46 protein-coding genes, 1 tRNA gene and 1 pseudogene (1 of these 48 only partly in view) are annotated in these 48551 nt (G+C 63.8%); 27 read left to right on the forward strand and 21 right to left on the reverse strand.

Going from position 1 to position 48551, the window contains the following annotated elements:
• Window positions 1–536, forward strand: partial view of a methyl-accepting chemotaxis protein gene (locus SO156_RS22740; RefSeq protein WP_498536290.1) — the 3' portion only. 1201 nt of this gene lie to the left of the window's left edge; 536 of the gene's 1737 nt are visible here — the last part of the coding sequence; the start codon falls outside the window, past its left edge; it ends in the stop codon at window positions 534–536.
• Window positions 537–618: 82 nt separating this feature from the next.
• On the opposite strand, the gene SO156_RS22745 is transcribed toward SO156_RS22740, so the two are convergent.
• On the reverse strand, window positions 619–1278 hold the full coding sequence (locus tag SO156_RS22745) for a peroxiredoxin (RefSeq protein ID WP_458148666.1): 660 nt from the start codon (window positions 1276–1278) through the stop codon (window positions 619–621).
• Window positions 1279–1660: 382 nt separating this feature from the next.
• Here SO156_RS22745 and SO156_RS22750 point away from each other — a divergent pair, with 382 nt between their 5' ends.
• Window positions 1661–2245, forward strand: a complete 585-nt coding sequence (locus SO156_RS22750; RefSeq protein ID WP_458148665.1) for a hypothetical protein — start codon at window positions 1661–1663, stop codon at window positions 2243–2245.
• A gap of 54 nt (window positions 2246–2299) precedes the next feature.
• On the opposite strand, the gene SO156_RS22755 is transcribed toward SO156_RS22750, so the two are convergent.
• Window positions 2300–4153 carry an alkaline phosphatase family protein gene (locus SO156_RS22755; RefSeq protein ID WP_498536291.1) on the reverse strand — a complete coding sequence of 618 codons (1854 nt, stop codon included), beginning with the start codon at window positions 4151–4153 and terminating at the stop codon, window positions 2300–2302.
• 792 nt (window positions 4154–4945) lie between these two features.
• On the opposite strand from SO156_RS22755, the gene SO156_RS22760 reads away from it, so the two are divergent.
• The 3 genes from SO156_RS22760 to SO156_RS22770 all read left to right on the forward strand — a co-directional run bounded on the left by SO156_RS22760 (window position 4946) and on the right by SO156_RS22770 (window position 6025).
• Entirely contained in the window at window positions 4946–5380 is a 435-nt protein-coding gene (locus SO156_RS22760) for a phasin family protein (protein WP_498536292.1), read from the forward strand.
• A gap of 199 nt (window positions 5381–5579) precedes the next feature.
• Complete coding sequence (locus SO156_RS22765) at window positions 5580–5786, forward strand: hypothetical protein (protein WP_458148662.1); 207 nt, start codon at window positions 5580–5582, stop codon at window positions 5784–5786.
• A 47-nt stretch (window positions 5787–5833) separates the two neighbouring features.
• A complete protein-coding gene (locus SO156_RS22770; RefSeq protein ID WP_458148661.1) occupies window positions 5834–6025 on the forward strand; it encodes a hypothetical protein in 192 nt (63 codons plus the stop codon).
• Between the two features lie 29 nt (window positions 6026–6054).
• On the opposite strand, the gene SO156_RS22775 is transcribed toward SO156_RS22770, so the two are convergent.
• The gene (locus SO156_RS22775) at window positions 6055–6783 is read right to left on the reverse strand and encodes a Crp/Fnr family transcriptional regulator (protein ID WP_458148660.1); all 729 of its coding nucleotides are present in this window, start codon (window positions 6781–6783) and stop codon (window positions 6055–6057) included.
• 639 nt (window positions 6784–7422) lie between these two features.
• On the opposite strand from SO156_RS22775, the gene SO156_RS22780 reads away from it, so the two are divergent.
• A complete protein-coding gene (locus tag SO156_RS22780; protein WP_458148659.1) occupies window positions 7423–7860 on the forward strand; it encodes a hypothetical protein in 438 nt (145 codons plus the stop codon).
• A 44-nt stretch (window positions 7861–7904) separates the two neighbouring features.
• On the opposite strand, the gene SO156_RS22785 is transcribed toward SO156_RS22780, so the two are convergent.
• On the reverse strand, window positions 7905–8744 hold the full coding sequence (locus SO156_RS22785; RefSeq protein ID WP_498536293.1) for a GNAT family N-acetyltransferase: 840 nt from the start codon (window positions 8742–8744) through the stop codon (window positions 7905–7907).
• A gap of 97 nt (window positions 8745–8841) precedes the next feature.
• Between SO156_RS22785 and SO156_RS22790 the strand changes: the two genes are divergently transcribed.
• Window positions 8842–9546, forward strand: coding sequence for an SDR family oxidoreductase (locus SO156_RS22790; RefSeq protein WP_498536294.1), 705 nt, complete (start codon window positions 8842–8844; stop codon window positions 9544–9546).
• A gap of 107 nt (window positions 9547–9653) precedes the next feature.
• On the opposite strand, the gene SO156_RS22795 is transcribed toward SO156_RS22790, so the two are convergent.
• Window positions 9654–10709 (reverse strand): serine hydrolase, encoded by a 1056-nt coding sequence (locus tag SO156_RS22795; RefSeq protein WP_498536295.1) that lies wholly within the window; start codon window positions 10707–10709, stop codon window positions 9654–9656.
• A 283-nt stretch (window positions 10710–10992) separates the two neighbouring features.
• On the opposite strand from SO156_RS22795, the gene SO156_RS22800 reads away from it, so the two are divergent.
• The 3 genes from SO156_RS22800 to SO156_RS22810 all read left to right on the forward strand — a co-directional run bounded on the left by SO156_RS22800 (window position 10993) and on the right by SO156_RS22810 (window position 12873).
• Entirely contained in the window at window positions 10993–11382 is a 390-nt protein-coding gene (locus SO156_RS22800; protein ID WP_498536296.1) for an ArsR/SmtB family transcription factor, read from the forward strand.
• Window positions 11382–11870, forward strand: a complete 489-nt coding sequence (locus SO156_RS22805; protein WP_498536297.1) for an SRPBCC family protein — start codon at window positions 11382–11384, stop codon at window positions 11868–11870. Before SO156_RS22800 ends, SO156_RS22805 begins: the two co-directional genes overlap by 1 nt.
• Window positions 11871–12027: 157 nt before the next feature.
• Window positions 12028–12873 carry a hypothetical protein gene (locus tag SO156_RS22810; protein WP_458148652.1) on the forward strand — a complete coding sequence of 282 codons (846 nt, stop codon included), beginning with the start codon at window positions 12028–12030 and terminating at the stop codon, window positions 12871–12873.
• A gap of 11 nt (window positions 12874–12884) precedes the next feature.
• Here the strand turns inward: SO156_RS22810 and SO156_RS22815 are convergent, their stop codons facing one another.
• Window positions 12885–13547 carry a response regulator gene (locus tag SO156_RS22815; RefSeq protein ID WP_498536298.1) on the reverse strand — a complete coding sequence of 221 codons (663 nt, stop codon included), beginning with the start codon at window positions 13545–13547 and terminating at the stop codon, window positions 12885–12887.
• Complete coding sequence (locus tag SO156_RS22820) at window positions 13544–14935, reverse strand: sensor histidine kinase (RefSeq protein WP_498536299.1); 1392 nt, start codon at window positions 14933–14935, stop codon at window positions 13544–13546. The genes SO156_RS22815 and SO156_RS22820 overlap by 4 nt, the downstream gene beginning before the upstream one ends.
• Window positions 14936–15128: 193 nt before the next feature.
• Between SO156_RS22820 and SO156_RS22825 the strand changes: the two genes are divergently transcribed.
• Window positions 15129–16019: a DUF3280 domain-containing protein gene (locus tag SO156_RS22825; RefSeq protein WP_458148649.1), complete on the forward strand. Its 891-nt coding sequence runs from the start codon at window positions 15129–15131 to the stop codon at window positions 16017–16019.
• Between the two features lie 229 nt (window positions 16020–16248).
• Here the strand turns inward: SO156_RS22825 and SO156_RS22830 are convergent, their stop codons facing one another.
• Genes SO156_RS22830 through SO156_RS22840 form a run of 3 tightly spaced genes read right to left on the reverse strand, consistent with a single transcriptional unit; the run spans window position 16249 to window position 19297 of the window.
• On the reverse strand, window positions 16249–17280 hold the full coding sequence (locus SO156_RS22830) for an L-idonate 5-dehydrogenase (RefSeq protein ID WP_458148648.1): 1032 nt from the start codon (window positions 17278–17280) through the stop codon (window positions 16249–16251).
• 39 nt (window positions 17281–17319) lie between these two features.
• Window positions 17320–18087 (reverse strand): SDR family oxidoreductase, encoded by a 768-nt coding sequence (locus SO156_RS22835; RefSeq protein WP_458148647.1) that lies wholly within the window; start codon window positions 18085–18087, stop codon window positions 17320–17322.
• Between the two features lie 10 nt (window positions 18088–18097).
• Entirely contained in the window at window positions 18098–19297 is a 1200-nt protein-coding gene (locus SO156_RS22840) for a mandelate racemase/muconate lactonizing enzyme family protein (protein WP_498536300.1), read from the reverse strand.
• 197 nt (window positions 19298–19494) lie between these two features.
• On the opposite strand from SO156_RS22840, the gene SO156_RS22845 reads away from it, so the two are divergent.
• On the forward strand, window positions 19495–20256 hold the full coding sequence (locus SO156_RS22845) for a GntR family transcriptional regulator (protein WP_458148645.1): 762 nt from the start codon (window positions 19495–19497) through the stop codon (window positions 20254–20256).
• 22 nt (window positions 20257–20278) lie between these two features.
• Window positions 20279–21643, forward strand: coding sequence for an MFS transporter (locus SO156_RS22850; RefSeq protein ID WP_458148644.1), 1365 nt, complete (start codon window positions 20279–20281; stop codon window positions 21641–21643).
• A 59-nt stretch (window positions 21644–21702) separates the two neighbouring features.
• On the opposite strand, the gene SO156_RS22855 is transcribed toward SO156_RS22850, so the two are convergent.
• From SO156_RS22855 to SO156_RS22880, 6 genes and pseudogenes are all read right to left on the reverse strand, one after another.
• Window positions 21703–23406 carry a methyl-accepting chemotaxis protein gene (locus tag SO156_RS22855; protein ID WP_498536301.1) on the reverse strand — a complete coding sequence of 568 codons (1704 nt, stop codon included), beginning with the start codon at window positions 23404–23406 and terminating at the stop codon, window positions 21703–21705.
• A gap of 158 nt (window positions 23407–23564) precedes the next feature.
• Window positions 23565–23806 (reverse strand): annotated as a pseudogene (locus tag SO156_RS22860) (ArsB/NhaD family transporter); the annotation flags it as partial.
• Window positions 23807–24018: 212 nt separating this feature from the next.
• On the reverse strand, window positions 24019–25272 hold the full coding sequence (locus SO156_RS22865) for an arsenic transporter (protein WP_498536319.1): 1254 nt from the start codon (window positions 25270–25272) through the stop codon (window positions 24019–24021).
• A gap of 25 nt (window positions 25273–25297) precedes the next feature.
• Window positions 25298–26572: an MFS transporter gene (locus SO156_RS22870; RefSeq protein WP_498536302.1), complete on the reverse strand. Its 1275-nt coding sequence runs from the start codon at window positions 26570–26572 to the stop codon at window positions 25298–25300.
• An 88-nt stretch (window positions 26573–26660) separates the two neighbouring features.
• Window positions 26661–27101 (reverse strand): EamA family transporter, encoded by a 441-nt coding sequence (locus SO156_RS22875; protein WP_458148641.1) that lies wholly within the window; start codon window positions 27099–27101, stop codon window positions 26661–26663.
• 49 nt (window positions 27102–27150) lie between these two features.
• Complete coding sequence (locus SO156_RS22880) at window positions 27151–29598, reverse strand: PAS domain S-box protein (protein ID WP_458148640.1); 2448 nt, start codon at window positions 29596–29598, stop codon at window positions 27151–27153.
• Between the two features lie 247 nt (window positions 29599–29845).
• Between SO156_RS22880 and SO156_RS22885 the strand changes: the two genes are divergently transcribed.
• The 4 genes from SO156_RS22885 to SO156_RS22900 all read left to right on the forward strand — a co-directional run bounded on the left by SO156_RS22885 (window position 29846) and on the right by SO156_RS22900 (window position 34430).
• Window positions 29846–30925 (forward strand): zinc-binding metallopeptidase family protein, encoded by a 1080-nt coding sequence (locus tag SO156_RS22885; RefSeq protein WP_498536303.1) that lies wholly within the window; start codon window positions 29846–29848, stop codon window positions 30923–30925.
• Between the two features lie 177 nt (window positions 30926–31102).
• On the forward strand, window positions 31103–33118 hold the full coding sequence (locus SO156_RS22890; protein WP_498536304.1) for an acetyl-CoA carboxylase biotin carboxylase subunit: 2016 nt from the start codon (window positions 31103–31105) through the stop codon (window positions 33116–33118).
• Window positions 33119–33267: 149 nt separating this feature from the next.
• Window positions 33268–34134, forward strand: coding sequence for an isocitrate lyase/PEP mutase family protein (locus tag SO156_RS22895; RefSeq protein WP_498536305.1), 867 nt, complete (start codon window positions 33268–33270; stop codon window positions 34132–34134).
• A complete protein-coding gene (locus tag SO156_RS22900) occupies window positions 34131–34430 on the forward strand; it encodes an acylphosphatase (RefSeq protein ID WP_458148428.1) in 300 nt (99 codons plus the stop codon). Before SO156_RS22895 ends, SO156_RS22900 begins: the two co-directional genes overlap by 4 nt.
• 2 nt (window positions 34431–34432) lie before the next feature.
• On the opposite strand, the gene SO156_RS22905 is transcribed toward SO156_RS22900, so the two are convergent.
• Entirely contained in the window at window positions 34433–35950 is a 1518-nt protein-coding gene (locus tag SO156_RS22905) for a PAS domain-containing hybrid sensor histidine kinase/response regulator family protein (protein ID WP_498536306.1), read from the reverse strand.
• A gap of 153 nt (window positions 35951–36103) precedes the next feature.
• On the opposite strand from SO156_RS22905, the gene SO156_RS22910 reads away from it, so the two are divergent.
• Genes SO156_RS22910 through SO156_RS22920 form a run of 3 tightly spaced genes read left to right on the forward strand, consistent with a single transcriptional unit; the run spans window position 36104 to window position 38777 of the window.
• Window positions 36104–36661 carry a GbsR/MarR family transcriptional regulator gene (locus SO156_RS22910; protein WP_458148426.1) on the forward strand — a complete coding sequence of 186 codons (558 nt, stop codon included), beginning with the start codon at window positions 36104–36106 and terminating at the stop codon, window positions 36659–36661.
• 17 nt (window positions 36662–36678) lie between these two features.
• The gene (locus SO156_RS22915) at window positions 36679–37344 is read left to right on the forward strand and encodes a DUF4166 domain-containing protein (RefSeq protein WP_498536307.1); all 666 of its coding nucleotides are present in this window, start codon (window positions 36679–36681) and stop codon (window positions 37342–37344) included.
• Window positions 37341–38777 (forward strand): TIGR01777 family oxidoreductase, encoded by a 1437-nt coding sequence (locus tag SO156_RS22920; protein WP_498536308.1) that lies wholly within the window; start codon window positions 37341–37343, stop codon window positions 38775–38777. The genes SO156_RS22915 and SO156_RS22920 overlap by 4 nt, the downstream gene beginning before the upstream one ends.
• Window positions 38778–38780: 3 nt before the next feature.
• On the opposite strand, the gene SO156_RS22925 is transcribed toward SO156_RS22920, so the two are convergent.
• Window positions 38781–39632 carry a LysR family transcriptional regulator gene (locus tag SO156_RS22925; protein WP_498536309.1) on the reverse strand — a complete coding sequence of 284 codons (852 nt, stop codon included), beginning with the start codon at window positions 39630–39632 and terminating at the stop codon, window positions 38781–38783.
• 111 nt (window positions 39633–39743) lie between these two features.
• Here SO156_RS22925 and SO156_RS22930 point away from each other — a divergent pair, with 111 nt between their 5' ends.
• Window positions 39744–40172: a tautomerase family protein gene (locus SO156_RS22930; RefSeq protein ID WP_458148422.1), complete on the forward strand. Its 429-nt coding sequence runs from the start codon at window positions 39744–39746 to the stop codon at window positions 40170–40172.
• On the opposite strand, the gene lipB is transcribed toward SO156_RS22930, so the two are convergent.
• Window positions 40169–40906, reverse strand: a complete 738-nt coding sequence (lipB, locus tag SO156_RS22935; RefSeq protein WP_498536310.1) for a lipoyl(octanoyl) transferase LipB — start codon at window positions 40904–40906, stop codon at window positions 40169–40171. The two genes, SO156_RS22930 and lipB, sit on opposite strands and share 4 nt — an antisense overlap.
• 67 nt (window positions 40907–40973) lie before the next feature.
• On the opposite strand from lipB, the gene SO156_RS22940 reads away from it, so the two are divergent.
• From SO156_RS22940 to SO156_RS22950, 3 genes are all read left to right on the forward strand, one after another.
• Window positions 40974–41216, forward strand: a complete 243-nt coding sequence (locus SO156_RS22940; protein ID WP_018647371.1) for a FliM/FliN family flagellar motor switch protein — start codon at window positions 40974–40976, stop codon at window positions 41214–41216.
• A gap of 133 nt (window positions 41217–41349) precedes the next feature.
• Window positions 41350–41434, forward strand: a tRNA-Leu gene (locus SO156_RS22945).
• Window positions 41435–42009: 575 nt separating this feature from the next.
• Window positions 42010–43806, forward strand: a complete 1797-nt coding sequence (locus SO156_RS22950) for a flavin-containing monooxygenase (protein ID WP_498536311.1) — start codon at window positions 42010–42012, stop codon at window positions 43804–43806.
• 89 nt (window positions 43807–43895) lie between these two features.
• Here the strand turns inward: SO156_RS22950 and SO156_RS22955 are convergent, their stop codons facing one another.
• A complete protein-coding gene (locus tag SO156_RS22955; RefSeq protein WP_498536312.1) occupies window positions 43896–45215 on the reverse strand; it encodes a caspase family protein in 1320 nt (439 codons plus the stop codon).
• A gap of 7 nt (window positions 45216–45222) precedes the next feature.
• Window positions 45223–46149 carry a DUF4399 domain-containing protein gene (locus tag SO156_RS22960; protein WP_498536313.1) on the reverse strand — a complete coding sequence of 309 codons (927 nt, stop codon included), beginning with the start codon at window positions 46147–46149 and terminating at the stop codon, window positions 45223–45225.
• A 255-nt stretch (window positions 46150–46404) separates the two neighbouring features.
• Between SO156_RS22960 and SO156_RS22965 the strand changes: the two genes are divergently transcribed.
• The 3 genes from SO156_RS22965 (at window position 46405) to SO156_RS22975 (ending at window position 48306) form a co-directional block, all read left to right on the forward strand.
• Window positions 46405–47280, forward strand: a complete 876-nt coding sequence (locus SO156_RS22965) for a formylglycine-generating enzyme family protein (protein WP_458151625.1) — start codon at window positions 46405–46407, stop codon at window positions 47278–47280.
• Window positions 47281–47282: 2 nt separating this feature from the next.
• Window positions 47283–47720, forward strand: coding sequence for a hypothetical protein (locus SO156_RS22970; RefSeq protein ID WP_498536314.1), 438 nt, complete (start codon window positions 47283–47285; stop codon window positions 47718–47720).
• A 322-nt stretch (window positions 47721–48042) separates the two neighbouring features.
• The gene (locus SO156_RS22975) at window positions 48043–48306 is read left to right on the forward strand and encodes a hypothetical protein (RefSeq protein WP_458151627.1); all 264 of its coding nucleotides are present in this window, start codon (window positions 48043–48045) and stop codon (window positions 48304–48306) included.
• Window positions 48307–48551 lie beyond the last annotated feature (245 nt).

Genomic DNA, 48551 nt, shown 5'->3' on the forward strand with positions numbered 1-48551 from the left:
CGCAGCTTTCGGAAGCGGGCGCCCGCATCGGCGACGTCGTCAAGCTGATCACCTCGATCGCCGAGCAGACCAATCTGCTGGCGCTCAACGCCACCATCGAGGCCGCGCGCGCAGGCGATGCGGGACGCGGCTTTGCGGTCGTGGCGCAGGAGGTCAAGACGCTCGCGGGCCAGACCGCCAAGGCGACCGACGAGATCTCCAGTCAGATCGCCAGCATGCAGCTCGCGACCGAAGAGTCGGTCGCCGCCATCAAGGCAATCGGCCAGACCATCGAGCGTATCAGCGGCATCGCTACGTCGATCTCTGCGGCGGTTGAGCAGCAGAGAAGCGCCACCCACAACATCGCCGGCAGCGTTCGGGCTGCGGCAAGCGGCACGGCGGATGTCGCCGCCAATGTCCGGCATGCGGCCAAGGGAGCGAACGAGACCGGCGAGACCTCGAGCCGGATGTTCGGCTCGGCCCAGGCGTTGTCAGGCGAGAGCCTCAATCTGAAGGCAGAGGTCGAGAAATTCCTCGACCGCGTGCGCGCAGCCTGATCGGAGCGGCGGGCTGAAACACTCAGGCCCGCCCTCGTGACCGCGGTCTGCTGGTGGCGAACCGTACGACCGGGTAGGGCCGTTATTTCGGCTGCGGCACGATCCGGATGTAGGGCTTCGGCTCCTTCCAGCCCTGCGGATAGATCGTCTTGGCCTCGTCGTTGGAGACCGAGCCGGCAATGATGACGTCTTCACCGTGCTTCCAGTCAGCCGGCGTCGCGACGCGATGCTTGGCCGTGAGCTGGAGCGAGTCGATCGCGCGAAGGATTTCCTGGAAGTTGCGTCCCGTGGTCATCGGATAGACCAGCACCAGCTTGATCTTTTTGTCCGGGCCGATGACAAAGACGTTGCGGACGGTCTGGTTGTCGGCCGGCGTCCGGGTGAGGGGATCGCCCGAGGTCGAGGCCGGCAGCATCTCGTAGAGTTTCGAGACGTTGAAGTCGGTGTCGCCGATCAGCGGATAGTTCGGGGCGGCACCTTGCGTTTCCTTGATGTCCTCGGCCCATTTGGAATGCCGGTCGACCGGATCGACCGACAGGCCCACCAGCTTGACGCCGCGCTTGTCGAACTCGGGCTTCAGCTTGGCGAGGGCGCCGAGCTCGGTGGTGCAGACCGGGGTAAAATCCTTGGGATGCGAGAACAGAAGGGCCCAGCTGTCGCCGATCCAGTCGTGGAATTTAATTTTCCCTTCGGTGGTTTCGGCTTCGAAGTCGGGGGCGGTGGCGCCGATCGGAAGTGGCATGGTTCTACCTCATCTCATTGAAGTTGCTGATGAATTCGTTCTAGAGGCTTTCAGTGGAATATAAGACGGGGAAGGTCCGAAGTGAACCCGTTCAAGTAAAATGTGAAATCATTCTCTCAACACGCCGATCTTCTAGCACCTTCTTGCCGCACGCGCTGCTGCGGCGAAATATCCCCACCGGCGGGAAAGGGCTGGATTGCCGCGATATTGCCTTTTATGACCCGCACCACGCCGCCCGACATTGGATAGAACCGAAACGGTCCCGACAGCGACCAATCGGCAACCATGTAGAAAAGTCGCGATCACCCTATCGAATCGTTAACCACTCGTTCAGGCCCTGCATGGAAATGCTGGTCGATCAGAAGAAGTCTGGAAGTGAACTATGTCTGCCGCTGCCAAGTCCCTTGAGTCCAAGTCCCTTGATTCGCCGTCCCTCGAACCGTCCTGCCGCGATACCGCGGCCCATGCACTCAGCATCGTGCGCGACGGCGTGATCACAGGCGAAGGGCCCACCACCAAGGGCCGGGTGCATTTCTCCCGCTCGCTCGATGCCGATGACGCCGCCTGGTGCGCGCGCATCCTGACGGCCGTCGCCGTCAACGACCAGCCCGTCAGCCGCGCCGAAGCCGAGGCGCTGTTCGAGATCAACGAGGCCGCGACCGAGCGCACCGATGCCGGCCGGTTCGACGACCTCCTGGCGAAGGCCGTCGCGCATCATGCCGCGAGCGCCTCCGGACTGCCGGTGCCGCCGCGCAGCGTCGCGCTGTCACCCGAGACCGACATCGAGAGCTGGGCGCCGGCCTATGCCTCGAAGGTCAAGACCGAGATGTTGGAGTGGATCGCGGGCCAGATGCGCGGCAAGCGCCAGGGCAACCGTCGCCTGATGGCGATGGTGGCAACCTTCCTGGGAGCCACCGCGCTGCCGCTGGCGGGCCAATTGCCGAACGTGTTCGACATTGGCATGTGACCTGGGCGTCAAATTTCGCGCACGTCTTCACGATGCGCCAACGAACGACGGGGGTTATTTCCCCGCCGTTTTTTGTTTGCCGCTCTCAGGCTCGAGTCCAAGCGTGCGACCCGGGAAGCCGGCCGCGTCGAAATAGCGCTGACTCTCGACGCGCTGGAAGTTGAGCACCGTGCGCAGGCCGTTCTCCGCCGGCTTCGACTTGACGTCGCCGACATAGCCCTTCGGCACGATGCCGTTCGGCAAGGCTTCCGACATCACGCGGCCGACCAGGCCGCCGTTCTGTGAGGTGCGCAGCCCCAGGATCTTGGCCGCCGTCACTCCGACGTCAGCATTGCTGACCGGCAACTGGTCGACATAGCCCGCCTTGAAGTCAGGACCGATCGCCGCCATGAAGTTCATCGTGTCGCCGCGGCTGAAGCTGCCATGCATGCCCTGGCCCTGGCGCAGCACGGTATCGGCGACCTGGACCGAGCAGTTGGTCGGCGCCTCGCCGCAGTCGCTGGCATAGGAACGGAAGTTGACGACGATCGCCGGCGTCGGGGTCGCCGCCTTGCCGCGGAGGTTGATGAACGACAGCGGCAGCGTGCCGGGGAAACGGCCGAGGGAGTCGTCGACGAACAGGCCGGAAACGTAGTCCTGCGCGAGCAGCGCCTTGATGGTCTTGGCCGCCAGCTTCTTGTCCTTGTTGGGGAGGTAGACCAGGTCCGATCCGCCGTTGGTCGCGACGACGAGATCGGGCTTGGCCGGATCCTTGCCGAGCACGCCGTTGCCGGCCTTCGGATGCGCGTTGCCGGTGACGGCGGCGTTCTTGTCATTCGGATCGAACAGCGGCAGGTCCAGCGCCTTGGCGAGGTCGAGCGCCAGGAAGCCCATCGGCAGGAAATCCTTCGGGGTGTCGTCATAGCTGACCTTGGCCGAGGGGCTGGTCTTGCTTTCCTTGGAGATGGTGGAGAAGCCGTGATCGGCCTGGATCATGATGTTGGTCGAGGCCGCCAGCCCAAGCTCGTCAAGCGCCTTGCGGAGCTGGGCGAGGTTGTTGTCGGCGTTCTTGATGCTCGCCATCGTGCTCGGACCATTGATGCCGGGCATGATCTGATTGAGGCTGTCGCCCTGGTTATGCTGGGTGCCGTCCGGGTCGCGCGACCAGAACACCAGCACGAACGGCTTGTTGCGCGCCTTGAACATCGGCAGCACGACCTTGCTGGCGACGTCGGCGAAATAGGCCTGCTGCGCGACGTTGGCGACAGTCGTGCCCGGAGTCTTGGCGTCGCCCGCCTTGGCATTGTCGCCGCGTGAGGGGGCGGCGAGCGGGAGGCCCGCCTTGGTCAGGGCGTCCTTCATCTCGTCCGACAGCGCCACGCCGGCCTTTCCGCCAGTGGAATCGTCGATCACGATCGAATGCTGGCCCGGCTTCTCCGGATGATCGGTGTGGTCCCACTGATAGGTCGGACCGACCTTGCCGATGGCCGCGGTGCTCAGGCCCTTCTCGCGGGCCATCTTCAAAATGGTCTCTTCGTTGAGATAGTTGCCCTTGAAATGCTCGTCGATGTCGCCGAGCACGGCGTCGTTCTCGATGAAGGGGACCACGGTGTCGCCGGCAGGGACGGAGGTGTAGCCGGTCCAGATCGTGTTGGAGAACACGCCAGTGTCGCCGAGATAGTGCCCGGTCGACATCGCCGAGCCGTTCGCCATGGTGAAGGTCGGGAACAGCGAATGCGAATTCTTGAAATTGACGCCCTTGTCGCGGACCGCGGCCATCGCCGGCGCGGTCTCGGGGGTGACCTTCAGCGCGCGCAGGCCGTCCGGGATGAACAGGATCAGGTTACGGGGCGTGTTGTTCTGCGCAGACGCAAGTCCGGTGGACAGCACGGTCAGTCCGGCGGACAGCAACACGATTGAGCGGCGCATCGAAATCTCTCCCAGCGGTGAGGCAGCTTGCGACCGATCGCGGCCGCCGCCTTCGTTTAGTTTTGCTGTGTGACGGTTTTGTTACAAGAGTCGTGTTTGTGCAAAGGATGATGGGGAAGGGACGTTCGGTGTCGTCCGCTGCTTTCGCCAAGCCGGTGTTGGGAAGAGTCACTCGTGCTGTCTCAATGTCGTCATTGCGAGGAGCTCTTGCGACGAAGCAATCCAGAATCCCAACGGGGTGACAGTCTGGATTGCTTCGCGGCGCTTGCAACGACGGAGGCGAGGCGAAGATACGATAATTCCGAATTTCGTCAATCGATATGCGCGGCGCGAATTGACTCGCCTCTGCCGTGATTTTGCCCGTCGGGCAGCGCTAGCGATCCTGAATGGGCCAACTGGTCGGCGCAGCACCCAACTACTGCGATAGCATGCTGCCGCGGTTCCTTCCGGATAGCCCGGTTTCGTTTTCGTTGGATAGTCCCGCGAGTTCCGCCAGCCGTCGCGCAGATATCCCCAGTTTGCACCGTGTCACCTCTCCGACATACTAGAGTTTGTATTGACATTCGCGAAAAAAATCCAAGCGAGAGTCGCAAATCGAACGGACGGCCTTGCCTACGTCAGGCATAGTTGTCGTGCGGGGCTGAATGAGAAGCTCATCAAATAGCTGATCGGTATGGAAACGGGAGAAAGTCTCGTTTCCGTGGACTCTCGCGGTGCAATTCATGCGCGCGAGAAATGATTTCGCTTGAGTAGAGGGTAGGCGCTGTGAGTGAAAGTGAAACGAAAGCCGAAGTGAAAGCAGCAAATGGTTCAAATGGTTTCGGACTGTCCGCGTTCGGACTTCCGAACCTGTTCGAGCAGCTTGTCGAGCAGCGAGCCGCTCGCACGCAGGAGGGTTGCGAGAAAATCAAGACAGTCTCGCAGGAGGTGACCGAAGCGCTTCGCGAGACCTATTCGAGCAGCGCCAGGACTGCGACCGACTACGGGCTCAAGGTCATCGAAATTTCGAATGCGAACGCCAGCTCCGCAATCGATTTCTTTGCGCGTATCGCGAGCAGCAAGTCGATGAGCGACGTCTTCACAACGTCGGCGGCGGAAGCGCGCAGGGCCTTTGAGGCTGCCGCGGCCCAGAACACGCAGTTGTGGGAGCTTGCGCAGAGGCTTGCAACGCAATCGGGCGAGCCAATCAGGCAGCACGTCGCCAAAGCTTTCCAAAAGGCCGGTTGAACGTCGGCGGTTCGGAGAGGAGGGCAATCCGGCCGGTTGGAAGAAGCCCCGCCACTTGCATGGCCCCACTCCATGCTCGATCAGACGATGGCAAGGTGCGCGATGCCCCCCAACTCAACGCACCGACACAAGAGGCGCAATCCAACCGGCTGGTTCCTGCTCCAACAATAATCAGATCGATTCCGAGGAGGAGGAAGAGATGGGTATGCTCATGGTCAAATGCCCGCAAACCGGACGCGCGATTCCGACCGGAATCGCGACGGATCGCGAGCGCTTTCGATGCAGCGCGGTGTTTTTCGGACGCACGCGCTGTCCGATCTGCTCCGTCGATCACGCCTGGTTCGCACAGGAAGCTTGGGTTGACGAGCCGACCCTCCGTGTGCGGCGTCGCGGCACGGGTCTTTAGGCCTGATCATCCCACGCTGTCATCGATGATGTAATAGGGGGCCTACCATGGCGAACAGGAACGTTTCCGGTGAAGTGTCCACATTGCTGCTGCAAGCAAAGGATTTCCTTGTCGAGGCGCGACGGCTGAAGCCGGGCCCCGCGCGCAATGAATTGCGAGAGGTGGCCAAGGTCCTGCACGAGCTCGGCAAGCTGGAGACGCAATCCAGATTTGCGCCTCATGAGGCAGACACAAGATAGCCGACGCCGGGAAATAGCGCGGACAACGCTCAAACGGCCTTGTCCCGGTCATCCCTTGCGTTGGCCGGCATGGCCCAGGCGCGAGGCCGGGCCGCGTTCGTCGAGAAGATCTGTTCAATCTGGCGACGCATGCTGACGTGGCATTCGCATGCGGCTGTGGCGAGCCTCGGCCGATCAACCTCGATCTTGCCCCGTCGATCAGATCGGATCGCTCCGGACTCGCGCAGATTGCGCATCAGGAGCGTGACCGTGGTTCGGCGCACTCCGAGCATCTGCGACAACGACTCCTGAGTGAGCGGAAGGACGTCGCTATCGGTGCAGTCGCGCAGTTGAAGCAGCCAGCGGGCCATCCGGGCTCCGACTGGATGCAGCGCATTGCAGGCCACGCCAAGTTGGAACTGCGTCAGTAACGAGGTGATGTGAACCTGGACCGCCTGCCTTATCGCGGGGCTCCGGTTGAACGCAGCATGAAATCGCGCGGCCGGAATCCGCGAGGCGGTTCCAGCCACACGAACGCTGGCGGTTATCACCGAAGGTGTCGGTCCGAACACGGAGAGTATGCCGATTGCGCCTTCGCGCCCGACTGACGCGGTTGCAACCGCCTGTCCGTTTGCCATTTCGATCATGAGCGAGATCGCGCCGCTATGAGGGAAAAAGACATGGTCGACCCGCTCGCCTGCTCGCGAGAGGACTACATCTTGATTGAGCGCGACGTTGTCGAGCTCGGGCGCGAGCAGAGCGAAGTCGGCTTGCGGCAATATTCCTAGAAGGCGGTTGCCCATTCCGCTGGGGATGGTCACGGCAAGTGACTCCCCGTGAGCCGTCCACCACGCGTCCGAACGGTGTCGAACGGCGGCGGCTCTAGCACATGTTCGTATCGGCTCTCTCGACGGACGTTGGCTTCCAATTCACATATAATCGCCTTCATCCAAATGCCTTCATCGCAACAAAACCAAAGGCTCAAATGTGCTTCGAGTCTGATTTTCTGCTCGGAGCACTTTCGCAAATAGCGCGTAAATACGTTGAAGCAGATAAGTCGCCAGAAACAAATTGCAAAACGCGAATGGGTATCACCGTAGGGTGTGCGCGGAGTTCCCGCATGTTGCCGAAATGACGGGCATCATCTGAAATTCGGGCAATACGAAGCGTTGTTCCCGTGAGGGTGCCTCGGGCAGGTGCAAGGGAACCCTGAGGCCTTTCAAAACTTGCGCGACCAATGATTGGCCCGCGCGTGCGAGCGGTCATGGTCAGAAACGCTGACAGGCCGGGAAGGAAAGCCGCAGCTGTTAATCCTGTGCCTTAACCAACAATTAATTATACGTTTGCGGAGGGCTGACGGCTAGGCCTAGCGTGCTGGCGGGGAGCAGCATCGCTGGCCAAACGAGTTGGTGCGTACCATGACGTATAGATCATATGGGGCGTTGCTCGCCTCGCTGAGCGCAGTCGCGCTGCTTTTCGCCTCCAGCAACGGTTTTGCAAGATCGGGCGGCGTCGCGCCGCGTGGCATAGTCGGGACGCCGTCGGCCGTCCATCGGCCGATCGTGCCGTCGGCGCGGTTCCATCGCCGGAATTCATTTGTTGTCTGGCCGGGCGGCGGCGGCTTCTACTACGAGCCTCCCACAAGCGACTCCTATGCCGCCGAGATGGCCCAGCCGCCGCTCGCCAACGACGTCCGCTACACCTACACCTACGACGTGCCCTGGGACTGGACCCATCGCTATCCGCCGAACGTCGTGCCGTCGGATCGGCCCTACGTGCCGAGCTGTCCCACGGAGACCGTGACGGTGCCCGGGCGCAGCGGCGAGCAGACCGTCAACATCATGCGCTGCTACTGAGCGTGCCGTCTTCATCGCCGCTTGGCGCGCGGGGTAGTCGCTAGCTAGCCGAGCTCAAAGCTGGTGACGCCGAAGACCCGGTCAAGTTGCAGCGGTCGGATCGGGCCGGTGTACATGCGCGCCGTCTCGAAGGTCGGTGCAAGGCCAAAACTTTCCGCCAGCGCGATCGCCTCGCGATTGACGCCGGGGACGTCGAGAAACACCTCGCCGCCGCCTGCGCCGACGAGCAGCGCCTGCATGATGACCTCCGCGCCGGCGCGGTCATTGGCGACCAGCGGGCCGATCTTGTGGCCGTGACGGCAGGGGCGGATCATGCCCCATCCGGTGAGACTTCCATCGCGCATCAGCGCCCGGCCGATATGACCGGGTGCACCGACCCAGGCCCGCAGGAAGGCGCTGCGCGAGGCCGGGAAGACGGTGGCGTCATCTGCCTCGACCAGCGCCAGCGGAATCGTCTCGAGCGCGACGACGTCGGTCGTCTGCGCCGGCGCCGCGACGGTCCCACCATAGCGGATATTGCCATAGGCGAGTTGGAAACCCGACTTTCTGTAATTGTCCTGCTGCGCAACGACGCCGTCGAGCCCGATCACGCGCGCGCCCGCATGTGCAATCGCCGCGTTCCAGATGCGCAAGCCGTAGCCGCGGCCGCGCAGTTCGTTGTGCACGATGTAGAAGCCGAGGAAGGCGAAGCGAGCATCGTAATTGACGCAGGAGACGGTGGCGACCGGCTCGCCGTCGATTTCGCCGATGAGAAAGCCACCCGGATCGACGCACGCAAAGCAGTCAGCATCGACGAGCCCCGGATTCCAGCCTTCGGCCGCCGCCCAGTCCACGGCGAGCGCGATGTCGTCGGGGCGCATGGCGCGGATTTGCAGGTCACCCATGGTCAATCATCGTGTGCAGGGCCTCATGATCGGACTATACGTCCGGACGGGCGGCGCATAAACCGGCCACCGAGTCAGGACAAAGCCGGAGATCAACATGGCAGCAGAGAAAGTCGCACTCGTCACCGCAGGCGGCAGCGGCATGGGGGCGGGCGCCGCACGGCGGCTTGCCGCCGACGGGTTTCGCGTCGCGATTCTTTCCTCCTCCGGCAAGGGCGAGGCGCTTGCGAACGAACTCGGCGGGCTCGGTATCACCGGCTCGAACAAGTCCCATGACGACCTCAAGCGCCTGGTCGATGGCGCCATGGCGAAGTGGGGTCGCATCGACGTGCTCGTCAACAGCGCCGGCCACGGGCCGCGCGCGCCGATCGTCGAGATCACGGACGAGCAGTGGCACACCGGCATGGATACCTACCTCTTGAACGTGATCCGCCCGACGCGGCTGGTTACGCCGATCATGCAGGCGCAGAAGCACGGTGCGATCATCAATATCTCCACCGCCTGGGCGTTCGAGCCGAGCGCGATGTTTCCGACTTCGGCGGTGTTTCGCGCGGGCCTTGCCGCGTTCACGAAGATCTTCACCGATACCTACGCTGCCGACAATATCCGCATGAACAATGTGCTGCCAGGCTGGATCGACAGCCTGCCGGCGACGGACGCTCGCCGCGAGAGCGTGCCGATGAAGCGCTATGGCAAGGTCGAGGAGATCGCCGCGACGATCTCGTTCCTGGCCTCCGATGGCGCCGCCTACATCACCGGGCAGAACATTCGGGTCGATGGCGGGCTGACGCGGTCGGCGTGAGGCTGGGCGCCTCTCGCCAATCCGAACCTGCGCCGGATTGTCGCTGCAGACGCGTGATCGCAAAAGCCCCGGCCGAGCCGGGGCTTTTCATTTTGATCGGCGTCTCGTCAGCGCCCCGAGACCAGCCGCGCCAGTGTTGGCAGGATCCTGTAGCGCGCGATCTCGTGCGGATACTCGCCGCGATTGGCGAGCAGGACGATGCCGAGCCTGCGCGCGGGCACGAGGCCGATATAGCCCGAGGCGTTGTTGAGGCCGCCCGGCTTGTCGAGGACCGTCACACCATCGAGATGCACGGTCTCCCAGGCCATGGCCTGGCCGAATTTCTCGTCGACGCGAAAGCTCTCCTGCTGCGTCGTCCGGATGGCCTCGCGCAGCTCGGGCTCGATCGACCTGCCGTCCGCGCAAGCCGCAACGAAGATCGAGAGATCGCGCGCCGACGAGAACATCTGGCCAGTGCCCGGAAAGTCGAAATAGCTCTGCTGATTGCCGGGCGGCCCGATCGGAGTGCCCTGATCCGAATAGCCCTGCACGGCACGCGCCATCTGCGCGTCACTCAGCATCGCGCGATTGTCGGACGCGCGCTCTGGCACCAATGTCGCGCTCATGCCGAGCGGCTTCAGGATGCGGTTTGCGATCAGCTCGCGGACCGGGAAGCGATAGCGGCGCTCGAGCACGAGCTGGAGCAGCACATAGCCGGCATGAGTGTAGATGCGCTGCTTGCCGGGCGCGATGCCCTGCGGCGGCGCGAAGGCATTGAGCATATCGAGGAACTCGCCGAGGCTGAACGACTCGTTCGGCCAGGGCGGATGATCCGTCGGCAGCAGCAGGCCGGATGTATGCGTGACGAGCTCGCCGACCGTGACGCGGCGGATATAGTCGCCGTCGAGCTCGGGCAGGTACGCCGCCACGCGCTCGTCGAGCCGCAATTCGCCGCGGCGCACCCCGAGCGCGACCAGCGTCGCCTCAAAGGTCTTTCGCAAGGATGCGAGGTTGAACAGGGTGTCCGATGTGACCGGATGCCTGGTGGCCTCGTCGGCCAGGCCGTAGTTGAAGAACTCGACGTGACGGCCCGCATAGAGCGCGGCGGCAAGGCCGCCGGGATGATCCGACGTCGCCGTCGGCGCAAGCTCCGTCGCCACGATGTCCCGCAACATCGGTATCATGTCGGAGTCCGCGTGCGCAGGGCGGGCGAAACCGAACGCGAGCGGCAGCAGTGCGGCCTTGGCAAGGGACCGCCGGCTGATGGCAGGGCGCGGTGAGCGAACAAGAGGGTGCACTGTTGTGATGATCAGTTCGAATCGCCCCCGCTTCACTCTTATCGGCAAATATCGCGCCTCCCAATTCACGATTGCGCGGGGAACGGTTCCGTCCACAGCGGCAAAAGAAACTAAGCCGAACGGCTAACAATTATTGACGACGCTCGGCGCTTCATCTATAGTTAGCTGTATGGCTAACCAATTGTCCCGACTCGACCAGGTCTTCGGCGCGCTCTCGGACCCCACGCGCAGGGCGATCGTGATGCGGCTGTGCGCCGGCGAGGCGTCGGTCGGCGAGCTCGCCGATCCCTTCGCAATGGCGCTGCCGAGCTTCATGAAGCACATCCGCGTGCTCGAGGAGAGTGGCCTCGTCGAGTCCGAAAAGTCCGGGCGCGTGCGCACCTGCCGGCTGCGGCCGGAGGCGATGGCGGGTGCGGAGGATTGGCTGCAGCAGCAGCGGGCGATCTGGGAAGCGCGTCTCGACCGGTTCGAGGCTTACGTGATGAAGCTCAAGAAAGAGAAGGAGAGGGCGGCTGCCAAGCGGCCGTCCCGAACAACCAAACGGAAAGGTGCCGAGTGATGACGAGTTCAGCCAACCCCGCCCTGTCGCAATGGTCGCTCGATCGCGAGATCGTGCTGTCGCGCGTGATCGACGCGCCGCGCGAGCTGGTGTTCGAGGCGTGGTCCGACCCAAAGCATCTGCCGCAATGGTTCGGGCCGGCGGGCTTCCGGATCGAGAGCAAGGAGATCGACGTTCGCGTCGGCGGCGTCTGGCGCTTCGACATGATCGGGCCCGACGGCATGGTCTATCCAAACCGCATGCGCTTTCTGCGCATCGACAAGCCGCGGCTGATCGAGGTCAATCATGGCGTGGACAAGGACGAGGACTCCGGCATGTTCCGCATGACGGTCACTTTCGACGCCCATGGCGACAAGACGGTGCTGACGCTGCGGCAACTGCACCCGACGGCCGCGCAGCGCGAGACCGTGATCGGCTTCGGCGCCGTCGAGCTCGGTTACCAGACGCTGGACAAGCTTGCCGCCCATGTGACGGCCCTAAAGGGCTGATCGCGCTCGCGATCTTCCGCTCGCGCGGGCCGGGCCCAGTCTGACCGAGGTCCGGCCCGGCCCGAATCAGACACGCAGATTTTTGTCGCAACCGGCTGCCCTATTGTGACAGTATTGCTACCGCTTGATGTCAGTTCGATAAAAAGCGGAGCGGTCGATGCGGTTGATGTTGCAGGCGAGGTCAAATCCCCTGGCCTGGTGGTGGGGTTCGCTGACGTTGGTCAGCAACGTCAACATCCTCGTTTGGTACATGCTGTATCGCGAATTCTACCAGGTCCCGACGGCTGGCTTCGGCGGCGTCTCGGGCATCGGGCTCATGCTGCTGCTCTGCGCCGGCTATGTGTTCGGCTGCGCGTTCCGCTCGTTCCTGCCGCGCGCCGACGTGCAGCGCATCTGCCTGTTCGACACATGGTTGTCGAGCGTGTTCGTCGGCCGCTCGGTCGCAACCGTCGCCGAGCTCTGCTTCGCGGCGCAATGGGCGGTCATCCTCGCCCAGCTCGGCGGCATGGCGGGGGCGGAGACCACCGCGAACATTGCGCTCGTGATCGTGCCGGTGATCATCATCGCCGAATGCTTTTCCTGGTACGCGGTCCTGACCACCAACTACCTCTACAACGCCATAGAGAATTCGCTGTGGGCGGTGGTCTTCTTCCTGGTCGGCGTCGCGCTGTGCCGGCTGCTGCCCGAATTCCAGGGGCCGGTGCGCTGGGGGCTCATTGCCGGCATCGTCGGGATCGCCTGCTATCTCGCCTTCCTCGTCACCGTCGACGTGCCGATGTATCTGAGCCGCTGGCGGGCAGGGCATCCCGAAGGCGGCAGGCTGCTCGGCCTGCTCGAAGGCCTTCATGACGTCGCCACCCGCTGGGTCGTGACGCATGACGTCGCGCATTGGAAGGGTGAGCTTGCCTGGATGGCGCTCTATTTCAGCGCGGCGGTGTGGTCGAGCCTGGCGCTGTGCGCGGTCTATGCGATGGAAGGCTATCTGACGCGATACCTCGTTTGAGGCAAAGCGCGTCAAGTCTCGCCAAGATCGACTTGGGTCAATATGCCCTGGCGCAGTGCGAGCCTGACGAGCTCGATATCCGACTCGACACCGAGCTTGCCCTTGATCAGGGAGTGCAGGTTCGCGACCGTCTTGGGACTGACGTGGAGCGTCTCGGCGATCTCCTCGGTGGAGCGTTCGGCGAGCAAGAGCCTCAGCACCTCGAATTCACGTGCCGTCAGGACGTCGGTCGCCGCGCTCTCGCCGGCGAGCCGGCTCAGCGCGAGCTCGTGGTCGATGTCGGGGCTGATCGCAACCCGCCCCGCAAGCACGTCCATCACTGCGCGCACCAGGGTTTCCGGTGGGCTGGTCTTGGTGACGTAGCCCCTAGCGCCGGCGCGAATCGCCTGCACGGCGAAGCCCGCATTCTGATGCATGGTAAAGACGAGGATTTTTGCGGCCTTGTCCCACTGCCTGATCCGGCGGATCGCTTCAAGGCCGCCGATGCCCGGCATGCTCAGATCCATGACGATCAGATCAGGCGCGCACTCCTTGAACAGCCGATAGGCTTCCGCGCCGTCCGAGGCCTCAGCGACGACGCGCAGTCCCGGCTGCTTCTGCAGGACGGAGCGATAGCCCTCGCGGACGACGGCGTGGTCGTCGACCAACATGATGGCCCAGCCGGCCTCGCTCATGCCGCGTTCTCCAGAGCTTCGAGCTGCCTGTCGGCCCGGCTGACCGGAATCACGACACGCAAGGCGGAGCCGCCGTCCGGTCCCGCCGTGAAGCTGAGCCGGCCGCGCATCGCCGCGACGCGCTCGCGCATGCCGAGCAGGCCCATGCCGGATTTGACGGCGGCATCGTTCGGCCGGCCGTCGTCGTCGATGGCGAGTCCGATCTCGTTGGCGCCCATCGCCAGATGCAGGCTCACCTTCGTGGCGCCGGCGTGCTTGGCCGCGTTGGTGAGCGCCTCCTGCACGATGCGGTAGAGATTGGCGCTGATGGAAGCCGGCAGGTTCTCGAAGACGCCCTCGAAGCGGATATCGAAGCGCGGCTGGCCGCGGCTGCGGCCGTTCCACCCCGACACCAGGCCTTCCAGACTCGCGACGAGACCGAGCTCGTCGACATCGGGCGGCCGAAGGCGGAACAGCGCGCCGCGCAGTGTCTCCATCATGTCGGTCGTGGTCCGGGCAATGCTGTCGCATTCGCCCAACAATGCCGGGCAGTCCTCGGCCGCGGTCTGGCGGGCGGAAGCGGCGAGCGCGCGGATTGCGGCGAGCGACTGGCCGAATTCGTCGTGCAGCTCGCGCGCGAGATGACGGCGCTCCTCGTCCTGGAGCGCGATCAATCTGCGTGTCAGTTCGCTGCGCTCGGACAGCGCTGTGGCAAGACTTGCAGCGAGATGATTGAAGACGTCGCGGATCGCCGACAGCTCCGCGAGGTCGAAGGGTGGCAGTCGCGCGTCGAGGTCGTTGGCGGCTATGCGCTCGAGGCCGGCGCGAACGACCTGGGTTGGACGCAGTGCGCGCGCCAGCGCTGCGTAGACCAGAGCGCACAATAGGGGCAGCGTGATCGCAAGCACGGTCATCAGGCGGCCGGCCTCGTGCCAGGCCTCCGCGGTCTGCACGGCCGGATCAAACCAGACCACGGCGTCACCGAGCTTCGCTCCGCGCGCGATCACGGGCCGTACGGCTTCGCGGCCAGGGTCGAACAGGCTGCGGTAGAAGGCCGCGAAGGCCTGTGGTGGCACGGTCGCCGGGTTCGGCGCGCCGCTACAGAAGCGCTGGAGCATGTCGCCGCTCGCGCCACGGAATCCTAGACACAGGCCAGGCGTCATAACGAACGCCGCGACAGGGTCAAGGTTAGGAAAGTCCGAGCGCGGATTGGCCATCCATTGCACTTTGCCCTGTTGCAGCTCCAGCGTCCTCGCGACGATGGCGGCGATGCCGTCGATGCGCGCGTGTACCGCGCGGTCGGCCGTGATGAGGAAATAGGCGGCGATCGCGGCGAAGCAGGCGGCCGATACGGCAGCCACGCGCAACGTCAGACGGACCTTGAGATCGAACCTCGGGCGGTTCCACATCGGCGGGCACCTGGCGCGGACGGTATTGTCGCGTCAGCATTAAACGGCAGAACGCCAGCGGCGGAAAGCGCTAGGCGTTACCGCGGTGCAACGTCGTGAAATTTTCCCGGCATCGGCCGGGACGGGCGCGGATGCGTGGCCTGAGGTTGCCGGCCTAGCATTGTGGGTCCGCTCCATCACAGGAGGCCCGCTCATGCACCTCTCCCGGTTGATCCTCTCCGCTCTTCTTGTCGCCGTGCTCCTGGGTGTCCGACCAGTCAGTGCGGGCACCGAGGCGGCTGCGGCGGCGCCGGTCGGCGTGACCGTCGAGGACTTCGGCTATCTCGATACGTCCGGCGAGCCGGTCGACCAGACCGCCGCCCACGAGAAGCGGCTCAGCGCGTTCATGGTCGCGCTGCGGCGGGATGTCGAGGCGGACAAACGCTATCAGCTCGCGCCCGCCGGACAGGGCAATGCAAAATTCAAGGTCGTCGGCGGCGTCCAGAAGACGAGTACGCTGGTGCAGTGGGCGAGGGTGGCGGTGATCGATATCGGTGCCAAAAAAGTCCTGTTCGAGAAGCTCTACACCTTCCGCGGCGACAACGACGAAGCTTGGGACCGCGCCGAGGCGTTCGTCGCGCGCGAGGTGATTGCAGCACTCGCGCAGCCTGCTCCGATCGCGCTTGCGGTGTTCGCTTTCGAGCTCGAGGACACCACGGCCGCACCGTCAGCGGTCCTGAGCGAGCCCGATACCGCGCATCTTGCCGAGGTCACGAACGGCGTGCGCGATCGCCTCGCGCAATCCGGCCGCTACCGCCTGGTCGACGTCAGCGGCGCGAGCGGGGAGGCGGCCGCGCGCCACGCGCTGCGCGACTGCGGCGGCTGCGACGCGGAAATCGCCGGGAAGCTCGGGGCTGACCAGTCACTGATCGGCGTGGTACGGCGGGTCAGCCGCACCGAGTATACGATCGGATTCCAGGTCCGCGACGTCAGGACCGGCGCGGTCGTCGCGCGCGGTGACAGCGGCCTGCGCATGGGCGCCGACTATTCCTGGGATCGCGGCGCCGTGAGGCTGGTCAGCGATCGCCTGATCGAGGGCCAGTAGGCGACCGGTGCCTCTAAAGCGGGATGAGTTTAGGTTCGATGGCTGCAATCTAGGAGTTGCGCTCCCTCTCCCGCTTGCGGGGGAGGGCTGGGGTGGGGGTGTTTCCGCAATGGACACTCCCAAAGTGGAGAAAGCCCCCACCCGGCGCTTCGCGCCGACCTCCCCCCGCAAGCGGGAGAGGTTTGAGCGAGCCCTCGGCCCAACCAATTCAACCAAAACTCATCCTGCTCTAGAACGTCAACTGCACCTTCATCGACTGGGACCGGTCGCTGGCGAGCTCGAAGGCGGCGACCGCATTTTCGAACGGCAGCGAGGCCGAGATCAGCGGCTTCACGTCGATCAGGCCTTCGCCCATCAGCCGCACCGCCAGCTCGAACTCCGGATCGAAGCGGAAGGTGCCGCGGAGCTGCAGCTCCTTGGCGACGATGGAATTGATCGGCAGCGTCATTTCGCCGCCGAGACCGAGCTGCACGATGCTCGCGCCGGGGCGGAGCAAGTCGAGTGCGGTACGCAGCGCCGCCTGGTTGCCGGACGCTTCGAACAGCGTGTCGAACACGCCCTTGCCGGCGCGCCAGGGATCGAGCGCGGCGGCGTTCGAGGCGACGTTGATGGCGTGGGTGGCGCCGAGCTTCCTGGCGGTCGAAAGCGGTGCGTCGGCCACGTCAGTGACCACGATCTCGGCGGCGCCGCCAAAGCGCGACACCAAAATCATCAGCGCGCCGATCGGGCCGCAGCCGGTGATCAGCACACGCTTGCCGAGGAGAGGACCGGCCTGCTTGCCGGCATGCAGGCACACCGCAAGCGGCTCGGCCATCGCGGCTTCGGCAAGCGACAGCTTTTCGGTGATCGGCACGGCTTGTGCGGCGTCGACCGTGACGTATTCACGAAAGCCGCCCTGGACGTGGGGATTGCGCATTGCGCTGCCCATGAAGCGCATGTCGAGGCACTGGTTGCGCATGCCCTCCTGGCAATGCAGGCACTGGCCGCACGGCTTGCTCGGATTGACCGCGACACGCGTGCCCGGCTTCACATGCGAGACGCCTTCACCAACTGCGGCAACGACGCCGGCGATCTCGTGCCCGAGCGCCATCGGCTGCTGAATGCGCACGGTGCCGAAGCCGCCATGGTGATAATAGTGCAGGTCGGAGCCGCAGATGCCGCCATTGGCGATCTTCACACGGACTTCACCGGGGCCGGGCGCGGGATCGGCAAAGCTGTCGATCCGCAGATCCTTCGGCGCGTGGATGACGACGGCACGCATGGGCGTTACTCCTTCAGCTCGTTCAGTGGCCGGGCGCGATCACATCGCGGCGATCATGCCGCCATCGACATAGATGATCTGGCCGTTGACGTAGGTCGAGGCGTCGGAGGCGAGGAAGACCGCTGCGCCCACCAGCTCGTCGGGCTTACCCCAACGCTTGGAGGGGATACGCCCCATCAGCCAATTGTTGAAATCGGCGTTGTTGACCAGCGCCTCGTTCATGTCGGTCAGCATGTAGCCCGGGCCGATCGCGTTGGCCTGGATGCCGTGCTGCGCCCATTCCACCGCCATCGAGCGGGTGAGATTCTTGATGCCGCCCTTGGCCGCGGTGTAGGGCGCGATCGTCGGCCGCGCCAGCTCGCTGCCGAGCGATCCGATGTTGATGATCTTGCCTTGCTTGCGCGGGATCATCCGCTTGGCGGCTTCGCGGCCGATCACGAACGCGCTGGTCAGGTCCGTCTCGATCACCTTGCGCCATTCGTCTGTGGTGAACTCGACCAGCGGCTTGCGGTGCTGGATGCCGGCATTGTTGACGAGGATGTCGACCGCGAGCCCCTCGCGATCGAAGCGCTCGAAACTGGCGACGATCGCGGGCTCATCGGTGACGTTGAAGGCGGCGCCTTCAGCCTCGTGGCCGGCAGCGCGGAACTCGGCGACCGCCTGCTCGACCCGCTTGGGATCGACGCCGTTGATGATCAGCTTGGCGCCGGCTTTCGCCAGGCCCTCCGCGATGGCCCGGCCGAGCCCGCGGGAGGAGCCGGTGACGAGCGCGGTGCGGCCGGAGAGATCGAACAGGGTAGTGCTCATCTAAAAATCCTCAAACGTTGGAGCGGCGCACGGTGAGATCGGACCGGTCGAATACCGCAGGCAGGAGATCGACGCCAAGGCCTGGTCCTTCCATCGGGAAGACATAGCCATCCTTGATCACGGGCATGGTGGTGACGAGTTCATTGTACCAGCCCTTGTAGAAGGCGCGCACCGATTCCTGGATCAGCGTGTTGGGCTGGCTGAATGACATGTGGATCGCGGCGATAAAGCCGACCGGGCCGATGCAATCATGCGGTGCAAAGGGGCGGTGATAGGTCTCGGCCATCGCCGCGATCTTGCGGCCCTCGGTGAGGCCGCCGGTCCAGCACAGATCCGCCATCACCACATGCATGGCGTCGCGGTCGAGCATGTCCTTGTAGGGGAAGCGCGAGCCGAGCGTCTCGCTGGCGCAGACCCAGACGTCTGTCGAGCGCGCATATTCGGCGAGCGCCTGCGGCGAGTTCATGCGGATCGGATCTTCATACCAGGTCGGCTTGTACGGCTCGAGCGCCCGCGCGATCTGCTTTGCGGTCGGCAGATTCCAGAGCGAATGGAGCTCGACCATGATCTCCATCTTGTCGCCGACGGCCTTCCTGATTTTCTCGAATGGCTCGATCGCCTGCTTCATCTGGGCTGCGGTGATGAAGAGGCCGTTGTTCTCCTGCGCCGCCGGGTCGAACGGCCAGATCTTCATCGCCGAGATGCCGCTCTCCAGAAGGCTTTCGGCGAGGGCGTCGGCACGGTTCATGAAGGCGTCGAGGTCTTCATAGGGGCTTTGCACCTCGCCGAGATTCCAGTTCGAAACCGGGCGGATGTTGGTGGAACGGACGTATTTAGTGCCGGCGCAGGTGTTGTAGATGCGCTGCTTGTCGCGGCAGAGGCCTCCGAGCATCTGGTGTACGGGTTGGCCGCAAACCTTGCCGAACAGGTCCCAAAGCGCGATGTCGATCGCGGAGGCCGCGCGATATTCGACGCCGGTCGAGGACTGCGCCATCGGCAGATTGAGCATATCGCGATGGATCGCCTCGATGTGAAGGGGATTGCGGCCGAGCAGGCGGCCGGCCAAGGTGTCGTGGATCTGCGCTTCGACGGCGCCCGCGCCATAGAAGGTCTCACCCAGGCCGATGACGCCGGCATCGGTGTGGACACGCACCCAGATCACATTGGCGAATTCTTCGGTGCGCAACGTCTCGATCGACGTGATCTTCACGGCAACATCCTCCCGTCGAGAGCGCGGCTAGCGCCCGCCTTGTTGTTTTTGCTTTGACTGTACCTTGGGGCGCGCAATGCCTCGCGGCCCGGGGCGCAGTCATACGCCCGCTTGTAATATATCACAACATGTTTTATGCATGTCACAAACGAGACGCGACCTGCCCGGGACGAGGCGGGGTCGATTGGGAGGACAACATGGTGCGGCGCAAACGCGCGCTCGAGCTGGTCAATCCGGAAAGCGAAGGTGCAATCGGCCGTCGTAACCGCGTCAATTTCGTCGAGCTGGCCTATCAGAAGATCGAGGATCTGCTCGTCAATTGCGAGCTGAGGCCGGGTCAGTTCCTGACCATGCTCGAACTGCAGCACATCACGGGCTTTGGCCGCACCCCGGTACACCACGCCGTCAACACGCTTGCCGCCGACACGCTGATCATCATCCGCCCGCGGCATGGCCTTCAGGTCGCGCCGATCGATCTGGCGCGCGAGCGCATGTTACTGGGCCTCCGTCGCGATATGGAGCGCTTCCTGATCCGGCTCGCAGCCGATCGCGCCAGCCTGTCGCACCGCAACCAGGCCCTGCATATCGAGCGCGTGCTGCGCGAGCGCCGGGCCAGGCTGACGCTCGACGAGTTCAACAGCCTCGACCGCCGCATCGACGCGCTGATCCTGGAGGCCGGCGGCGAGCCGTTCCTCGCGCATACGATGCGGCCGCTGCACACGCTCTATCGTCGCATCGGCTTCATTCATCACCGCCACATGCCGGGGCAGACCGACTTGTCCGGCACCATCGACCGCCATCTCGACATTTTGAACGCCGTTGCCAATCGCCGCGTTGAAGCGGCCGTGGAGGCCAGCGACGCGCTGATCGACTTCATGAATGCGATGTTCGTCGGGATGGAGGCGGGGATCGATCCGCGACTGCTCGATTGCAGCATCGAACCGCTGCTCGGCACATAAAGAAATCTCAGGGAGAACCAGAATGTCGACGATGGCCATGCCACAACCGACCGCGAGCGAGGCCGCGGTCCGCTACCTCATCACCAACTACAGTCCCAAGGGAAACAAGGTCGGCTGGCTGATGATGGCCTCGATCCTGGTCGAAGCCTGGGATCTCTATTCGATCGCCTTCGTGCTGATTTTCATCCGCGAGCAATACAATCCCGATCCCTTGATGCTCGGTCTCGCCGCAGCCGGCACGCAAGGCGGCGCCCTGATCGGCGCACTGCTCGGCGGCTGGATGTCCGACAAGATCGGCCGCCGCGTGATGTTCCTGGTCACCATGGTCATGTTCATCGTCCTGGCGCTCGCGCAGGCCTTCGTGCCCAGCGTCGGCTGGCTCGTCGTGATCCGCTTCCTGCTCGGCGTGCCGCTCGGCTCCGACATCTCGACCGGCTACACCTACATCATGGAATCCATGGCCAAGGGCGAGCGCGAGGTCATGGGCAACCGCTGGCAGTTCATGTTCGCGGTCGGTGAAGTCCTCACCATCGGCGTCATCGTCATCTTTCTCCTGATCGACATGCAGCACGAGACGTTGTGGCGCGTGACGCTCGGGCTCGGTGCGGTTCCCGCGCTGATTATCCTGATCATGCGGCACGATGTGCCGGAGACGGCGGTATGGCTGGTGCAGAAGGGACGCTATCGCGAAGCCAAGCAGGTTGCCCGCGAGATGTTCAACGATGATCTCGCGATGCTGCCGGACCAGGACGTGGAGGTGCCGAAGGTCAGCACCCGCGCTTTCCTCGCCGATCTGAAGAAGGATCCGATCCGCTGGCGCGCCACGATCTACGGCTGGATTGCCTGTTTCGCGCAAGGCAGTGAGTTCTCGACCTTCGCGTTCTACCTGCCGGTGCTGTTCGTCATGGTCGGTGTGTCCAGCGTCCTCGGCAACAATCTGGTGACGATGGCGCTGTTCTGCTTCGCCGCGCTGTCCGGCTGGGTCGGACCTTTGTTGACACCGAAGCTCGGCCATCGCGGCATCGCGATCGCTGGTTTCGCCATCGTCCTGGCCTCGCTGCTGGTCGCGGCCTTCGCGCTGTACACCGACAACAAGATCCTGCTGCCGTTCGCCGCGGCCGCCATGTTGTGGGGTCATTATTGGGACGCCTCCAACTGCATGACGATCCCGACCATGGTCGCCAAGCCGAAGTATCGCGGCACCGCGAGTGGCTTCGCCTACATGTTCGTGAAGCTGCCGTCGTTCCTGGCAATCTTCCTGTTCCCCGCGCTGTTTTCCGCAATCGGGCAGGCGAATGCCACGCTGTTCGTCGCGATCTTCCCACTGATCGGTTTGCTCGCTGCGATCTTCATCCTGCCGGAGGTCTACGGCTACGACAACGACTGACGGATCCGAGTAGACGAGGCGGCGGGCAAGCCGCCTCGTTCGACCTCACGGCGGTGCCGTCAGGCGGCGCGCACCGAACTCAGGAAGCGACCGACTTCGAGCTTCAGCCGGTTGCTGTCCGAGGCCAGCGATTGAGCGGCGGAGAGGACCTGCGAGGACGCGGACCCGGTTTCGGCTGCGCCGCGCTGCACGTCGGTGATGTTGGTGGAGACCTGGTGAGTTCCCTGGGCCGCCTGCTGCACGTTACGGGAGATTTCCTGAGTCGCAGCGCCTTGTTCTTCCACGGCGGCGGCGATGGTCGATGAGACTTCGGACAGCTTCTCGATCGTCCCCGAGATTTCCTTGATCGACGTGACCGAGTCCTGCGTTGCGGCCTGGATGCCGGAAATCTGCTGGCTGATCTCATCGGTCGCCTTGGCGGTCTGCTCAGCGAGCGCCTTCACCTCGGATGCCACCACCGCAAAGCCACGACCTGCGTCGCCGGCGCGCGCGGCTTCGATGGTTGCGTTCAGTGCAAGCAAATTGGTCTGGCTGGCGATGGTATTGATCAGCTCGACCACGTCGCTGATTCGCGCGGCCGCCTTCGACAACTCGCCGACGCGTTCGGTGGTTGCGCGCGCCTGACTGACAGCATCGCCGGCCATTCGCGCCGACTCCTGCACCTGGCGGCTGATCTCGCTGACCGACGAGGACAGCTCCTCGGTCGCCGACGCGACCGATTGCACGTTGGCGGAAGCCTGTTCCGAAGCCGCCGCAACGGTGGTCGCAAGCTGCTGGGAGTGATCGGCGCTCGTCGTCAGCGTGCCGGCGGAGGCTTCCAACTCGGTCGAAGCCGAGGACACGGTCTCGACGATCTGGCCGACCGCCGACTCGAAGCTGTCTGCGAGCCGAACCATGTCAGCCTTGCGCTGTGCTGCGGCGTGTGCGTCGGCTTCCTTCTGCTCGGCCTCCATGCGGAATTTGGCGAGGCCGTTTTCCTTGAAGGCAAGTGCCGTCTTGGCGACTTCGCCGACCTCATCCCTGCGATCGGTACTGTGAACTTCGACGTCGTAATTACCCGTAGCAAGTTGCTGGAGCAGGGCGACGATGGAGCGGATTGGACGGGCGACACCGAACTGGCCGATCAGCACGCCGAACAACGTTCCGGCGAGGACGCTCGCGATCGAGATCACGATCAGGGTTTTCGACGTCGAAGCATATTCGTCCGAGGTCTTCTGCGAGTATTCCTGGACCCTATCGTCCAATCGCTCGGCAACGGCCTTGAGTTCGGACGACAGTTTTTCTGCTGCGGTCCGGCTCTTCGCGACGGCATCGCGTAGCTTCGCCGCAGTGTCCGTGATCTTCTGGGACGCTGCGGCATCAGTCGCCGACATCGTATCGTTCAGCGCCTGTTCGTAGACGGACAATGCCTGGTGCACACCCGGAAGCATAGCCTGGACTTTGCCGTCGGTCGTCTTGCCGACTGCCTCCATCAACTCGCGAAACTGCGCGAGCATCTCCTCGATGGCCTTGCGGGTCTTGCCGTGCTCGCCCGCCGGGTCGAGCGCGGCGCGGAGCTCGGCCTGATTCATGGCAACGACCCGTTGGCGTGCACGCGCCGCCTCGAGCGTGCGCTTGGCGGAAACCGCCATTCTCTCGGCATTTTCGTTCTGCTCGGCCAGTGTCGTAATGGCGAGGTAAGATAGCGCGCCCATCAGAACAGCGAGCAGGAGGACGATCGAAAGGATTTTCGGAAGGATGCGGAAACGGCCAAGGAAAAGCATAGATTTTCCATTCAATAGGCTTTGCAACGTAGGCTCAGCGGCCGCCCCGGATCGACCGGCTGAATGCCTGCGTACAATTGTCGCAGGCACATCGATATTTGGTTAAAATGGATCACCGGGACTCTACGGGTTTCCTGAGAGAAGCCGGCGAGTGTCCAGCGGATGGTTGCCACGAGCACCGCGATCAGAGCCGTCGGCGTGACGAGCAGAACGAGCTTGAGGGATTGCTGGGCGCCGATCTCGATTTGCTCGTGGCGAAGCACGACCAGCCACAGGATGGTGGCGAGTGAGCCGGTGATCGAAAAGTTCGGGCCGGATCGATGCCGATCAGGATGGCGCTGACGACGGGCGCAGGTAGGTGATCGCTCGCCACGATTGATCCGGCAACGAGACCGACGGCTCGGCTCAGGCGAGCCGCCATGTTTTGCGTCGATGATGGCATTATGCCCCTGATTTGCCCGACGTGTCAAATCGATTTCGGAAAATACGTATGGCATGCCGCCGGCAGTCGTCGGCTACTTTGCATGGGGTTGTTTTCGACATTTTTGTTGCGGGCCTCGTGCCGGGCCTCATCTCAACATGCCCCGAGGCTACGTGAACGACTGACCATGCTCATCTGATCGCGGCCGCGAGTGCCGCGATCAGGGCCGGCGGCGTCACGATCAGGCCCAGCTTAAGGAACGGCCAGGCACCGACCTCGATCTTCTCGCGGCGCAGTGCCACCAGCCACAGGATGGTGGCGAGCGAGCCGGTGATCGAGAAGTTCGGTCCCAGGTCGACGCCGATCAGGATCGCACTGACGACTGACGTCGGCAGGTGATCGCTGGCGACGATCGATCCGGCGACGAGCCCGACCGGCAGATTGTTGGCAATGTTGTCGGCGATCGCAGTCGCGATCCCGACGCTCCAGGCGGCCTTGGGCACGGACTGGGCGACGGCCTCATGCAGCAGGGCGCTGAGATGGCCGATCACGCCGGTCTTGATCAGTGCCTCCACCATCACGAAGAGGCCGCCGACGAGCGGCAGCACGCTCCATGACACGTGCTTGAGCACCGGTACGGGCGACTGCCGGCTGAGCAGCAAAACGAGGGCGGTCGTCACCGCGCCGCAGATGAAGGTGGGCAGGCCCAGTTGCTTATCGAGCGCGGAGGCCGTGATCAGCACGACGCCGATCGCGGCAATGCCGATGGCGGTCAGTTTGCCGCCCCGGCTGAGCCGCTTGTGTGCCACCTTGTGCTCGATGGCTTCCTCCTTCAGCGCGCGATGCTGGGTGAGGCGGAGAACGACGTAAGTGAGCACGATCGAGGCGAGCGAGGGTAGCGCAAACAGGCGGAGCCATTCTGTCAGATGCGGCATGTGCGCGCCGAACACCACGAGGTTGGCGGGGTTCGAGATCGGCAGCACGAAGCTCGCGGCGTTGGCAATAAAGGCGCAGACGAAGAGATAGGGCAGCGGCTGCGCGCCGGCCGCCCGCGTCGCGGCGTAGACTGCCGGCGTCAACACGATCGCGGTGGCGTCGTTCGACAGGAACACGGTCACCAGCGTGCCGACGAGGTAGATCAGCAGAAACAGCCGCTGCGGCGAGCCCCGGGCATATTCGACTGCGAGCGCGGCAAGGTAGTCGAACAGGCCTTCGAGCCGGGCGAGCTCGGCGATCAGCATCATGCCGATCAGAAACAGATAGACGTCGATGCCCTTTTCGACGCCGGTCAGCGCGTCATCCCAGCTCAGGAAGCCGAACAGCACCAGCGCCGCGGCGCCCACCACTGCCCAGATCGCCTCGGGCAGGCGAAAGGGTCGGATGATGACGCCTGCGGTCGCAACGACGATGATGCTCCAGGCCCAATAGACGGCATGCGGCGCGATCGGCAATGTGGTCCTCGTTCGATGGCTATTGTGCAGCGATAGCCGAAGCCGGCCGCGCTGTCTTCCCCTGCGGACGCGACTGTGGACACCGCGTCTCAGGGAGGGCGAAGGAGCAGATTGCGGCGCCAATCGCGGCAACGGCGCCGAGGATGAGAAACGCAGCGCCGTAGCCGGCGCCGACCACGATCAACCCGGCCAGCGTCGTGGACAGGGCCGCGCCGATGCTTTGTGCGGTGATGATCGCGCCCTGTGCGACGTTGAAGCGGCCGGTGTTGCGCATGAGACCTGCGACGATGACGGGGAAAATCGCGCCGAAGATGCCTGCGCCGACACCGTCGAGCAGCTGCACGCCGACCAGCCAGAACGGGTTGTCAGAAAGAGTATAGAGCGCGCCCCGAATAGGCAGGATCAGGAGTGCGCCGAGGAAGAAGCGCTTATGGCCCCAGCGATCGGCCCTCGCGCCGACCAGCATCGCGAACGGCACCATCACGATTTGCGCCGCCACGATGCAGGCAGACATCAGGCTGGTGCCGAGATGCTTGTCCTGGAGGGCCAGCTTTTGGCCGACCAGCGGCAGCATCGCCGCGTTGGAGAGGTGGAACAGTGCGACGCAGATCGCGAAGACGAGCAGGGGCCGGCAAGTGAGCAGGATGCTGAGGCCTGACGGCTGCTCGCGGACTTCGCCAGCTTCGCTGTCGTGCAGGCCACGCGCGAGATCGTGGTCGATGGCGCTTTCCGGTATGCCGAGAATGCTGACGAGACTCGCAAGAGCCATGGCGGCGAGAAGGTAGAAGACGACGCTCGGTCCGAACCAGTAGGCCGCAATGCCGGCGATGGCGGCCGCCACCGCATTGCCCGCGTGATTGAAGGTCTCGTTGCGCCCGATCCGCGCCGTGAAGGCGCGGTGGCCGAAAATGCCGAGCGATACGGCGGCGATCGCGGGCGGAAATACAACCGCCGACGTGTGTGCCAGCCCTTGTGAGACGGCGACCGGCCAGAAACCTGGCCACACCGGAAGCAGGAGCGAGGATGCCGTTACCACGACCGCGGCAACGACCATCACCAGCCGTTTTGCCCTCGTTGCGTCGACCAGTGCGCCGGCTGGCGTCTGCGCCACGATGCCGGCGATCGTTGCGATCGACATCACGATGCCGATACGCGCCTCGTCCCATTGCTGCTCGGTCAGGAGATAGACGGCGAGATAAGGCCCAAGCCCGTCCCGGACTTCGGCAAGGAAGAAATTCGCCGCGTCCAGCGCGCGGCCGGCTTGTAGCTGTTGGTCGGGACTGCGCTTCGGCATCGGTCTCTCGATCGAGGCGCAGAACTCGCCCTGCGAGAAACCGATGTCGGATCAGATTGGTTCCGCTCAAATCAGCGCGAGCACTCCGTTACAGTTTCACGGCCAGCAGCACCGCGCCGGCGCCGATCATGGCGATGCCGAGCCAGCCTTGTGGTGTCGGACGCTCGCCGAGAAAGGCGAAGGCGAACAGTGCCACCAGCACGACACTGAGCTTGTCGATCGGTGCGACCAGCGTTGCCGGCCCGAGTTTTAGCGCGCGAAAGTAGCACAGCCATGATGCGCCGGTAGCGAGCCCCGACAGGATCAGGAACAGCCAGGTTTTCGACGAGATCGCCGATGGCGCGGCGAACTGGCCGGTGAGGAACAACAGCACCGAGAAGGCGAGCAGCACAACGATGGTGCGGATGAAGGTCGCAAGATCAGGATTGATGCTCTCCACCCCAACCTTGGCGAAGATCGCTGTCAGCGCGGCGAAGCAGGCGGACAGCAACGCCCAGGTCTGCCAGGCGGAGAGAAGGGCGGGTTTCATGGGGCATCCGATGCGTTGTCGTTCGGAGCTCGCCGCGTGCGTGGTCTATTCACCGCGCCACCGGCAGCTTTTCCGCCATCGCCTTGCGCAGGATGCGCGACAGCGACTCGACCGAATAGGGTTTCTGGATCAGCTCGAAGCCGCGATGGGCGCTTTCGGCGAGCACGTTGCTGTAGCCGGAGGTGAGCACCACCGGCAGGCCCGGATAGCGCTCGCGGATGAGGCCGGCGAGCTCGACGCCGTTCATGCCGGGCATGATGACGTCGGAGAACACGAGATCGACGGCGAACTCGTTCTCGCCAAGGATCGCCAGGGCGGCATTGGCGTTGGCGACACGGCGCACGACATAGCCGAGGTCCTCGAGCAGTTCGGTGGAGAAGCGGCCGACGTCGTCATTGTCCTCCACCACCAGCACGCGATAACCGCGCCCTGTGGCGGCGGGTTCGCTCATCAGCGACGCTGCCTGCGTGGCCAGGGTTGGGCTCGGCGCCTGCGGCAGATAGATCGTGAAGGTCGCGCCGTGTCCGATGCTGCTCTCGACCGCGATGTCGCCTTCGGACTGCTTTGCGAAGCCGAAGGCTTGGCTCAGGCCGAGCCCGGTGCCTTTGCCGACCTCCTTGGTCGTGAAGAAGGGCTCGAAGATGGCCTCGAGATTTTCCGGCGCAATACCCGAGCCGGTGTCGTGGATCGAGATCGCGACGAAATCGCCGCTGCGCGCCGATTGCGTGCGCAAGGCAGGGATGCCCTTGAGCTTGCGGACCGCGATGGTCAGGCGCCCCTCGTCCTTCATCGCATCGCGCGCGTTGATGGCGAGGTTGATCAGTGCGGTCTCGAACTGCGCGATGTCAGCGATGGTGAAGCAGTCGGGATCCTGTATCTCGACCGCGATCTCGATGCGGCCGCCGACCAGCGGCCGTACCAGTTGCGCCACGCTTTCGACCTGCATGCCGACGTTGAAGACCTGCGGCTTCAAAGGCTGCCGCCGCGCAAAGGCGAGCAACTGTGCCGTCAGGTTCGAGGCGCGCTCGACCGTCTCGGAGATCGCATCGACATAGCGCCGCCGCCGTTCCTCCGGCAGCTCGCGCCGGCGGAGGAAGTCGGTGGCCGAGCGGATGATGGTGAGGAGATTGTTGAAATCATGCGCGACGCCGCCGGTGAGCTGGCCGATCGCCTCCATCTTCTGCGACTGGCGCAGGGCCTCCTCGCCGCGCCGGCGCTCGGTGATGTCGACGGCCTCGGGCACGGCGCCGGAGATCTCGCCGTGCTGGTCGAGCAAGGGACGGATGCTGAAATCGAACCAGCGTTCGCCGATGGGAAGGCGGAGCTGCACCTCGATCCGCACCGCTTCGCCCTTCAGCACGGTGTCGAAAGCGTTGCGGACGACCGCGGTCATCCCTTCGGTCGCAGTGAACCATGGCGTGTCCCAGAACGGCTTTCCGATGACGTCTCGCGGCGCAGCGCGGATGCCGGCGAGCGCCGTCGTGTTGGCGAAGAGCAGATTGCCTTCGAGGTTGAGCAGGCCCTGGTACTGGTTGCTGGTCTCCAGGATCGCAAGCAGCCGAGCCTCGTTGGCTTCGAGCTGTGATGTGCGCTCGGTGATGCGCTCTTCCAGCGTTTCGTTGAGCTGCCTGAGCTCGATCTCCGCCTGCTTGGCGGCGGTGATGTCGTGGGCGACGCCGATGAAACCGATATGCTTGCCGTTGGGGTCCCAGCGCGGTTGGGATTCCGAGCGCAGCCAGCGCCACTGCCCGTCGGCGCGCCTGTAGCGTGCTTCCAGCACGAAGGGTTTTAGCGAGGCTTCGCCCTGCACGGATTGCTGGAGCACCTGGGGCAGGTCATCCGGGTGCAGCACCTTGCGCCAGTCGAAATCGATAGCCTCCTCGAAGGGCAGGCCGAGAAAGTCGACATAGGCCTGGTTGGCGAAGGAGCGTTTGCGGTCGAGCTTGGTGACCCAGATCGGCACCGGCGCGCTATCGGCGATCAGGCGAAAGCGCTCCTCGCTTTCCCGCAAGGTCGCCTGCGCCAGCATCTGGTCGGTGACGTCGAGGTCGGCGCCGACCAGCCGCACCGCCCGTCCGCTCGCGTCGCGCTCGATCTTGCCGACGACGCGTATCCAGCGCACCTCACCGTCGCTGGGGCGGATGATGCGGTAGGTGTCGGAGTAATCTTCGCTCTCGCTCTTGAGAATGCCGAACAGGTGCTTGACCGTCCGCTCGCGATCCTCCGGCTGGATGCGACCGACCCATTCCTCGTAGGTCTCGCTGGCGGCCTCCGGCGGCAGGCCGTGGATCAGAAGATATTCGGGAGTGCGCCGGTTCCTGACGCCGTCACGGAAATCGATCTCCAGGCCGCCGACGCCGGCGATGCGCTGGATGCGCGCAAGCTCAGCCTCGCGCTCCTGCAATACGCGATAGGCGTTGTCGCGCTCGCGGGCGATCTCCTCCAGATGCTGGCGCAGCCTTTCGGCGGCGATGGTCTCAGGCAAAGGATCGTTCAAGGGGGCGGCCGCTGTGATGCACGTGCCGGTGCAATTCTCACACAGTCCGGGCGCGATGGCTACCCATTGCAACGGCGTAAAGGGGATGATGTCGGAGAAGTGTGGACGGCGGATCAACGTCGCGCCTGAGGAATTTGTTCCGTTCGCAGGAACGATTAACGTCTCGAAGCGTCGTCGCCGGGCCCAAGATGGGTTCAAGTTAGGTTCGAGACAGGCTCAAGCAACTCCTGCCCGGGGGATGTAAACCTTGAAGTTATTTGTCTGCCAGGCCTGCAGCAACGTTCTCTATTTCGAGAACCGCGCCTGCGAACGCTGCGGGCACCGGGTTGCCTTCCTCCCCGAGAAGGAGGTGCTCTCTGCGATCGAACCTGACGGGACGGCCTGGACGGCGCTGGCGGACAAGGGCAAGGGCCGCATGCTGTGCGCCAATGCCGAGTTCGATGCCTGCAACTGGCTGACCGAGCCCGGCAGCAGCGATCTCTACTGCCGCGCCTGCCGGCACAACGGCACGGTGCCCGATCTGTCCGATCCGGCGCAGCTAGCCGGCTGGCGCGAGCTCGAGGTGGCCAAGCACCGGCTGTTCTACTCACTCTCGCGGTGGAAGCTGCCGCTGGCGACGCGGGCAGAGGACCCCGCGCACGGGCTGATCTTCAACTTCCTTGCCGATGATCCCTTCAGCGGCCAGCGGATCATGACCGGCCATGACAACGGCCTGATCACGATCGCGCTGACGGAAGCCAACGACATCGAACGCGAGCGGCGCAGGCTTGAGATGGGCGAGCCCTACCGGACGCTGCTCGGGCATTTCCGCCACGAGGTCGGGCACTATTTTTGGGATGTGCTGGTGCGCGACGGCGGCAAGCTCAACGAATTTCGCGCGATGTTCGGCGACGAACAAGTCGACTACGGGCAGGCGCTCCAGCGCCATTATGCGGAGGGGCCGCCGGCCGATTGGCAACAGAACTATGTTTCCGCCTACGCGACCACACATCCCTGGGAGGATTTCGCCGAGACCTGGGCCCACTACCTCCACATCGTCGATACGCTCGAGATGGCCTCCGAATTCGGCATGGAGGTGCGCCCCAGGATCGATCGAGCAGGCGAGCTGACGGCGCGGATCCGCTTCAACCCCTATGTGGCGGTTGATGTCGAGAGGCTCGTCAATGCATGGCTGCCCTTCACCTTTGCCATCAACAGTGTCAACCGGGCGATGGGCGCCCGCGACCTCTATCCTTTCATCCTGTCACCGGCGGTGATCGGGAAGCTGGGCTTTGTCCACGAGCTGGTGCGGGAAGCGGCTAAGCCGGCAGCAGATAGGGATCGATAAGGCCGGCTTTGAGAAGGCGATAAGGCCGGCCGGGATCGCTGGTAGGCCAGGGCGAGGACGGATTTAGACCGTTGCCTCCGGCCCATTTTGCTGTACCACGGACACATCACGGCCTGTCCCATCAGCCCGAACGGGTGAGGGAGAGGTCCCGCCCAAGGTCGAAGAACCAAGAAAAGCATGTTCAAACGCATTCTGATCGCCAATCGCGGCGAAATCGCCTGCCGGGTCATCAAGACTGCCCGCCGGATGGGAATTGAGACGGTCGCGGTCTATTCCGAGGCCGACCGCGATGCTCTGCATGTCGAGATGGCTGACGAGGCGGTCCTGATCGGCCCATCGGCCGCGGCTGAGAGCTATCTGGTGATCGAGAAGATCGTGGAGGCCTGCCGCAAGACGGGCGCAGAGGCCGTGCACCCCGGCTACGGCTTTCTGTCCGAGCGCGAGGCATTTCCGCGTGCGCTGGAGGCGGCCGGCATCGTCTTCATCGGCCCGAACCCCGGCGCGATCGCGGCGATGGGCGACAAAATCGAATCCAAGAAGGCGGCTGCCAAAGCCAAGGTCTCGACCGTGCCCGGCTATCTCGGCGTCATCGAGGACGACAAGCACGCGGTGCGCATTGCCGACGAGATCGGCTATCCCGTGATGATCAAGGCGTCCGCCGGCGGCGGCGGCAAGGGCATGCGCATTGCGCACTCGAAGAGCGAGGTCGCCGAAGGCTTCAATCTGGCGAAAGCGGAAGCCAAGGCTTCGTTCGGCGACGACCGCGTCTTCGTCGAAAAATTTATCGTCGATCCCCGTCACATCGAGATCCAGGTGCTTGGCGACAAGCACGGCAACGTGATCTATCTCGGCGAGCGCGAATGCTCGATCCAGCGTCGCAACCAGAAGGTCATCGAGGAGGCGCCGTCGCCGCTGCTCGACGAGACCACCCGCCGCAAGATGGGCGAGCAGGCGGTCGCTCTGGCGAAGGCCGTGCATTATGATTCCGCCGGCACCGTCGAATTCGTCGCGGGCCAGGACAAGAGCTTCTATTTCCTGGAGATGAACACCCGCCTCCAGGTCGAGCATCCGGTGACCGAGCTCGTCACCGGCATCGATCTCGTCGAGCAGATGATCCGGGTCGCTGCCGGCGAAAAGCTCACCATCGCGCAGAAGGACGTTGCGCTTACCGGCTGGGCGGTGGAGTCGCGTCTCTATGCCGAAGATCCCTTCCGCAACTTCCTGCCCTCGATCGGGCGCCTCGTGAAGTACCGCCCGCCGGCGGAGCTAAGCAAGGACGGCATCACGGTGCGCAACGACACCGGCGTGCAGGAGGGCGGGGAGATCTCGATCCACTATGATCCGATGATCGCCAAGCTCGTCACCCATGCGCCCTCGCGCGCCGCGGCCATCGAGGCGCAGGCGACCGCACTCGATGCGTTCTATGTCGACGGCATCCGTCACAACATTCCGTTCCTCTCCGCGCTGATGAACCATCCGCGCTGGCGCGAAGGACGGCTGTCGACCGGTTTCATCGCCGAGGAGTTTCCGAAGGGGTTTTCGGCGCGCGAGCCTGAAGGCGAGGTCGCGCGGCGGATCGCCGCCGTCGGCGCCGCCATCGATCACGTGCTCGGAGAGCGCAAGCGGCAGATTTCCGGCCAGCTCGGCGGCCGCGTCGTGCAGCGCGAGCGCCGCCGCGCGGTGTGGCTCGACCGCCAGGAGATCGCGCTCGAGATCGTGCGCGAAGGTGAAGCGATCGCGGTGCGTTTCCTTGATGCCGAGGGCAAGGCGGGCAATGCCCATCTCCTGGAATCGCCGTGGCGGCCGGGCGAACCGGTCTGGCAGGGCACAATCGACGGTCACTTCATCGCCGTGCAGGTGCGTCCCATTCCGAACGGCGTTCGGCTCGCCCATCAGGGCGTCGAGGTGCCGGTCTATGTCTGGACCGAGACGGAAGCGTCGTCCGCGCGACTGATGCCGGTGACCACGGCCTCCGACACCGGCAAGAAGCTGCTTTGCCCGATGCCCGGCCTGGTGGTCTCGATTGCGGTGACGGAAGGGCAGGAGATCAAGGCCGGCGAGACGCTTGCGGTCGTCGAAGCTATGAAAATGCAGAACGTGCTGCGCGCCGAGCGCGACGGTACGGTAAAGAAGATCCACGCCAGCGCCGGCGCCACGCTCGCGGTGGACGCGCTGATCCTGGAGTTTGCGTAAGGCAGCGACGCGGTTCTAAATGTAGACCCTCCCCCTGAGGAACGCGCACTTCGCGCGCGTCTCGAAGGGCGAGGCCGAGAGCGGGGCCTTCGTCCTTCGTGACGCGCGTTCCGCGCTCCTCAGGACGAGGAACTGGGAGCGACGAAACCATGGCCTTCCTTCAACGCCGCGAGAAACTGCGATCGATCCTCACCGGGCAGGGCTGCGTTCGTCCCGGCTCGGTCTATGACGCGATCTCGATCCGCATTGCAGAGGAGCTCGGCTTTCCGCTCGGTATGTTCGGCGGCTCGGTGGCCTCGCTCGCCGTGCTCGGCGATCCCGACATCGCGCTGATCACGCTCACGGAACTTGCCGAGCAGATGCGACGGATGTCGCGGGCCTCCGCGTTGCCAGTGCTGGTCGATGCCGATCACGGCTACGGCAACGCGCTCAACGTCCGTCGGACGGTGCAGGAGCTGGAGACCGCGGGCTGCGCCGGCCTCACCATCGAGGACACGCTGCTGCCGCAGGCGTTTGGCGAAGCGAAGACGCAGCTCATCTCGCTGGAGGAGGGCGTCGGCAAGATGAAGGCCGCGCTCGATGGCCGCAGCGATCCCTCGCTGGTCATCATGGGCCGTACGGGCGCCGCCGCAGTCACCTCGATAGAGGACACTATCAAGCGTGCGCAGGCCTATGAGGCCACCGGCGTCGACGCCTTATTCTTCACCGGCATCAAGTCGCGCGCCGAGCTCGAGGCAATCGCAACGGCGACGCGCCTGCCGATCGTGCTGGGCGGTGTGCCGGACGAGCTGAATGCGCTCGACTATCTGGCGGGCCAGCGTGTGCGTGTCGCGCTGCAAGGCCACGCGCCGATTGCTGCGGCAATGCAGGCCGTCTACGAGACGCTGAAGGCGCTGCGCGACGGGACGCCGCCGAAGAACCTCAGCGGTCTCGCATCGTCGGAGCTGACCGGCCGCATCATGCGTGAGGCCGACGTGAAAGCGCGCAGTGCCGACTTCCTCGGGTTGAAGAGATGAGCCGCGCCATCCTCCAGGTCATGATCCGCGGCCGCGTGCAAGGCGTCGGCTATCGCGCCTGGGTCGAATACCAGGCGAGCGCGAGCGGGCTGGAAGGCTGGGTGCGCAACCGCCGCGACGGCAGCGTGGAGGCGTTGTTTGCTGGGTCGCCGACCCGCGTCGCCGAAATGGTGGCGTTGTGCCGGCATGGTCCGCCGTCCTCGCGCGTCGACAACGTCACCAGCGAAACCGCAGGCGAGGACGATTTGAACCTGCGGCGGGCAGGGGAAGTGTTCTCGGTATTGCCGACGGTGTAGATTCACCGCGGCAGCTTGGCGATGGCGTCGCTGAGCTCGTGGATCTCGTAGGGCTTGCGCAGGATCGGGAAATCGCCGCGCACATCGGAGGCGGCGTCGCTGTAGCCGGTCGCGAGCAGGATCGGCAGGCCGGGACGGATCTGACGCAGGCGATGGGCGAGGGTGAGGCCGTCCATCTTGCCGGGCATCACGATGTCGGAGAACACGAAGTCGACGCCATCGTGCTCGATCTCGCGCAGCGCTTCCTCCGCATCCGCGACGCGGCGCACCTGATAGCCGAGCTGTTCCAGGAGCCCTGTGCTGACGACCGCGACGTCCGGATTGTCCTCGACCAGCAGCACGGTTCCGCTGCCGCGCGAGGGCGTAACGGCCGCTTCGCGCTGTGGTTCGCTCGTCTCGCGCCGCAGGAGAATGGCAAACGTCGTGCCCTTGCCGAGCTCGCTTTCCACCCTCACGGTGCCGCCGGCCTGATGGGCAAAGCCGTGCACCTGGGACAGGCCGAGCCCGGTGCCCTTGCCGACCGGCTTGGTCGTGAAGAACGGCTCGAAGATCTTGTCGAGCACGTCGGAGGGGATGCCGAGGCCAGTGTCGGCAACGCTGATGGCGACGAACTCGCCGGCGTGAAGCGGGTCGGACAGCACCTCGTTACGGGCGCCGATCGTCACGGTGCCACCGTCGGGCATTGCGTCGCGCGCATTGATCACGAGATTGAGCAGTGCTGTCTCTAGCTCTGAGACGTCGGCCCTGACCGGCCAGACGTTGCGATCGATGTCGAAGGCGAGCTGCACTGTGCTGCCGAGACCGGCATGGAGCACCTCGCGGATCGCGTCGATCCGCTCGCCGAAATGGATCGATTGCGGATTGACGCTCTGCCGCCGGGCAAAGGTCAGGAGCTGGGCTGTCAGCGCGGCACCGCGCTTGGTTGCCGTGTCGATCGCGGAGATCGCACGCTCCAGCTTGGCGTCGGACTCGGCGCCCCTCTTGAGAACATGAAGGCTGCCGCTGATGATCATCAAGAGGTTGTTGAAGTCGTGTGCGACGCCGCCGGTGAGCTGGCCGAGCGCATCGAACTTCTGGGACTCTGCGAGCTGCTTCTGCATCGCTTCGAGCTTGAGCTCGGCGTTGCGGCGTTCGGTGATGTCGCGGGTGATCTTGGCAAATCCGATGAGATCGCCGTCCTCGTAGATCGGATCGATCACGACGCTTGCCCAGAAGAAGGTGCCGTCCTTGCGGACGCGCCAGCCTTCTTCCTCGTAGCGGCCCTGTTCCCGCGCGATTCTGAGCGCGCGCGCGGGCTTGCCATTGGCGCGGTCGATTTCGGTATAGAAGCGGGAGAAATGCTGGCCGACGATCTCCTCGGGCGAATAGCCCTTGATGCGCTGACCGCCGATGTTCCAGCTGGTGATGACGCCGGTGGGATCGAGCATATAGAGCGCGTAATCGGCAACCCCCTCGACCAACAGCCTGAAACTCCGTTCGCTATCGAACAAGTCTCTCTGTTGTCTGAACTTTTGCGCCATTCTGGACCCCGCCTCGACGGGGACAAACGCCTCGATCCCGATCTTTGTTCCGCGCGCCTGAGCCCTTTTTAGGCAAATGCCGGGAACAGTATGCAAGGCAAAGACTTCAAGGGACCGCTTGACAGGAAATCAATACAGTCAGATATTTCTGTTATGACAGAAATAACCGGTAAAAAGAAGCTGCCCGCCGCCGTCGAGCGCTTCATCCTGCACTGGGGTGACATGGGAGACGAGTGGGGCGTCAATCGCTCGGTCAGCCAGATCCATGGGCTGCTCTATCTCGCGGAAGCGTCGATGACGGCGGAGGACATCGCCGAGACGCTCGGCATGGCGCGGTCCAACGTCTCCAACTCGATCAAGGAGCTTCTGGCCTGGAATTTGATCCGGCGCGTGCCGATCCTCGGCGACCGCCGCGATCATTTCGAGGCCGAGACCGACATCTGGGAGATAGCGGCGCGCATCGCGGCGCGGCGCAAGGAGCGGGAGATCGATCCTGCGGTTGCGGCCTTGCGGACCTGCGTCACGGACGCCGCCGATGATCCCGCGATCAGTCCTGTCGCGGCCAAGCGACTGAAGGAGATGCTCGCTTTCACCGAGCTCGCCGACCACTGGTTCATGCAGATGTTGAAAGTACCGCGGCCGCGGCTGATCGCGCTGATGAAGCTCGGCGAGAAGATCGCCAATCTGCTGCCGCTGGGTAAGACCAAATAGCGCAAGGGAGGGCTGCGATGACGTCGGCAAGATTACCAGGCTCCCGCGCATCGTCCCCCGCTCACACCAAATTACTCGATGATCGTCGCTTCCGTGCGCTGTTGTCGGACGAGGATTGGGGGCGCCTGCCGCTTGCGACCTGGCGGCGTTTTTCCAAGCGCGTATGCGACGGTGACAGCGTCGTCTATGTCGGCGTCGTCGATGAGGTCAGCTTCAGCGATCTCGGCTGGTGGTTCGCGCAGGCCGCGCGCCTGATCGGCGGGCCGTTGCCGACCGGCCGCGACATCGGCGTGCCCATGATCGTCACGGTCACCGAGGATGCGAGGAGCGGCGGCCAGACCTGGACGCGCATCTGCGCGCGCAGGAACGGCTTTCCGCAAGTCATCCACTCCGCCAAGCGCTTCGAGGGGCCGACCGGTCTCGAGGAATATGTCGGCTTCGGCGTCTCGATGGCGCTGCGCATCTCGGTCGTGGACGAGGTGCTGGAGTTTCGCAGCGCCGGCTACGGACTCCAGATCGGCCGGCTCTGGCTGCGGCTGCCGAAATGGCTGACGCCGGGCGATCTCACGGTAACGCATCGCGATCTCGGCGATGGCGCCTTCCGTTTCACCCTCGACGTCACCCACCCGCGGTACGGCGCGCTGATCCACCAGTCCGCCGTGTTCAAGGAGGCCGTATCATGACCCCGCTGTTGTGGACTCTCATCGCCATCCAGATCGTGATGGGGGTGTTCGACACCTTCTATCACCACGAATTCACCGAGCGCCTGGCCTGGCGGCCGTCGCAGCGTTTCGAGCTGAAACTTCACGCCGTGCGCAACATACTCTATGCGCTGCTGTTCCTGCTGCTCGGCTGGCTCGAGGTGCATGGGGTGCTTGCCGTTGTCATCGTCGCGGTGCTGATCGCCGAGATCGTCATCACACTGATGGATTTCGTCGAGGAGGATATGAGCCGCAAGCTGCCGCCGAGCGAGCGGATCAACCACACGCTGCTGGCGATCAACTACGGCGCCATCCTGGTTCTGCTGCTACCGGTCCTGATCGGCTGGGCCGTGCAGCCGCTTGGTGTGACGATCGCTTATCACGGCCTGCTCAGCATTGCCGCGACCGCCTGCGCGGTTGGCGCGGCGCTGTGCGGCCTGCGCGATTTTGCGGTTACGCGGCGGCTTGCCCGCATGACAAGCGCGCCCGCGCACGGCCTCGTCGACAAGCTCGCCGGTCGCCAGACCGTGCTGATCACCGGCGCGACCGGCTTCATCGGCAGCCGGCTTGCCGCAAGCCTTGCCGGAGCCGGGCATGAGGTCATCGCGCTCATCCGCAATCCCGTGAAAGCGGAGATGCTGCCGCCGCCGGTGACGCTGATCACGAGTCTCGATCAGATTTCGCCGGACACGTCTATCGACGTCATCGTCAACCTCGCCGGTGAGCCGATCGGCAATGGCCTGTGGACAGAGACCAAGCGGGCGGAGATCCTCAACTCACGGATCAACATGACGAGTGAGGTCGTAAGGTTGATCGCGCGGCTGGCGCGCAAGCCGGCCGTGCTGGTCTCCGGTTCCGCGATCGGCTGGTACGGACTGTGGGCCGATCAGGTGCTGACGGAATCCGCGAAATCGCACGCCTGCTTCAGTCATGAGCTGTGCGATGCCTGGGAGAAGGCGGCGCGGCCGGCGGAGGAGCACGGCGTTCGCGTGGTCTGCTTGCGCATCGGCCTCGTGCTCGGAACCGAAGGCGGTTTCATCACGCGCATGTTGACGTCGTTCGAGTTCGGGCTTGGCGGGCCGCTCGGCACGGGCCGGCAATGGATGTCCTGGATCGAGCGCGACGATCTCGTCCGCCTTATCGCCTATGTCATCGCCACCCCCGATCTCGCCGGCCCCATCAACGCGACCGCACCGATCCCCGTGACCAACGCAAAGTTCACCGACGAGCTTGCACGCCGCCTGCGTCGGCCCGCGGTGTTGCGCATTCCGGCGAGCCTGCTCCGCCGGATCGGTGGCGGTTTTGCCGACGAACTCCTGCTTGGTGGCCAGCGCGTGCTGCCGAACAAGGTGCTGAGCCGCGGTTTTGTCTTCAGGCACGAAACGCTGCGCAGCGCGTTCGAGGCGATTTTGTGAGGCTTAGGCGGCGGCACTGCGAAAGGTCGCTGCCACCGTACGCAGTGCTGCGAGCTTGGCGGGGTCGCTGACCTTCGAGTAGAGCATCACTTTTGACGCGCCAAGTTTTGGCAGCTTGTGCACCGGGCCGATATCGACCAGCCCAGGCGGTGCAATCCGCCGCGCCAGTGGCGTCACGGCAAGGCCTGCGAGCGCGGCGGCGACCACAGCGGTTACGCCGCCACCGACGAAGCGCTCGCGCCAGGGGATGCCGGCTTTGTCGAGCGCGCGTACGGCGATGGCGCGCACGCCGCAGGGTGGGGACAGGGTTGCGAGCTGCAGCGCTTCGCCTTTCGGAACGGTGAAACGTCTCGACGCGAACCAGCCGAACGCGTCCTCGGCGAGCTTCTCGCCGCCGCGCCGGCTGCCTTCCTGACGCACGATCACCGCATCAAGCTCGCCTTTATCGTAGGCGTCGAGCATCTCACGCGTAAAGCCGATGGTGACGGCCAGGGTAAGGTTTGAGGACATCGCGTGCAGACGCTCGAGCAGTGGTACGAGCTCGGGTCCTGCGGCATGATCGGAAATGCCGAGCGAGAGGGACTGTGCGGCCGGTGCCTCGTCCGAAAGCGCACGGTCATGCGCCGCCACCAGTGCGCGGGCGCGATCGAGAAAATCTGCGCCGTGGGCCGTCAGCCTGACCGCACGCGGCGAGCGCTCGACGAGGCGCTTTCCAAGCAGCGCTTCGAGACGCTGCAGCTTGAGGCTCACAGCCGCCTGCGTTGTCCCGAGCGCCTCAGCCGCGCGCGTAAAGCTCTGGAGGTCGGCGACCAGCAGGAAGGCCTGCACCGTGGCGATGTCGAGCGTTGCTGTCATTTCAGTGGGTTATCATTGATATCAGCATAGATAAGATACCAAAATGATAGAGCAAGGTCTAGTTTACCCTGGACGCGCGCGACGACAGCGCGCCCTTCAAGGAGAACGACCATGCCTCTGATAACCGTGTCCTATTCGACCTCCCGCCAGTCGTCGTCGCTCAAGGCCGACATCGCCAGCGCGGTCTCCGAGCTCACCGCAAAGATCCTGCACAAGGATCCCAAGGTCACCGCGATCATCGTGAAATCGGTCGACGCGAACGACTGGTTCGCCGGCGGAAAATCGCTCGCGGAGCAGCAGCTCGCGAGCTACTGGATCGACATCCATGTGTCCGAAGGCACAAACACCAAGGACGAGAAGGCCGCCTATCTCGCCGCCATGTTCAAGCGCATGGCCGAGATATTGGGCCCGTTGCACCACGAGACGTACCTGCATGTCGACGAGGTGAGGGCCGATGCCTACGGCTTTGGCGGCCTCACCCAGGAGCGGCGCTACATCGCCGGCAAGCTCGAAGTCACGCCGGAGCGCGCGGCTGCTTAAGCCGCGGCCTCCGGCAGCAGGGCCTTGGTGGGCCCGAACAGCTCCTCAAAGGCCCGCCGCAGCGCGACATCGACATCGGCCATCGTGACGAGGTGGCCGAGGTCGACCAGCGAGGTCACGCCGTAACGGGGATCAACGACGCCGCAGGGCACGATCCCCGAGAAATGCGACAGGTCCGGCTCGACATTGATGGCGATGCCGTGGAACGACACCCAGCGCTTCAGCCGCACGCCGATCGCGGCGATCTTGTCCTCGTGGCCCCGCCCTTTGTCTGGCCGCTTCACCCAGACGCCGACCCGGTCCTCGCGGCGCTCGCCCCGGACGTTGAAGGCATCGAGCGTGCGCAAAATCCATTCCTCCAGGCTCGCGACAAAGGCTCGCACGTCCGGCCGGCGGCGCTTGAGGTCAAGCATTACATAGGCCACCCGCTGGCCGGGCCCGTGATAGGTCAGTTGCCCGCCGCGCCCCGCGGCGAAGGTGGGGAAGCGCGGATCGAGCAGGTCGGACGCCTTGGCAGAGGTGCCGGAGGTATAAAGCGGGGGGTGCTCGAGGAGCCAGACCAGCTCGGGCGCTTCGCCCGCCGCAATGGCCGCCACACGCGTCGCCATGGCTGCGACAGCCTCGGGATAGGGCACCGGGGTGTCCGAGATCCGCCACTCCACGGGCTGGCCCGAGGAGGCTGAAAACGGCGTCAAATCGAGGTCTTGGCGGGTGTTTTCGGGCTTATTAACCATTGGCTAACCATAACGTGGTGATCATCACAGGCGCAAATGCAGAGTCTCCAGTTGCGGCGGTGCTGACGTGCCCACTCTCGATAAAGTCACCGTGGATCTCATGGTCGTCCTCGGGACCACCACCATGCCGATCCACCAGGTATTACGTCTTTCCCGCGGCGCCATCATCGAACTGGACGCAACCGAGGCCGACGAGGTCAAGGTTTTGGCCAATAATCTGCCCGTCGCTAGCGGCGTCGTGCTGGTCGACCGCAACCGGATCGCGGTCGAGGTCAAGCAGATGCTGCCGCGCTCGCCCGGGACCCGATAACCGCGCGGGCAGGGCGAAACTTTCCTCAGAAGCTTGTGGAATTTGCGGCCTCAGCAGGCTTGTACCCCCCTGATGGATTTGTTAGATCGGCGCCGGTTGATCCGGCCGGCGCGAGCCCAAGCCGGTTTCTTAAGCGCTCGTGGCGGAACTGGTAGACGCGCTGCCTTGAGGTGGCAGTGGGTAACACCGTGGGGGTTCGAGTCCCTCCGAGCGCACCATTTTCACGCTTGGGCGTTGAAATCTCAGGATTTCCTTCGCCAATTGCTCTCAGAAGTTACAATTCTGTTCTTTATCGTCCGACATTGCCAAATCGGCGATGTTCTGCAGTTGAGCGATCGGCTCGTTCATGCCGTCGAATCCGTGCCGCTCGCGGCCGTCCTTCGATGTTGGTCGACGGCATTTTCGTGTCTTTCCAACCGAACATCACCATCATTTGTGGAATCGTTGCGGCCGCAAAAGCCACATCCTCGGCACACGCCGTCCCCACGCCACGACCGTTCATCTTGGCGCGTTCCCGGCAAGACGAACCAACCTCTTGAACTTGGCGGGCCACGCTTTCTTTGCAGCACCCTCTTGGCGCAAAGCGCAAGTCAAGTTCAGTGAACGACCAATAGCCCGCTTTTAGGGGGACACAAGCAGGTACTATCTTCGGTAGCAAGGATTGAGGGCACCGCGCGCCAATGGGGTTGCCCGGGAAATCGGGCCGCGCGAGTGTGGATTCGTTCGATAGTTCGGATATGGTAGTTTCGGCAATTTGCAGAAGGATTGAAATCGACCCCGCCGGGAGGAAGTCATGCTCGACACTACGCTCAACGCGCGCGTCCAGGTCTTTCTTGACAAATTCGAAGCGGCTCTTGCGGCAAGTGATCTCGACGCCGCCGTAGCGATGTTCGCTTCGGAATGCTACTGGCGCGACCTCGTTGCCTTCACATGGAACATAAAGACCTTGGAAGGCCGCGATCAGGTGCGGGAGATGCTCAGCTCTTGCCTCGCGCGCACAAAGCCGAGCAACTGGAAAATCGCCGATGGGGAAAGCGCGACTGAAGCCGGCGGCGTAACCGAGTGCTGGATCTCGTTCGAGACTGAAGTCGCACGCGGCTACGGCTTGGTCCGCCTCCAGAACGGCCAGATCTGGACGCTGCTGACGACGATGGTCGAGCTGAAAGGTCACGAGGAAAAGGCGGGCTTCACACGGCCGCTCGGCGCCCGGCACGGCTTCAATCCTGGCGCCAAAACGTGGAAAGAGTTGCGCGACGAGGAAACCGAGCAACTCGGCATCAAGACCCAGCCCTACGTGCTCATCATAGGCGGCGGCCAAGGAGGCATCGCGCTCGGAGCCCGGTTGCGCCAGCTTGGTGTGCCGACCATCATCGTCGAGAAGAACGAGCGTGCCGGCGATTCCTGGCGCAACCGCTACAAGTCGCTCTGCCTGCATGACCCGGTCTGGTATGATCATTTGCCATACATCGACTTCCCGAAGAACTGGCCGGTATTTTCGCCGAAGGACAAGATCGGCGACTGGCTGGAGATGTACACCAAGGTCATGGAGCTGAACTACTGGACCGGTACCACGGTCAAGCACGCCGACTGGGACGACGCCCACAAGGAATGGACCGTCGCGGTCGAGCGGAATGGCAAGGAAATCACGCTGAAGCCAAAGCAGCTCGTGTTTGCGACCGGTATGTCGGCCAAGCCGAACATGCCGCAGTTCAGAGGCATGGACACTTTCAAGGGCGAGCAACACCATTCCTCGCGTCATCCAGGTGCCGACCGTTGCAAGGGGAAAAAGGTAGTTGTAATCGGCTCGAACAATTCGGCGCATGACATCTGCGCCGCGCTGTACGAGGCCGGCGTCGACGTGACCATGGTGCAGCGCTCGACCACCCATATCGTGCGCTCGGATTCGCTGATGGCATCGATTGCGGATCTCTATTCCGAGCGTGCCGTCCGCGGCGGCATGACCACGGCGAAGGCTGATCTGATTTTCGCCTCGCTGCCCTACAGGATTCTGGCTGGGCTTCAAAAGCCGGTCTACGACAAGATCCGCGAGGACGACGCCGAATTTTATGCGGGGCTAACGAAAGCCGGTTTCCGGCTCGATTTCGGCGACGATGAGTCCGGGCTGTTCATGAAATATCTGCGGCGTGGCTCCGGCTATTACATCGATGTTGGCGCCTCGCAGCTCATCATCGATGGCAAGGTCAAGCTGGCTGCAGGTCAGGTCGAGGAAATCACGCCTAACGGTGTCAGGCTCGACGATGGCAAGGAACTGCCCGCCGATGTGATCGTCTATGCGACCGGCTACACCTCGATGAACGGCTTTGTTGCCGACCTTATCAGCCGGGACATGGCCGACAAGGTCGGCAAGGTCTGGGGGCTCGGGTCGAGCACGACCAAGGACCCCGGCCCATGGGAAGGCGAACAGCGCAACATGTGGAAGCCGACACAGCAGGAAGGCTTATGGTTCCACGGCGGTAATCTGCATCAGTCGCGCCACTACTCGCAATTCCTTTCTCTGCAGTTGAAGGCACGCTCCGAGGGCATCCCGACGCCGGTTTATGGCCTGCAGACCGTTCATCACAAGGCCTGAACTTTGACCGCTCGCAGGTGCTCGCGGCGGATTTGCGCGCTTAGGAGGAGGATTCTTCCGGGCTAGGAACCGAAGCGATTCAGTCAAGATCAAGGTGCGACGCTCTCGCGCAGTCGGCGGAGCTGGGAGCGGAGCCGCTCGCAGCCCAATTCTTTCTCAAACTTGGAGATCGCCTCGAGCGTAGGTTCAGCACGCACGCTCAGCAAACGCGCCATGTCACGTGTGCAAGTGTCTTCGGAACGAGTAGGCTCATTCTGCGCCTGCTGTTTCGGAGCCGTTTGCGGCGCCGAAGTCCCGTCAGGCAGAGCAGTATCGCCGACGTAACTTTCGAACAAGCGCTGCACTTGGGGGCGCAGCCGACTGCATGCGACCTCGCGTTGGAAGTTGATGATTTCTTCTGGCGTGGGGTTGGCGCGCAGACGCGCCAGCCTCGCTTCGTCGCGGACACATGGGTCCGTGATCTGGGAGGCCGCCGGCGCCGGAGGCGGCGGCTTTGAGAGCCCTGCGTTTACGGCTGGCGGCGTGGTTGGCGGTACCGGCGCTGGACTGACCATGGGCGGCTTCGGCAGGGTCGGCACAACCGCCGGTGGCGCTGGCGCAGCCGCGACGGGCGGCGCCGGCGCGACTTTTGGTGCGTCCGACGGTGACACCAAGGAGATGGTCGCGCCGCCGAGGGAGCCATAGATGAACGGCTCCTGACGTCCGCCGGTCATGGCGATCACCGCATCGCGGACACGACCAAGTGCGATCCGAATGTCGACGCCGGGCTCGGCAAGGTATTTCAGCAGCGCGATTGCATAGGGACTGTTGACGCCGTCGCCGTCGTAAGAAATCGAGCCGGCTTTTGCGGCGTAGGCCACCAGCGTATCGGCCCCGACTTCATCAAGCTTTGCGAGTCCGCCCCTCGCCGGTGTGCGGCCTGCCGAGCGCAGCTTGGCTGCAAAGGGGTTGTCACGGCAGGCGTCAAGCAGGATCAAGCGCAGGCGGCGCACCGGCTGCAGCGCCCAGATGATGCGGTCGAGCGCGATAGCCTCGTCGTCGACGTCGTAATCGCGGCTCAGCCGCGCATCCACCGGGATAAGATAATTGGTGCCGCCGATCTCAAGGCCGTGGCCGGCGTAGTAGACCACCGCCATATCGGCGTTCTCCGCCGTGATGAGGAATTCCCGCACGGTGCGCTTGAACTCGACGACGCCAAGATCGTTGCGCGAAATAACGACTTCAAAGCCGATCGATTTGAACAACGCGGCGATCGCATTTGAGTCGTTGATGGTATTGGACAGCGTGGACGCGTTTTTATAGGCGGAGTTTCCGACCACCAGCGCCACGCGACGCTCCGCTGCTGCCGCATTGGCAAACGTTGCGCCGACAAGGCAGAGGCCGCAGATCAAGAGGTGGCGCAGTTTCATCGCTGCATCAATATCCATAACTCCGCCATGAGCGATGGCGGTACTTGGAGCGCTTTCTCGGTGGCTGGCCGCTCTCCGTCACGGTGACGTTGATGACGTCGGAGTACACCGGCGGATCGTGCGGCACGTGGGCGAAATCGGCGAACAGCAGGCGCAGCTTGTGTTGGCCGACCGGAAGGGTGATCTTCGCTTCGGTCTGGCCGGCACCGAAGTGCAGGTGGTTGAAGTCGTTAGGGATCGGCTGGTCGAGCGGAGGCAGCTCGGCATCGACGAGCAAATGATGATGGCCAGTGTTGGGCTTGTCGTAGCCCGCCGGAGCCACGCCCATATTCAACAGGCCAAAACGGATCACTGGGTTCGGAGAAATATAGGAGCCGTTCTTTGGATAGATGAAATAAACTTTGGCATCCTTCGGTGACGGGTGACGTCCGCCGGCCGGAGCTTGAACCGTCGCAGGAGCGGCTTGGGCCGCCGCGGGGGTGGTCTGGTCAGTCACCTTGACCTTAATCCGCTCGGAGACCACCGGCGGCGAATGCGGAACGTGATTCTTGTCGCCGAACACGAGCTGCAAGGTGTGCTCGCCGGGCGTCAGTGAAATCTCTGCCTCAGTTTGTCCCGCGCCGAAATGCAGGTGCTGGAAGTCGTTTGGAATTTCGGAATTCAGTGGCGGCGTCGGCGCGTCAATGATCAGATGATGGTGACCGCTATTGGCGCGGTCGGAACCCGCCGGCGCCACGCCCATTCCATGCAGCCCGAAATGCAGGGTCGTCTTGGTTGGCAGCGTGTCGCCATCTTTCAACCCGATGAAGTAAACAGCAGCCCCGGGCGGCGACGGCGTCGGCCCGCCGGTCTGGGCCTGCGCCTGCACGGCGTGGCAAAGCATCAAACTGGCGATAAATGGAACCAAAACCAATGTCAGCAATCGTTGCATCATCGCAATTTTCCCAATGCATGGACCACAATCTGGACCGCACTAGTCGCGGGAATCTGAAATAATTGCGCGTCGACAGTAACCCCGTCCGGAAAAATGAAGGGGGAATGAAACGATATCCCTTTGCCGCCCAATGTAAACCGAAATTCGGCGCCGCGCCCGTCGCCTTGCCGGTTGCGGCCGAATGAAGCATGTTATGCCGCATTGAATGTGACGTGTGCATACTCCCGATCGTTCGAGCCGACCGGAGATCACGACATGAGATCCGCTGTCTTGTCCGTGTTTTTGCTATTCGCGCTGGTTGAATTTGCGAGTACTGCAGCGAGCGTCGAGCGAGGGCTGAGCAACGGCCCGTCTGCCGACCCGCCTTCCGCGTCATCCGATACCAGGGTAGCTCAGCAGAGCGCCAATCCGGAGCCGGGAGAGCTAATTCGCGATTGCGACAATTGTCCCGAGCTTGTGATCGTGCCGCCGGGCGAGTTCGTGATGGGATCGAATGACACGCCCTATGAGAAGCCTGAGCACCAGATCAGCATTCGCAAGCCCTTCGCCATTGGCCGCCGCGAGGTGACGTTCGCGGAATGGGATCAGTGCGCGGATATTGGTGCGTGCAAGGTGCGCCCCGAGGATCACGGCTGGGGACGTGGCGACCGGCCGGTTATCAATGTCAGCTGGGAGGACGCCAAGCTGTTCGTTGCCTGGCTGTCGCAGAGAACCGGACAAAAATACCGTCTGCCCAGTGAGGCGGAATGGGAATATGCCGCGCGTGCGGGAACCAGAACGCCGTTCTGGTGGGGCAAGGACATCGGCACTGGTCATGCGCAGTGCGACGGCTGTGGCAGTCCGATCAAGCAGCAGGTCGTGCCAGCGGGCTCGTTCCGGCCAAACGGCTTTGGGCTCTATGACACATCGGGTAATGCTGCGGAATGGGTCGAGGACTGCTGGAACGACTCCTATCGCAATGCGCCGAAGGATGCCTCGGCCTGGACGTCGGGCGACTGCCGCCTGCGGGTGCTGCGCGGGGGCAACTTCCTCAGCAAGGGCAGTGACGTCAGATCGTCGGCGAGGTTTCGCTACGACGTTGACGTCCGCTATTACGCCAACGGCTTTCGTGTCGTGCGGGAGTTGCAGTAGTCATGGCGCTCGCGGGAATGATGCGCTCGATGGTTGCGGTACTACTCTTGTTGGCTGCGGCTAGTCCCGCCGCTTGGGCGCAATCCTACTCCACCAGTGGGCACGTCGGTTATCTCCACGAGTGGGAGATTGCGGGAAGTCTCGCGAAAGCGGCATCGCGCCCGGCCGCGGACTATTCGGGAACGGTCACGCTGCGGCATGTCGGCCTGTGCAGCGTCAATGGCGTCGAGCAGAAGCAGGCACGCGTCCAGGTAAAAGTTTCGTCCGGACGGCTGGAAGGCATGTTGATCATGGACGACGATGAATGCCGTATCGTCGCATCCGGATCATCAGGCTCGGGGCTACTGACGTGTCGCAACGGACAAGGCGTTCCGATCGATCTCCTGATTGGCAACGCGGTCGCGACCGAGACGTCCGACCGCGCCATTCCCACCCCTTGAACGGGTCGCGCGACGACTGTCCGTAAGAGACGTGGTGATCGACCGCGCATTGAGACCCGAGCGCGTCTTCTGATCACGCGTGACGTTCGAACGCCCAGATACGGAAGCGCTGTTTCAGCGGCGCATGTCGATCACGCGCACATGTCCTGGTTCAGTCGCGAGTTCCAACGCATTCGAGTACCGCTCGCTGGGGCGATGCGAATGCAAGAGCGCTCTGCTTCATCATGCGTGACTCCGCGCACAGAGTTCGGTGCCGACGAGGCCTATGTCAAATCATCGAACGGCAATCACGCGGTTCGACTTCACCCAAAGGGAAAACACTATGTTTCGCTCCATCCTCCTCGTCTCGGCGGCCGTGCTCTCGCTCGCGTCTTCGGCCTATGCCGGCAACTCGTCCTCGATCGTGCAGAACGGCAACAACAACGGTGCCGAGACCTTCCAGCGCGGTCGCGACAACGACAGCCAGGTCGTTCAGTTCGGTAACGGCAACGGCGCCGCTGTCCACCAGGTCGGCCGCAACAACAACGCCGGTATCGGCCAGAACGGTGACGGCAACTGGGCCGGTGTGTTTCAGCGCCGCCACTAAGCCGGTAGCTGAGCGATCCCACATCGCGCGGAAAGGAGTCGTGCCGGGCCGGTCCCTCACACTCCTTTCCGTCTCGCAAACCTCGAAAGGACCACATCCATGAGAAAGCTTCTGTTGATTGCCAGTGCCGCGCTGAGCCTGGTCTCCGCTCCGGCATTCGCCGGCGGCATCACCGCCTGCGTGCATGCGAGGACCCAGATCGGCAACGGCGCGAGTGACAGCGTCAGCCAGAACTGCCAGTACAA

The organism is Bradyrhizobium sp. UFLA05-125 (assembly GCF_059803515.1).

Bases quoted from the DNA above. Each gene is read 5' to 3' on its own strand.
- SO156_RS22750 (WP_458148665.1), top strand. From the start codon at position 1,661: ATGTCTGCCGCTGCCAAGTCCCTTGAGTCCAAGTCCCTTGATTCGCCG.
- SO156_RS22905 (WP_498536306.1), bottom strand. From the start codon at position 35,950: ATGGCGCAAAAGTTCAGACAACAGAGAGACTTGTTCGATAGCGAACGG.
- SO156_RS22835 (WP_458148647.1), bottom strand. From the start codon at position 18,087: ATGAGCACTACCCTGTTCGATCTCTCCGGCCGCACCGCGCTCGTCACC.
- SO156_RS22770 (WP_458148661.1), top strand. From the start codon at position 5,834: ATGGCGAACAGGAACGTTTCCGGTGAAGTGTCCACATTGCTGCTGCAA.
- SO156_RS22745 (WP_458148666.1), bottom strand. From the start codon at position 1,278: ATGCCACTTCCGATCGGCGCCACCGCCCCCGACTTCGAAGCCGAAACC.
- SO156_RS22820 (WP_498536299.1), bottom strand. From the start codon at position 14,935: ATGTGGAACCGCCCGAGGTTCGATCTCAAGGTCCGTCTGACGTTGCGC.
- SO156_RS22830 (WP_458148648.1), bottom strand. From the start codon at position 17,280: ATGCGTGCCGTCGTCATCCACGCGCCGAAGGATCTGCGGATCGACAGC.
- SO156_RS22930 (WP_458148422.1), top strand. From the start codon at position 39,744: ATGCCTCTGATAACCGTGTCCTATTCGACCTCCCGCCAGTCGTCGTCG.
- SO156_RS22925 (WP_498536309.1), bottom strand. From the start codon at position 39,632: ATGACAGCAACGCTCGACATCGCCACGGTGCAGGCCTTCCTGCTGGTC.
- SO156_RS22810 (WP_458148652.1), top strand. From the start codon at position 12,028: ATGCGGTTGATGTTGCAGGCGAGGTCAAATCCCCTGGCCTGGTGGTGG.
- SO156_RS22805 (WP_498536297.1), top strand. From the start codon at position 11,382: ATGACGAGTTCAGCCAACCCCGCCCTGTCGCAATGGTCGCTCGATCGC.
- SO156_RS22960 (WP_498536313.1), bottom strand. From the start codon at position 46,149: ATGATGCAACGATTGCTGACATTGGTTTTGGTTCCATTTATCGCCAGT.
- SO156_RS22965 (WP_458151625.1), top strand. From the start codon at position 46,405: ATGAGATCCGCTGTCTTGTCCGTGTTTTTGCTATTCGCGCTGGTTGAA.
- SO156_RS22920 (WP_498536308.1), top strand. From the start codon at position 37,341: ATGACCCCGCTGTTGTGGACTCTCATCGCCATCCAGATCGTGATGGGG.
- SO156_RS22780 (WP_458148659.1), top strand. From the start codon at position 7,423: ATGACGTATAGATCATATGGGGCGTTGCTCGCCTCGCTGAGCGCAGTC.
- SO156_RS22950 (WP_498536311.1), top strand. From the start codon at position 42,010: ATGCTCGACACTACGCTCAACGCGCGCGTCCAGGTCTTTCTTGACAAA.
- SO156_RS22815 (WP_498536298.1), bottom strand. From the start codon at position 13,547: ATGAGCGAGGCCGGCTGGGCCATCATGTTGGTCGACGACCACGCCGTC.
- SO156_RS22870 (WP_498536302.1), bottom strand. From the start codon at position 26,572: ATGCCGAAGCGCAGTCCCGACCAACAGCTACAAGCCGGCCGCGCGCTG.
- SO156_RS22850 (WP_458148644.1), top strand. From the start codon at position 20,279: ATGTCGACGATGGCCATGCCACAACCGACCGCGAGCGAGGCCGCGGTC.
- SO156_RS22890 (WP_498536304.1), top strand. From the start codon at position 31,103: ATGTTCAAACGCATTCTGATCGCCAATCGCGGCGAAATCGCCTGCCGG.
- SO156_RS22785 (WP_498536293.1), bottom strand. From the start codon at position 8,744: ATGGGTGACCTGCAAATCCGCGCCATGCGCCCCGACGACATCGCGCTC.
- SO156_RS22895 (WP_498536305.1), top strand. From the start codon at position 33,268: ATGGCCTTCCTTCAACGCCGCGAGAAACTGCGATCGATCCTCACCGGG.
- SO156_RS22975 (WP_458151627.1), top strand. From the start codon at position 48,043: ATGTTTCGCTCCATCCTCCTCGTCTCGGCGGCCGTGCTCTCGCTCGCG.
- SO156_RS22825 (WP_458148649.1), top strand. From the start codon at position 15,129: ATGCACCTCTCCCGGTTGATCCTCTCCGCTCTTCTTGTCGCCGTGCTC.
- SO156_RS22755 (WP_498536291.1), bottom strand. From the start codon at position 4,153: ATGCGCCGCTCAATCGTGTTGCTGTCCGCCGGACTGACCGTGCTGTCC.
- SO156_RS22915 (WP_498536307.1), top strand. From the start codon at position 36,679: ATGACGTCGGCAAGATTACCAGGCTCCCGCGCATCGTCCCCCGCTCAC.
- SO156_RS22955 (WP_498536312.1), bottom strand. From the start codon at position 45,215: ATGAAACTGCGCCACCTCTTGATCTGCGGCCTCTGCCTTGTCGGCGCA.
- SO156_RS22875 (WP_458148641.1), bottom strand. From the start codon at position 27,101: ATGAAACCCGCCCTTCTCTCCGCCTGGCAGACCTGGGCGTTGCTGTCC.
- SO156_RS22910 (WP_458148426.1), top strand. From the start codon at position 36,104: ATGACAGAAATAACCGGTAAAAAGAAGCTGCCCGCCGCCGTCGAGCGC.
- SO156_RS22900 (WP_458148428.1), top strand. From the start codon at position 34,131: ATGAGCCGCGCCATCCTCCAGGTCATGATCCGCGGCCGCGTGCAAGGC.
- lipB (WP_498536310.1), bottom strand. From the start codon at position 40,906: ATGGTTAATAAGCCCGAAAACACCCGCCAAGACCTCGATTTGACGCCG.
- SO156_RS22790 (WP_498536294.1), top strand. From the start codon at position 8,842: ATGGCAGCAGAGAAAGTCGCACTCGTCACCGCAGGCGGCAGCGGCATG.
- SO156_RS22845 (WP_458148645.1), top strand. From the start codon at position 19,495: ATGGTGCGGCGCAAACGCGCGCTCGAGCTGGTCAATCCGGAAAGCGAA.
- SO156_RS22765 (WP_458148662.1), top strand. From the start codon at position 5,580: ATGGGTATGCTCATGGTCAAATGCCCGCAAACCGGACGCGCGATTCCG.
- SO156_RS22795 (WP_498536295.1), bottom strand. From the start codon at position 10,709: ATGATACCGATGTTGCGGGACATCGTGGCGACGGAGCTTGCGCCGACG.
- SO156_RS22800 (WP_498536296.1), top strand. From the start codon at position 10,993: ATGGCTAACCAATTGTCCCGACTCGACCAGGTCTTCGGCGCGCTCTCG.
- SO156_RS22855 (WP_498536301.1), bottom strand. From the start codon at position 23,406: ATGCTTTTCCTTGGCCGTTTCCGCATCCTTCCGAAAATCCTTTCGATC.
- SO156_RS22970 (WP_498536314.1), top strand. From the start codon at position 47,283: ATGGCGCTCGCGGGAATGATGCGCTCGATGGTTGCGGTACTACTCTTG.